Here is a 56,173-nt window from a genome sequence, read left to right as displayed (position 1 = left end):
TCAGCGGCGTCAGGTCGACCGGTTCCGGAAGATCGGCCCGGGGGAAATACGCATCCAGCATATCGCCACGCCCCGCAATGAACCCGAGCATCGCCGCGACAACACCACCAAACACCGCAGGCCAGAAACTGCTGCGGCGCGGGGCCGGCGCAGGCACCGGCAACGGGTGCTGCAGCGCAGCCTGATCTTTTACATCCCGGGTCTCCGACACATCCTCGGTCTGTTGATCATCCGTTTTCTCGGCGGCGTCCGGTTCGGAAACGGACCACGGTGCCTTGACCGCATCATCCTTTGTAAGCTCCTCAGGCGCGGTCTTATCCGCCTTCGCTGCGGTGGACGAACCCTCTTTGGGTGTGTCAGCGTCCGTGATCACATCGTGCGGGGCCAAGGTCTCGACCTCCGTCGATGGCTCTACCTTGGTCTCGGAGATATCCTCTGCCCCGGTTCCTGCTGTCACATTTTCAGAAATATTGTTGCGCGTTTTACTTGCGGCTTGCTCCGGCGCGGTGTCGTCTTTTGGTTTTTTTGCCTTTGCCACAACATCCACCTTTTCGAATCTACCCCAGCGGCGCACCTAGGAACCTTACTCGCGCGCACCTCACTTCTTCAACCCAAGCTGATGCGCGCCACCACCTTTTCAAGGCATTTGACCACTGCCTGTGCGTCCGGCGCAGACGTGATTTCCAGCGAAGCGTAATTTAAGTGTGTCATCGCCGCCGCCACGGCTTCACTCAGGGCGACGATATGTGGACATGCATCTGCCGGGCACTCTTGCGCAAACTGAGCCGCCGTGCGCGGGGAAAAAACCGGCAGAATGACCGGATTGCCGTGCTGCAGCACGCTTTTGGCCTGCGAGGTGAGAGGTCGCAGCGCCTGATCATAGACGGTAATCCGCGTCACCGGTAGCCCGCCAGCAGTCAAGCGTTCCGCAATCTGTCCACGCGTGTGCCGCCCCGCGAGGTGCCAGAGCCTTACATCAGGCGGCGCCGCCAACAACGAAGAGACCAGTGCGTCCGACGTCTGACCACAAAATGCGCCGTCCCATCCTGCTGCGCATGCTGCCTCTGCCGTGCGCTGACCGACGCAAAACGCCTGCCTGCCCTGCCCGTCCGGTGCGTGGTGGACGCCATTCGCAGAGGTAAAAATCACGGCCTCTCCGGGGCCAATCTCAAAATCTGCGCGCGCAGGCACAATTTCGATCAGCGGGCTTTCGATCAACGCGAGGCGCTTGGACAATGACATGGGCAATTGCGCCACAAATCGCGCATTCGCCTCAACCGGGCGGGTCATGATCAACGGTATGGGGGCGGTGCCCATGAAAACCCTCGGCATTGTTTGCGGCCCCCTACGGTGTTACCTGCGGGCAAAGACGCATGCAACGGGGTCACCGCGTGACACGATCAACGACAATCCTGGGTCTGGAAAGCAGTTGCGATGACACTGCCGCCGCGGTTCTGCGACGGCACGAAGACGGTCAAACCGATATTCTGTCCTCCGTCGTGAAGGGGCAAACGGCGCTGCACGCCGCTTTTGGTGGTGTTGTCCCCGAGATTGCCGCGCGGGCCCATGCCGAGCTGCTCGATCATTGCGTGGAAGAGGCTCTAACAAGGGCAAAGTGTGAATTTTTGGACCTCGATGCAATTGGTGTGACATCTGGCCCCGGCCTCATCGGGGGTGTTGTGTCCGGCGTGATGTGCGCCAAGGGCCTGTCTGCCGCAACGGGGCTGCCGCTCTATGGTGTCAACCATCTGGCAGGCCATGCATTGACGCCCCGCCTCACGGATGATGTCGCCTATCCCTACCTGATGCTGCTGGTCTCGGGCGGGCATTGCCAGTTTCTGATCGTACACGGGCCCGAACGGTTCGAGCGTCTGGGCGGCACCATCGACGACGCCCCCGGCGAAGCCTTCGACAAGATCGCGCGTCTTGTCGGCCTGCCGCAACCGGGCGGCCCATCCGTAGAACAGGAAGCACGGCGGGGAACGAGCGACCGTTTTCCACTCCCACGCCCGTTGCTGGACCGTGCCGGATGTGACCTGTCCTTTTCGGGGCTGAAGACAGCTGTTCTGCGGACGCGGGATGCCATCGTCTCTGAGCATGGCGGGCTGCCACAACAGGCGCGCGCCGATCTTTGCGCCGGGTTTCAGCAGGCTGTGGTTGACGTGCTGGCGGAAAAAACCAAACGGTCCCTCGAAGCTTACGGCGCATTGTCACCCGCGCAGCCGACACTATGTGTTGCCGGAGGCGTTGCGGCCAACAAGGCCATTCGCGCCGCGTTAGAGACTGTTTCTCTGCAGAATGGAGCTACATTCGTTGCACCTCCCCTGGCACTTTGCACGGATAATGCGGCCATGATCGCCTTTGCCGCTCTGGAGCAAATGGCCACCCGTCCGGCAGATGGTTTTGATCTTTCTGCCCGCCCACGCTGGCCGCTCGACCAGACCAGCCCGGCCATGCTGGGCAGTGGCAAGAAGGGAGCCAAGGCATGACGATTTCGGTTCTGGGCGCAGGCGCATTTGGCACAGCGCTCGCCATCAGCCTGTCGCAAAAGACCCCTGTTCAGCTTTGGGCCCGTTCATCCGAGCATGTGCAGGAGATGTCGAGGGATCATGAAAACAAATCCCGTCTGCCCGACCGACCCTTTCCGGCGGCGCTGGCCGTCACCCCGGATATCGACCGCGCCGCTGAAGCGGATATCCTGCTGCTCGCCGTGCCCATGCAGCAGCTGCGGTCCTTCCTGCAGGAACATCGCGAAGCGCTGGACGGCAAGACGCTGGTGGCCTGCTGCAAGGGGATGGATCTGACCTCAGGCAAGGGACCGCTGGAGGTGATTGCAGACAGTCTGCCCGGCGCGCGCACCGCCTTGCTGACAGGGCCGAGCTTTGCCCGCGATATTGCGGCGGGCCTGCCGACCGGTCTGACGCTCGCCTGCGCGGATGATGATCTGGGACAACAGGTGCAGGAGGCCCTCTCGACGCCGGTTTTGCGGCTTTATCGCAGTGACGACGTGGTGGGTGCGACGCTGGGCGGGGCGCTGAAGAATGTGATTGCCATCGCTTGTGGTGCTGCGATGGGGGCCGGGCTGGGCGAAAGCGCACGTGCCGCCGTCCTGACCCGTGGATTCGCGGAAATGCAGCGGCTGGCCCTGCACAAGGGTGCCAATCCGAACACGCTCGCAGGCCTGTCGGGCTTTGGAGATCTCGTGCTGACCTGCACCTCGGCACAATCGCGCAACTACCGGCTTGGGCTGTCGCTGGGTAAGGCGGAAGCTTTCGACGACAAAATCACCGTGGAGGGTGCGGCCACCGCCCGCGCCGCCGATGCGCTGGCGCGCGAGGAAGGGTTGGACATGCCGATTACTTCTGCGGTTGCGGGGCTGGTCGAAAAACGGTTGGATGTGCGGCAAGCGATGCATGACCTGTTGTCGCGCAGCCTGAAGGAAGAATAGATGCTTGTTGCCCTGATCGCCCATGACAAACCCGGTGCACTGTCGGTTCGGCAGGAAAACCGACCCGCCCATGTGGAATATCTGAAATCCGGCACGGCTGTGCAGCAGGCGGGCCCATTGCTGGACCATGTGGGTGACATGATCGGATCACTGATCATTCTGGATGTCGCCGACATGGATGAGGCACGGATATGGGCCGACGGCGATCCCTACGGCAAGGCGGGGCTGTTCGAATCCGTTGATCTGATCCCATGGAACAGGGTGATCGGCGGATGAACTACTGGCTGTTTAAATCCGAAACCACGACCTGGAGTTGGGACCAGCAAGTCGCCAAGGGCGATGCGGGTGAGGAATGGGATGGTGTGCGTAACTATCAGGCCCGCAACTTCATGCGCGAGATGGCCGTGGGCGATCTGGGCTTTTTCTACCATTCGCAAAAAGACCGCGAGATCGTCGGGATTGTCGAGGTCATCGCCGAGGCGCATCCCGACAGCACCACCGAGGATGAGCGGTGGGAATGCGTGGATATCAAGGCGGTGAAACCGGTGAAAACGCCCATTACACTCGATGATATCAAGGCGGAACCGCGCCTGTCCGAGATGGTGCTGGTCCGCAATTCGCGGCTGTCGGTGCAGCCTGTGAGGCCCGAAGAATGGCAGATTATCTGCGAGATGGCTGGCGTTTCGGACTAGCCGGGTTGCCTTCTTGATGGCAGTCTCCTGTCAGAATACGGGAGGCAATTATGGAATATCTGAGTGTTTTGATCGCCGGGGTGGCGGGGTTCATGTTTGGAGCCGTCTGGTACACTGTGCTGGCCGATAGATGGATGGCGGTGTCAGGCGTAGCACTAGACGAAAGCGGCAAACCCGCCAACAGATCAGACCCGATTCCCTACATCACTAGTCTTTTGGGCGCGATCCTTGTGGCCGGCATGATGCGACATGTGTTTGAGCTGAGCGCAATTGACACGGTGGGCAAAGGGCTTGTCTCGGGCCTGGGCATCGGGCTCTTTCTTGTCAGCCCCTGGATCGCCACGTTCTACAGTTTTGGTGCACGGCCGCGCAGCCTGATCCTGATCGATGGCGGATATGCGACATTCGGCTGTACCCTGATCGGTATCGTTTTGACCCTGTTCTGAAAGGTCCGGCAAAAAAGACGAAGGGTCCTGACATGACGCCAGAACCCTTCTTCACCCCACGTGCTCCCATACCCACCGCACGTGTTTGAAACTGGTCCTGGCCATGCTGGCCGGATGAGTAATTGCTACATCAGGCAGCAAAGAATTGCAATTTTTCAGTGTTTTAAAAGCCTGCTAAAAAAGAAACGCCTCCTTAAGAAAAGAAGGCGCTCCGGATCACGTTTTAGTATTGATCAGCCGTAAACGGCTTCTTTGCCAAAGTGTTTGGTCAGCATGTAGTAGACAACAGCGCGATATTTATTGCGCTCCGACTGACCATAGGTTTCGATAACCTTGCTAATCGCTGCATCAAGCTCAGGCCCATCGGACAGGCCCAGTTTCTTGATCAGGAAGTTGTTTTTCACGGTTTCAATCTCGCCCGCCTGGCTGGAGGCAACGGTCGCCGCATCCGCATCATAGATTGAGGGGCCGCAGCCGATCGTGACTTTCGTCAGCAAATCCATGTCCGGCGACATGCCACATTTACTCTTCAGATCATCTGCATATTGCGCAATCAAATCGTCCCGTTTGCCCATAAAAATTCTCCCACCTGGCAAAATCGGCCGGGGTGTCCGACCGTTGCGCGCAAGACTAATCACATATTTCCATTCACAAAAGGAGTTTTTGTCTGTCGCATTCCCCGTTGCAAAGCCCTGCTTATCGGCACAGGCCACTGCCGCGATGCTGCAGGTGGAAATGATCGGCATGCAATCGGTTGAAGGAAGGTCCCAACGTCAGGCGAAACCACGTACAGGCCGCATTGCGCACATCCGCAAGAAAGGCGCCCGCCGGACCATCTTCCCCCCAGCTTTCCAACAGTGAAATCCGCGTGCCATCCGCCAGCACGAAGCCAGCGATATCCACGGCTTCGGCCCGTGCATGCGTGCTCATCCGGGCTGCAGTGCCACGGGGCGTACGAATGGGTCGACATGAATAGCTGGAGATATGGTTCACGCGGGCAATGCGCTGTCCGAAATGGTGTTCCGCAGCCGGATGCACCCCATGTTCCATCCACATCGCCATGCGCAGGGCTGTCTGGCACCGCGTATTCAACGGATCGAGACGTGCACCGGAGACACCAGACAGCAAGACCTGATCGGCAATGCCGCATTGGGCGTTTTCCACGAGATCGGGCAGGGGTTGCGCCAAGGCCCCGGTCATCAAAACCTGCAGACACACCTCGGGCGCGGCCAGCGCCCGGCTCAGTTTCCAGTGGGTCAATGGCGTGACCGGATCATTGACGGATAGCGGTGCCATGGGGTTCCAGGCGGCGGGCAGGGGCGTATCCGGCAGGGTCATCAAACGATACGCACCGAACAGGGCGGCGCACAGAATGACAAACGCCGCCCGACCTAATGCGGGGCGGCGTCTGATCTTGTCAGGCTCTGTCTCCGGCTGATCCGGCACGCGCCTAGTAGCGGTAGTGTTCCGGCTTGAACGGGCCTTCGGGGGCGACGCCGATATAGGCTGCCTGATCCTTGTCGAGCTCTGTCAGTTTCACACCGATCCGGTCCAGATGCAGGCGCGCGACCTTTTCATCCAGATGCTTGGGCAGGATGTAGACCTCGTTGTTGTACTCATCCCCTTTGGTCCAGAGCTCGATCTGCGCCAGAACCTGGTTGGTGAAAGAGGCGGACATCACAAACGACGGGTGGCCGGTGGCGTTACCGAGGTTCAGCAGGCGGCCCTCAGACAGCAGGATCAGACGGTTGCCGTTCGGCATCTCGATCATGTCCACCTGTTCTTTTATGCTGGTCCATTTGTGGTTCTTCAGCGCGGCAACCTGAATTTCGTTGTCAAAGTGGCCGATGTTGCCGACAATCGCCATGTCCTTCATCTCGCGCATGTGCTCGATGCGGATCACGTCCTTGTTGCCCGTGGTGGTGATAAAGATATCCGCTGACCCGACGACATCTTCCAGCAGCACAACCTCAAAGCCGTCCATTGCGGCCTGCAGCGCGCAGATCGGGTCCACTTCGGTCACTTTCACGCGGGCACCGGCACCGCGCAGCGAGGCCGCCGAGCCTTTGCCCACATCGCCATATCCCATCACAACGGCAACCTTGCCCGCCATCATGGTGTCTGTCGCACGGCGGATACCGTCGACCAGCGATTCCTTGCAGCCGTATTTATTGTCGAACTTCGACTTGGTCACGGAATCGTTCACGTTGATCGCCGGGAAGGGCAGCTGGCCTTCGCGCACCAGCTCATACAGACGGTGTACGCCGGTTGTTGTCTCTTCAGAGACGCCGACAATCTGATCGCGCATTTTGGTGAACCAGCCGGGGCTTTCTTCCATGCGCTTTTTGATCTGCGCCTTGATCGCGACTTCCTCTTCAGAGCCGGGAACAGGAATAATTTCCTCTCCGGCTTCGGCGCGGGCGCCAAGCAGAATATACAGTGTCGCATCGCCACCATCATCCAGGATCAGGTTCGGGCCCTCAGGGAACATGAACGACCTGTCGAGATAGTCCCAGTGCTCTTCCAGCGACTGACCTTTGATCGCAAAGACCGGCGTGCCGCCTGCGGCAATCGCAGCCGCCGCATGGTCTTGGGTGGAGAAGATGTTGCAGGACGCCCAGCGCACATCCGCGCCCAACGCCACAAGCGTTTCAATCAGAACGGCCGTCTGGATCGTCATATGCAGAGAGCCGACAATGCGCGCGCCCTTGAGCGGCTTGCTCTCGCCATACTCGTCGCGCAGCGCCATCAGGCCCGGCATTTCCGTTTCCGCAATGTCGAGTTCCTTGCGCCCGTATTCGGCGAGCGCGATGTCACGCACGATAAAATCTTCTGCCATCATTCACATTCCCTGCATCCAAAGTTGTCGTTCAGATAGCACCGAGGCTTAAAAGGGACAATGGAGTAATACGACCTTACCCTTTGACACCTTCGCCAATAGGTTGCGGGACCGAGTACCAGTCCTGGCCACTTGCAACCACGCAACTAATACCGTCCGGGCGCGTGATAAAGATGGTGAAACTGCCGGTACGTAGGGAGGTCCAGATTTCGATCAGTCGCGACGCGTCTTGCAGACCGCCACCCGCCATTTGTTCGCTGTAAGTGCTTTTTAGCGAATTGACGAGGTCGCCGCGCGGGAGGCAAGCGGTCTGGGCCGCCAAGGGGGGCGCGAGCGCTGCTGCGCCAAAGACAAGGGCTGCCGAAAAAAGACGTTTAAACATGGGATTGCTCCTTGATCAGGGGCGCACCGCATGAAGGTAATAAGACGCCGTGCGCCTGTTGCTGTAGATAATTTCAATATAAGCCCGATCATGCGGATTTGCGACGCACCAGCCTGCACATTCCTGTGCTCTTATCGTGAGGAAGGGATTTGCCAGTGACCAGGCCGCGGGATAATCAGGTGCAAACACACGAGGATGACCCGATATGGCCAGATCGCCGGCACGCGCATGGCAGCGGATGCTGTCAGGACGCAGGCTTGACCTGCTCGACCCGACGCCCGTCGATATTGAGATCGAAGACATTGCCCACGGTCTGGCCTTTGTTGCGCGTTGGAACGGCCAGACACGGGGAGATCACGCCTACTCCGTGGCCGAACATTCGCTTTTGGTAGAGACGCTTTTTGGCCGTATCGCCCCGAAAGCGCCCGCCAAATGGCGTCTTGCAGCGCTGCTGCATGACGCGCCGGAATATGTCATCGGAGACATGATTTCCCCGGTCAAGGCAGCCGTTGGTCCGGACTATGGCGCGCTGGATGATCGCCTGGCGGCAGCGGTGCATATTCGGTTTGGTCTGCCAGCAGCGATTCCCGTTCAGATCAAGAAACAGATCAAAAAGGCCGACAAGATCAGCGCCTGGATGGAAGCCACGCAGATTGCGGGGTTTTCACAAGCTGAGGCCAGCAAGTTTTTTGGCAAGCCGGACGCCAGAGCCATGGACGACCTGCAGATCGTGTTGCGCCCGCCGGTCGAGACCCGCCGCGCCTTTACCGAGCGTCACGCAATGCTCCTGGAGGAAATGGGATGATTCACGTGCGACCGGCATTGCCTCTCGACTGCGCCTCCATGGCGCAGCTGTTGAATGAAATCATCGAAATCGGTGGGACAACAGCGCTGACAAAGCCTGTGACGGGCGATGATCTGAAAGACTGGATGGCAGGCCATTCAAGCGGGTCCGCCTGGCATGTGGCGGTGAACGAACAGGAAGAGGTCGTTGGATTTCAGCTGCTTGAACCCCATCCAAAGCTGCCACCCGATGCCGTGGACATCGCCACATTTGTGAAGGTGGGTCAAACCGGCCTGGGGATTGGATCAGCGCTCTTCGATGCAACGGCTAAAGCGGCAAAAGAACTGGGCTATGTGTGGATCAATGCCACGATCCGCGCGGACAACACAGGGGGGCTGACCTATTATCAAAGCCGAGGGTTCAGAGACTGGCACTTTGACGAGGATGTTGCTTTGGCGTCCGGGCAACTGGTCAACAAGATCAGCAAACGATACGACATCTGAAAAAGGTGGCCTGAAAGCCCACCCTACCTGTTGGCGGAAAGGGTGATGGCGGCAGGTAGGGTGGGCTTTCAGGCCACCTTGCCACGGGTCTATCTTGGCGAGCGCTTTGCCAGTATGCGCTGCAGCGTTCTGCGGTGCATGTTCAGGCGTCGTGCGGTTTCACTGACATTGCGGTCACAGAGTTCAAACACCCGCTGGATATGCTCCCATCGCACGCGATCCGCGCTCATCGGATTTTCGGGCGGCGGCGGTAGATCATCCCCCCGTGCCAACAAGGCGTTCACGATATCCGCCGCGTCAGCTGGTTTCGACAAATAGTCCGTCGCACCAATTTTCACGGCGGCTACGGCTGTCGCAATTGCACCATATCCCGTCAACACGACAACCCGAATGTCGGGACGTTTCTCACGCAGCACCTCGACCACATCGAGGCCATTTCCGTCTTCGAGCCTTAAATCGACCACGGCGTAGGCCGGGGGCCGGGCTGTCGCAATCGCCTTGCCTGCCGCTACGGAGTCCGCAGTCTCCACGGAAAAACCGCGTTTCTCCATCGCCTTGGCAAGCCGACGCAGAAAAGGTTCATCGTCATCCACCAGCAAAAGACTGGCGTCTTCTCCGAGGTCCAATTGAGCAGCTTCCTGCATCGGCGCTTTCCTTAGCACGGTTGTCAGTCATCCTTATGCAATATGTGGCAGTGCAGGGCACTCGTCAAACCATGTGTGGTGGTTTCAGGTGTTTTCCACAAAGCAGGCAACGGTGTCCGCGATGTCCTGAGCCGTCGCCTCACGCCGGAAAAACTCGACGAAACCCTTTTCCGGCAGCACCAGATAACTGAATGTCGAGTGATCGACGAGGTAGTAATCATCGTCCCCGTCATGCGCCTTGTAATACGTGCGATAAGCCTCGCTCGCCGCTTTCACCTGCTCTGGCGAACCTGTCAGGCCGATCATCCGTTCATGCAGGTTCTGTGCGAAATCTCCGACAACTTCAGGAGTGTCGCGCTTGGGATCGATGGAGATAAAAACCGGCGTGACGGAAATGTTTTTCTCCGCGAGCATATCCACGGCATCCGCATTCCGCGCCGTGTCGATCGGGCAAACGTCCGGGCAGAAGGTATAGCCGAAGTACAGCAGCGTGGGTTCGGTGATCACATCCTGATCCGTGACGGTTTCGCCAGCTGCATTCACCAGCTCAAACGGACCACCAATCGCACCCGCACCACCGGCAACCTGGCTTGCGCTGCATTGCGCATAAGCGTCGTCACCCGTCGGCGATTGCGTGGCAAACCAGATCCCGGCCAGAAGACCAAAGATGGCGATAGCGGAAAGGGGGGCGATATAGCGCATGGGTGTCGCTTCTCCTGATTTGCAGCGTTAGGGTGTTCCTATCAAATCGAAGTCGTACCGTCCTGCGACATCTATGCAACTCAACATGCGGTGAGCCCGGATGCAGGAAAACACTGTCAGACCTCTCGGCGGGGACACGCGCGCCAGTTGGATACGGCTGCGCACGATGATCCTGTTGCGCTGGTTTGCCATTGGCGGCCAGCTCACGGCGATCACGGTGGCGCAGCATTGGTACGGGCTGCAACTGGAGCTGGGGCTCTGCTATCTGGTCATCGGCGCCTCGGTCATCGCCAATCTGGTGGCCATCTTCATTTTCCCGGAAAACAAACGGCTCGGCGAAGTCGAGAACATGCTTATGGTGATGTTCGATTTGCTTCAACTCAGCATTCTGTTGTTCCTGACCGGTGGGCTGCATAATCCCTTTGCCCTTCTGATGCTGGGGCCCGTCACGATTTCCGCAGCTGTTCTCACCCTCAGATCAACGGTTCTTCTGGGCAGCACTGCGATTCTAATGGTGTCCATCCTGTCGCAGATCCATCTGCCCCTGCGCACCGACAGCGGGTTGATTTTGGAGATCCCGCAGCTGTTCGTTTTTGGCCATTGGATCGCCCTGATCATCGCAATTGTCTTTATCAGCGCCTATTCCGTGCGGGTTACCTCAGAAATCCACTCCATGTCGGACGCTTTGGCCGCCACCCAAATGGCGCTGGCGCGCGAGCAGAAACTGACGGATCTTGGTGGTGTCGTTGCAGCGGCGGCGCACGAATTGGGCACGCCGCTGGCGACCATCAAGCTGGCCAGTGGCGAATTGTATGAAGAGCTGATCAATCATCCCGACCTGCGGGAAGACGCAGCACTCATCCGTGAGCAGGCGGATCGGTGCCGCGACATTCTGCGAGACATGGGACGCGCTGGAAAGGATGATCTGCATCTCCGGCAGGCACCCCTCATGGCGGTGATCGAAGAGGCCGCCGAACCGCATATGGGGCGCGGCAAGACCGTGCACTTCCACCATCTGGGCGATCCCACGGAGCAACCCTCCATCCTGCGCAAACCGGAGATCATCCACGGTTTGCGGAACCTCATCCAGAACGCCGTCGATTTCGCGGAAACGGACATTTGGATCGAAGCCGGTTGGAGTGACGACAGCATTTCCTTACGCATCATGGACGACGGGTGCGGCTTTCCGCCACAGCTTTTGGGGCGGATCGGTGATCCGTTCATGCGCCGTCGGCGCAACACGGCCAGTAGCGGCCTGCGGCCGGGGTACGAAGGCATGGGGCTGGGTCTGTTTATCGCGAAAACCCTTCTTGAACGGTCTGGCGCGGAACTCCGCTTTGCCAATGGTCGCGATCCTGTTGCGGTGGAGGAGGGCAAGCGCACCGATCTGGGCGCTATCGTGCATGTGACATGGGAGCGACAGCGCATCGATGCCCATGGCCGCGACCAAGCCCGCCAATTCGGGGAAAACCGCCAGTTCGCTGTCTGAGCCGTTCGGGAAATTAACCAGCCGTTAACTAACGCCAAGGAATAGTAAACCTGTCTTCATCTGAAACAGGGATTGTTCGGCTCATGCCTTTTTGGGACATAGCGGCCATCGTCGCTGCTGCCGGGCTCAGCACAGGTGCCGCATTATTCTGGATCATGCGACCGGGTCCCACGTCGGCGAGCCCGTCACCCGACATGACGCGCGAAAGCCGTCCGGACGGTATCTCTTTCCTCTTCGACCGGGAAGACCTGCATCATGCATCTGAAACTGCGCAACAACTCTATCGGTTGATCCCTGGCCAGGATGACTGGCAATCCTGGCGTGAACGCATGCTGAACCGGTTTCCCAGCCTGCCAGAACACCCAATGTCAAACCAACCTGGGTCCGTTACAGTGCCCGCGCGGCATGCCGAGGACACGGCGACCCTCAAACTCACACACCGTGGGCAGTTTACCCAGATTCATATGGACGATGACCGGATGATCAACGCCGCACAGTCGCAAAAACTGCGCGCGCTGCACCGGGAGCTCGCCGATTTGCGGCGGGCCAGCGACACGACACCGCACGCGGTCTGGCAGGTGGACCAGATGGGCAAGGTTACATGGCACAATGCGGCTTACGAGGATCTGTACAACCGGTTACACAACACGGCCCCCCAAACAACCAAACCCGTTTTCGAGGTTTCTGATGCCGCAAACGAGAGCACTGGTCGGCAGCGCGTGTCTACCCAATCCAAGGCGGATGGCAGGAAAGACTGGTACGACGTGAATGCGGTCACCGTCGGTGACATCACGATATTCCACGCGGTGGATGTGAATGCGGTGGTGAAATCGGAAGTCGCCCAGCGCAATTTCGTACAGACCCTGGCAAAGACCTTTGCACAACTCTCCATTGGCCTGGCCATTTTCGACCGAAACGGACAGTTGGCCCTCTTCAACCCGGCCCTGATTGATCTGACCGACCTGCCCGCCGATTTCCTGAGCGGGCGCCCGACGCTTTTGTCATTCTTCGACCGGATGCGCGAAAACCGTCGGATGCCGGAGCCCAAGAATTATCATTCCTGGCGCCAGGAGATCTCAGAAGTAATCGCCGCCGCCACGGACGGTCGGTATCAGGAGACATGGACTCTGGAGACCGGGCAGACCTACCGGGTCCGCGGGCGGCCACATCCCGACGGGGCCATCGCCTTTCTAATCGAAGATATTAGTGCTGAAGTGTCTCTAACACGGAACTTCCGCGCCGAGCTGGAGCTTGGACAGTCTCTTATGGACACGTTCGATGAAGCATTGGTTGTCTTCTCCTCCACCGGCGTTCTGACCTTCTGCAACATTGCCTACCGGGAGCTTTGGGGGCTCGATCCGGACAATTCCTTTGCCGATGTGACCATCGCGGATTCCGTGCACGAATGGAAACGCCTATGCAAACCGGGCACGCGCTGGCCTGCGTTGACGGATTTTGTCCGCGGCTATGGCGATCGTACCACCTGGGATATGCCGGCAAAGCTCAGCGACGGTACCGCTCTTTCGTGCACTGTGTCACGTATTGCGTCCGGGGCAACGGTCATCCGTTTCATCCCGACCGGTGCAACGAAAGCCAAGTCAGCACGGACAAAGCTCAACCGCCCGTCTGCCTGAACCCTCTTACCCCTTGCAGCCAACCCTGCGCGCGGTAAGCATGGGGCATGACCGCCAACCAGATTTCCCATCAGTTTGACACCAGCGATGCGACCGCTTTGGCGGCAGCGGCACTCGGACCCATGCTCGAACCGGGGGATACCGTTTTGCTGAACGGCCCCGTGGGCGCTGGCAAAACCCATTTCGCGCGGCACCTGATCCGGTCCGTGCTGATCGCGCCCGAAGATATTCCCTCTCCCACGTTCACCCTCGTGCAGACCTATGACACCATCGTCGGCCCCCTTTGGCATGCCGATCTCTACCGCATCGGCACCGTGGGCGAGATCGAGGAGCTGGGTCTGGGAGAGGCTTTTGAGACCGCGATCTGCCTCGTAGAGTGGCCCGACAGGCTGGGCGAACTGCGGCCGGAAAATGCGCTGAACATCTGGCTGAAGGACGGCGCGTCAGAGGACAGCCGCATGCTTTGCGCCGATTGGCTGAATCCGCGGTGGACGGAAAAAATGAAGGCCTGGGTTCTATGACGGCGCGCGATCAGGACCTTCAGGCTTTTGTCGAACGGGCAGGGTGGGGTGGTGCAACGATCACGCCGCTGGCCGGTGATGCCTCCACCCGACGCTATGATCGGCTCGTGCAGCCGGACGGGATGCGGGCGGTTTTGATGGACGCACCGCCTGCGAAGGGCAATGACATACGCCCTTTTGTGCGCATCGCCGCGTATCTCGCAGGCATCGGGCTCAGCGCGCCACGCATTTTTGCTCAGGATGACCAGCGGGGATTCCTGTTGCTCGAAGATCTGGGGGATGATCTTTTTGCCCGCGTTCTGGAACGGGAACCGCGCCGCGAGGCAGCGCTCTATGAAGCCGCTGTTGATGTGCTGGTGCATCTGCATCGTGCGCCGCCGCCACCGCTGGCCGCTTATGACGCCGCAACGCTCACGTCCCTTACGGCACCGGCCTTTGACTGGTATCAGTCCGGCATAGCGGGAGAGATCAACGACGATGCACGCGCTGAGTTTTCAAAGCTGTTTGAAAAGCATCTCGCACCGCTCGACACGCAGCCAAAAGTGCTTATTCAAAGAGACTATCACGCAGAAAACCTGCTCTGGTTGCCCGACCGGGAAGGGCTTGCGCGTGTCGGAGTGCTGGACTTTCAGGACGCAGTGCTGGGGCATACGGCCTACGATCTGGTCTCGCTGTTGCAAGACGCCCGCCGGGACGTGTCCCCCGAACTGGAGCGCCAGATGATTGGCCATTTCCTGGATCAGAGCCCGCATGACCGGGACGCATTTACCACGGCTTACGCGGTCCTCGGAGCACAGCGTAACCTGCGCATTCTGGGGGTTTTCTCATGGCTCTGCCTGCGCGACGGCAAGGCACATTACATTGATCTGATCCCACGGGTGTGGGGCCACGTTCAGACAAATCTGCGGCACCCAGCGCTTGCAGACGTAGCCGCGCACATCCATCAATCCTTACCGCCTCCAACCCCGGAAGGCCTGACCCTGTTGAGATCGAAATGCGCGACGTTCCCGGATCAGTAATGCTGTTTGCAGCCGGGTTTGGCACGCGCATGCGGCCACTGACCGACGCGCTGCCGAAACCGATGATCCCGGTGGCGGGTCGGCCGCTGATCGATCATGCGCTGGACCAGACGGTTGGCGTCCCGCTGGACCGGATTGTAGCCAACCTGCATTACAAACCTGCAAAACTCGCGGAACATTTGACCGCACGGGAGGTCACCACCGTACTTGAGCACCCCGAAATCCTCGATACAGGCGGCGGGCTGCGCAACGCGATACCGCATCTGGGGCAGGGTCCGGTTTTCACCCTGAACAGCGATTCCGTCTGGAAAGGCCCCAGTCCGCTGGCGTTGCTCCGGGACGCATGGCGACCGGAGGAAATGGACGCGCTTTTGATGTGTATCCCGGTTGCGCAGACACACGCCTATTCAGGACAGGGCGATTTCGAAATCGACCAGAACGGCAGGCTGCACCGGGGTCACGGTCACGTCTACAGCGGCGCGCAGATCATCAAGACCGACAGGTTGCAGGAAGTTGACGCCACCAGTTTTTCGCTGAACGTCCTGTGGGATTTGATGTCCGCGCAAAACCGGCTTTTCGGGATCAGCTACCCGGGACATTGGTGCGACGTCGGCCACCCCGGCGGCATCGACATTGCCGAAGCCTTACTGGTCCGGTCCGATGTTTGAAAACGGCTCAAACAAAAGGCTTTTTGGCGTTTCGCCAGGTGTAGATTTTCCGCGCGCCTTGGTTGAAGGGTTGGTTGCGCGGATGTCTGGTCAGCCACCCGAGGCCATGGCACGTGTGCAGCTCATCGTGAACACGCGCCGGATGCAACGCAGATTGCGTGATCTCTTTGATACCCAACCCGCGATGTTGTTGCCAAAGATCAGGTTGATCACCGATCTTGATCTGATTGATCCAAGTCTGGTGCTGCCGCCCCCCGTTTCTTCGCTGCGGCGCAGGCTGGAACTGATCGCATTGGTTTCGCGTCTCATTGCGCAGCAAAAGGACCTCGCGCCACAATCCTCGCTTTATGATCTCACCGACAGCCTCGCCAGCCTCATAGACGAAATGCAGGGCGAAGGCGTGACGGCCCAAACCATCGCTGATCTGGACGTGACCGATCAGTCCGGACACTGGCAACGGGCACAGCAGTTCATTCAGATTGCGCAGGCCTATCTGGATCAAACCCACACGGCACCAGATCAGGAAGCGCGCCAGCGTCTGCTTGTGACCGCATTGGCCGAGAAATGGCAACGTCACCCACCGGGTGATCCGGTGCTGATCGCGGGCTCCACCGGGTCGCGGGGCACCACGATGTTGTTGATGCAGGCGGTGGCAAAGCTGCCGCAAGGTGCGCTGATCTTACCGGGCTTCGATTTTGATATGCCGCTTAGCGTCTGGGCACAGCTGGGCAACGCCATGGCGTCGGAAGATCACCCGCAATACCGTTTTCACAAAATGATGACGGAGATGGCGGTGACCCCCTCCGATGTCACGCGCTGGCATGATGCACCCGCACCGTCGCCTGCGCGGAATGCGCTGGTGTCCCTGTCCCTGCGCCCCGCGCCGGTCACAGATGCCTGGCTGACCGAAGGTGAAAAGCTGACCAATATTGCCGAGGCGACCGCAGATGTGACGCTGCTGGACGCGCCCAGCCCGCGGGATGAGGCGCTTGCCATCGCCTTGCGGCTGCGTCAGGCCGCCGAGGTCGGCGAGACCGCGGCCCTGATCACGCCCGACAGGGTGCTGACCCGGCAGGTGACAGCGGTGTTGGATCAGTGGGACATCCTGCCCGACGATTCAGCGGGCACGCCGCTGCATCTGTCGCCGCCGGGCCGGTTTCTGCGCCATGTAGCCAACCTTTTTACCCGCCGTCTGGACACCGAAGCACTGCTGACACTCTTGAAGCACCCGCTGACACACAGCGGCGGCGCGCGCGGCCCCCATGTACTCAACACGCAACGGTTGGAGCTGCGCATCCGGAAACACGGGCTGCCCTATCCCGACCCCGCGGGCATCCTGCGTCTGCTGGAAAAGTCGGTGGCCAAGCCCGAAGATCAGGCAGCGCTGCAGGATTGGGCACAGTGGGTGGGCCAGACCTTTGCCGGGCACATGACGTCCGATGTACGTCCACTTGCCACTTGGGTAAACCACCATATCGCCTTGTCAGAGACTATTTCCGCAGGTCTTGGCTACACAGATCCCGGCGAGCTGTGGCAAAAGAAAGCCGGACAAAAAGCCCTGCAAGTGATGCAAAATGTTGCGTCACAGGCTGAATACGGCACCACCATGACGGCGGCCGACTACGGCGATCTGATCGGCGCGCTTTTGTCAGGGGAAGAGATCCGCGACCGCGACGCCCCGCACCCCGACATCATGATCTGGGGCACGCTGGAGGCAAGGGTGCAGGGCGCCGATCTTGTCATCCTCGCCGGTCTCAACGATGGCACATGGCCCGAAGCCCCCGCGCCGGACCCGTGGCTCAATCGCGCGCTGCGGCATCAGGCCGGGCTGCTCTTGCCGGAACGGCGCATCGGGCTGTCCGCGCATGATTACCAGCAGGCCATCGGCGCCAAGGAGGTCTGGCTCACCCGCTCCATTCGCTCCGATGACGCGGAAACCGTCACGTCGCGCTGGCTGAACCGGTTGCGTAACCTGCTGGACGGGCTGCGCGATCAGGGTGGGCCGCAAGCCTTGGCCGATATGCTGGCGCGCGGTGATCTCTGGCTGGCGCGGGCCGCCTGTTTTGAACATGTTGACCCCGCGGATCCCGCAAAACGGCCCTCTCCGAAACCACCCCTGGAGGCCCGGCCGCGTGCCCTGTCGGTGACCGAAATCAAACGTCTGATCCGCGATCCCTATGCAATTTACGCGCGGCATGTCCTGAAACTCTCGCGACTTGGACCACTGGTGCAAAGCCCCGATGCGCTGATGCGCGGCACGCTGGCGCATGAGATCATGGAGGGTTTTGTACAGGACACGTTGCAAGACCGCGCACTGCTCTGCGCCGATCACCTGATGGCGGTGGCACGCCGGGTGATGACAACGGAGGTGCCGTGGCCTGCTGCGCGCGCCATGTGGCTCGCCCGGATCGAAAAGATCGCCGATTGGTTTGTGGCACAAGAACAACTGCGGCAAAGCTACTCGACGCCTGTCGCCTTCGAGGCGCAAGCCAAAGGACAACTGGTCTGGCCCGACATCGGGTTCACCCTCAGCGCCCGCGCCGACAGGATCGACCGGACCGAGGATGGCGACATCCTTATTTACGACTACAAGACCGGCAAGCCACCCACAGGGAAACAGCAGGCGACCTTTGACAAACAACTGCTGATCGAAGCGGCAATGATCGAAGAAGGGGCATTTGCCACGCTGGGTGTTTCTTCGGTCGCATCGGCGATTTTCATCGGGTTAGGCGCACATCCGGAGGAGGTTTTCGCCCCGCTGGAGACGGAACCCCCGCAGGAAACGCTGAGCAATCTGCGTGCGCTGATCGACGCCTATCTTGACCCCGGCCAGGGGTTCACTTCCCGCCGCATGATGCTGCAGGATAAGATCGAAGGTGACTATGACCAGCTTGCCCGTTTCGGTGAGTGGGACGCGACGGACGACCCCGCGCCGGAGGATCTGTCATGATCCGGCGGGACGATGCCACGGAGGCGCAGGTGCGCGCGGCGAGACCCGATGCCTCCACCTGGCTTGCCGCAAATGCCGGGTCCGGAAAGACGCGTGTACTGACCGACAGGGTGGCGCGGCTGTTACTGGATGGGGTGGAACCGCAACATATCCTCTGTCTGACCTATACCAAGGCCGCCGCCTCAGAGATGCAGAACCGGCTGTTCAAGCGGCTTGGGGCCTGGGCGATGCTGCCAGAACCTGCGCTGCATGCCTCCCTGCGCACCCTCGGTGTCGAAGGGGAGATCGACAGCGCCCGGTTGCGGGATGCCCGCACGCTTTTTGCCCGTGCCATCGAAACGCCGGGCGGGTTGAAAATCCAGACGATCCACTCGTTTTGTGCCTCGCTCCTGCGCCGATTCCCGCTGGAGGCACGGGTCAGCCCGCAATTCACCGAAATCGAAGACCGCGCCACCGATCTGCTGCGCGCCGAGATTGTGGACCAGATGGCCGAAGGCGCAGACAGCGCCCTGATCGACGGCATCGCGCGGCACTACACGGGCGAAGATTTTTCCAAACTAACCCGCGCCGTTGTCCAGCATCGCGAACTGCTGTCCCAACCCCTGACATGGCCTGAAATCCTTGCAGTGTTTGAACAACCCGCCGCGCTGTCAGAGGCGCAGATTGCGCAGGATGTTTTTCTTGGTGGCGAGGATGATCTGATCGCCACGATCCTGCCGGCCATGCGAGAAAAGGGTGGGAATGACGGAAAGGCGGCAGAGAAGCTCGCCGCGCTCGGGCCAATGGGATTTAAAGCACTTCCGGGGCTCGAAGGGGTCTTTCTGACCGGTGCCACGGCGAAATCCCCCTTCACCGCAAAGACAGGCAGCCTGCCGACCAAACCGACACAGGGCGTGTTGAGTGATCATATTCCAGCGCTCAATGCCTTCATGGAACGGGTGGAGACCGCGCGGGAAGCGCGCCTTGCCTTGAATGCGGCGCGGAAAACGCAGGCCCTCCGTGATTTCGCCACCCGGTTCATTGCGCATTACGAGGAAAGCAAACTGCTGCGCGGCTGGCTTGATTTCGACGACCTGATTTTCAAGGCGCGCGACCTGCTGAACGACCCGGCGGTTGCCGCCTGGGTGCTTTTCCGGATCGACGGCGGCATTGACCACATTCTTGTAGACGAGGCGCAGGACACCAGCCCCACGCAATGGGATGTGATCCGCAAACTGGCCGCTGAATTCACCAGCGGCGAAGGCGCGCGCAAGGACATCGCGCGCACGCTTTTTGTGGTGGGCGACAAAAAACAGTCGATCTACTCGTTCCAGGGCGCGGACCCGCGGGAATTCGACCGGATGCATGCAGAATTCAAATCCAAGATGGAAGCGGCGGGCCAGCAATTTCAGAGCCTAACATTGGGGTATTCTTTCCGATCCTCTGCAGCCGTGCTGGGGGTGGTCGATGCCGCCTTTGAGCATCGCGAGGAGGCCGGGTTCACCGAAGATGCCCGCCATATTGCCTTCAAGGATGCCTTGCCCGGACGCGTGGACATCTGGCCAGTGATCGAAAAGCAGGACGATGCGGATGATCGCCTGTGGTACGAGCCGCTGGACCGGCGCGGTGCGCGGCATCACACCGTGATCCTGGCCAATCAGGTTGCAGACCAGATCAAGCAGATGATCGACACCGGCCAGACCATCCCCGTCGATGTGGACGGTGGTCATGCCAGACGGCCCGTTCAGCCCGGTGACTTTCTCATTCTGGTGCAACGCCGGTCCGATCTTTTTGCCGAGATCATCCGCGCCTGTAAAAATCACGACCTGCCTATTGCAGGTGCCGACCGATTGAAGGTTGGCGGGGAGTTGGCGGTGCGCGACCTCGCCGCGCTGCTGTCCTTTCTCGCCGTCGCCGAAGACAGCCTGTCGCTCGCCACAGCCTTGCGATCCCCGCTGTTCGGCTGGATGGAAAAGGAGCTTTTTGATCTCGCCCATGGCCGCAGCGAGGACCATCTCTGGCAGACCTTGCGCAGCAAACCGGACACCTATCCCGAAACGCTGGGCATCCTGAACGACCTGCGCGCCAATGTGGATTTCTTGCGGCCCTATGATTTGATCGAGCGGGTGCTGACACGGCATGGCGGGCGGCGACGGTTGTTGGCCCGGTTGGGACGGGAGGCGGAGGATGGGATCAACGCGCTGCTCTCGCAGGCGTTGGCTTATGAACGTAACGCGATCCCCAGCCTCACCGGGTTTCTGGTTTGGATGGACACCGATGATCTGGAGATCAAACGCCAGATCGACAGCGCCTCGGACCAGATCCGGGTGATGACCATCCACGGCGCCAAGGGGCTGGAAGCGCCCATCGTGATCCTGCCCGACACCGGCAAGCGCGACATCCAGATCAAGGATGACATCTTGAAAATCGGGGACCACCCGGTTTGGAAAACCAATGCCGCCGAGATGCCGCAGGTTATGGCAGCGGAAGTCACCACACGGAAAGAGGCGCAGTTCGAAGAACGGCTGCGGCTTTTGTATGTGGCTCTGACACGGGCAGAAAAGTGGCTGATCGTTGCCGCTGCCGGGGAGCTTTCACGGAAAAATGACAGTCTTTATCAGATCGTGGACGCGGCGCTTGACCAAATGCCAACGGAGGAAATCGCATTTCAAGGCCTGACCATCAAGCGGCACAGCCAAGGATCGTGGGACGCGCTGCAGATGGTTCAAGCCGAGAAACCGACGCCGCCCAGCGCAACGCTCGATCCGCTTTTTCATCGCAAGGCACCACCTCAGTCCGACCCGGTTGAAACGCTCTCGCCCTCCGATCTCGGTGGCCCAAAGGCGCTTGCAGGCGAGCAGGGGCGCGATGAAGACGCCGCCAAAGCCTACGGCAGCCTCGTGCATCTCTACCTTGAACATCTCGCCCATGTGGAGGCGTCGGCATGGCCCGCGGTGGCCGCAACTTTGTCCACCGGACAGCCGGAGGACGCCGAAGCTTTGGCCGAAGCGCAAGCCGTGTTGGAGGCTCCGGCGCTGCGCCATCTCTTTGCCCCCACAACCTTGGCGGAGGTGCCTGTTTCCGCGCCGCTAAAACAGGCCCGCATGTATGGAATCATCGACCGGCTAATCGTGTCCGACGATGCGATTCTGGCAGTGGATTTCAAAACCAACCGCGTCGTGCCAGCAACGGCGGACAGCTGTCCACTGGGCTTGCTGCGCCAAATGGCCGCTTATGCCGAAGGACTGCGACACATCTATCCCGACAAGCGCATAGAAACGGCGATTCTGTGGACAAAAACCTGCGGCCTGATGCATCTGCCGCACGAAATCGTGACGCAGGTGTTAGAAAGCCCGCAACATCTTGACCTCTGACCGAGGGCTACATAGGTTCATCCTCCAAGCATAGCCTGTCAGGAGAGCACCATGGCCACCCTTGCTGTAACAGACGACACATTCGACTCCGAGGTCAAGAATTCCGACATCCCCGTGGTTGTCGACTTCTGGGCGGAATGGTGCGGTCCCTGCAAGCAGATCGGCCCCTCGCTCGAAGAGCTGTCGGACGAGATGAACGGCAAGGTGAAGATCGTGAAGGTCAACGTCGACGAGAACCCGAATTCACCGGCGCAGATGGGTGTGCGCGGCATTCCGGCGCTGTTCATCTTCAAGGACGGTCAGGTCATTTCCAACATGGCGGGCGCCAAGCCGAAGGCCGCGCTGCAAAGCTGGATCGAAGACTCCCTCTGACCCCGGCTAAATGATTTACCGATGAGATGGGCGTCCGGATCGGGCGCCCTTTTTCATGCCCGACAATCCGCCAATGCGCCTTTGCGCGCCCTTGTACCCTCAAAGAGCGCAGGCCATATAGAGCAGCACGCAGAAGGAGACCAGAATGGCACAGGACGATTTCCCCGGATGGCATGGGACGACGATCATCGGGGTGAAAAAAGCCGGTGAGGTCGTGATTGCCGGTGACGGTCAGGTTTCTCTCGGGCAGACGGTGATCAAGGGAACGGCGCGCAAGGTGCGCAGGCTGAGCCCCGGCGGGTTTGATGTCGTGGCTGGGTTTGCCGGTTCCACCGCGGACGCCTTCACGCTGCTGGAACGGCTGGAGGCCAAGCTGGAGGCGACACCCGGTCAACTGGCGCGGGCCAGCGTCGATCTGGCCAAGGACTGGCGCACGGACAAATACCTGCAAAAGCTCGAAGCGATGCTGATCGTCTCTGACGGCAAGGATATCTTTGTTATCACCGGTGCGGGTGACGTGCTGGAACCGGAACATGATGTCGCGGCCATCGGGTCGGGTGGAAACTTTGCCCTCGCCGCCGCACGCGGGTTGATGGACAGCGACCGATCCGCCGAAGAGGTCGCCCGCGACGCCATGGCGATTGCTGCGGATATCTGTGTCTACACCAATGGCAATCTGACCGTTGAGAAAATCAGCGCATGATCGGCAAGGACGATCTCCGGGCGTCCGTCAGCGCGGGAATCGTGACCGAAGCGCAGGCTGCGGCGTTGATGAGCCTTGCGCATAGCCGCAGCGGCGCGCGCGAAAACCTGGCACCGGGCGACGAACCTTTTGAACTCTTCAAAGGGTTCAACGAGATTTTCATCGTGGTCGGCATGGTGATCCTCGCATTCGGCTGGATCGGCATTGTCACCTTCGGGATTGCCAGTGACCCGCTCGACACCCGGCAGACGCTGATCACCTCCAGCCTCGCGGCCGCCGTCGTGCTGTGGTTGCTGTCGGAATACTTCATCCGCCGCCGCCGCATGGTGGCCCCGGCCATCGCGCTGGCCATCCTCTTTGCCATCAACGCCGCCTACGGGCTGGCGGGCGCCTTTTCGGAAATCCTGATGGTGGCGCAAGGCGATAACAGCAGCCTGCCACTGCCCGTCGCGCTCGCGACCATCGCGCTGTTCATCTACTGGTTCCGCTTCCGCGTCCCCTTTGCGCTGGCGCTCATCGCGCTCGCGGCTTTCGGGGTCGCCCTTCTGATCGCGGGGAACAGCAGCGGTTCGCCCCAGTCGATCGAAGAGCTTTTCCTGCTCTCCGCCGGGGGCCCGTTTGCATGGATCACGCTGGCCCTGGGCCTTGTGGTTTTTGCCATTGCGATGATGTTCGACATGTCCGACCCGCACCGGGTCACGCGGCGCGCGGCAAATGGGTTCTGGCTGCATGTGGTGGCCGCGCCCGCCCTGGTGAACACGCTTGCGCTTACCCTGCTTGACCGCGAAGGCAGCTGGGCCGACACCACGCTGATTGCCGTGCTGATGCTCATTGCGCTGGTCGCCATCATCATCGACCGCCGGTCCTTCCTCATCGCCGCCATCGGCTACACGGTGATCCTCACCACCACGATTTTCGAAGGCGACGGCGCCGTCTATACCGTCTTCTTCCTCGGTGTAGTTCTGCTTTTCCTCGGCGCGCGCTGGGAAGCGATCCGCGCCCGTCTGCTGGCCCTGATGCCGGGCTTCATCCCCCTGCATCGGTTGCCCCCTTCACATGTGACAAAGGTTTTCTAATGACTGACCTGACCCCCCGCGAGATCGTCTCCGAGCTCGACCGTTTCATCATCGGGCAGAAAGACGCCAAACGCGCGGTCGCCGTGGCGCTGCGCAACCGCTGGCGGCGCAAGCAGCTGGCCGATGATCTGCGTGACGAGGTCTATCCCAAGAATATCCTGATGATCGGCCCCACTGGTGTCGGCAAGACCGAGATCAGCCGCCGGTTGGCGAAACTGGCCCGCGCGCCGTTTCTCAAGGTCGAGGCGACGAAATTTACAGAAGTGGGCTATGTCGGTCGCGACGTGGAGCAGATTATCCGCGATCTGGTGGACAGCGCCATCGCCATGACCCGCGATCACATGCGCGAGGACGTGAAGGCCAACGCCCGTCAGGCCGCCGAGGAGCGGGTGATTGATGCCATTGCCGGTGCCGATGCCCGCGAAGGCACCCGCGAGATGTTCCGCAAAAAACTGAAGGCGGGGGATCTGGACGGTGAGATGATCGACCTCGATGTGGCCGATACCTCCAACCCGTTCCCGATGATGGATATTCCCGGCCAGCCGGGTGGCGGTATGGGCATGATGAACCTGGGCGATATTTTCGGTAAGGCGATGGGTACCCGCACGACACGAAAACGGCTGTCCGTGGCCGAAAGCTATGATGTGCTGATCGGTGAGGAAGCAGACAAGCTGCTGGACGATGAGACCGTGACCAAGGCCGCCATTGAGGCGGTGGAACAGAACGGCATCGTGTTTCTGGATGAGATCGACAAGGTCTGTGCCCGCTCGGACGCGCGCGGCGGCGACGTCAGCCGCGAAGGCGTGCAACGCGACTTGCTGCCGCTGATCGAAGGCACCACCGTCAGCACCAAACACGGGCCGGTGAAAACCGACCACGTGCTGTTCATCGCCTCGGGTGCCTTTCACATCGCCAAACCTTCCGACCTGCTGCCCGAACTTCAAGGCCGCCTGCCGATCCGGGTGGAGCTGCGCGCCCTGACGGAGGAGGATTTTGTCCGCATCCTGACGGAGACCGACAACGCGCTGACCTTGCAGTACACCGCCCTCATGGGCACCGAACAGGTCACCGTCAGGTTCGAGCCGGAAGGGATCGCGGCCCTCGCGAAAATCGCGGCGGATGTGAACCAGTCCGTGGAAAACATCGGGGCGCGGCGGCTTTATACCGTGATGGAGCGGGTGTTCGAGGAATTGTCATTCAACGCCCCCGACCGAGGGGGCGACGAAGTTGTCGTGGATGCGGCATTTGTCGACAAGAACCTCGGCGCGCTCACGAAATCCACGGATATCAGCCGCTACGTGCTTTAAGTCTTCCCTTCCCGGCAAACGCCTGCGAAATGGCATGAATGGGCTACATCCGTTTTCTCATCGACAACCGGCTGTTTCTGCTGGCGGGGTTCCTGCTGACCTTCACGTCCTCGTTCGGGCAGACCTATTTCATCTCGCTCTTTGCCGGTGAGATCAAAGGCAGCTTTGGCCTGAGCGACGGGCAGTGGGGCGGGATCTACACCATCGGGACCACGCTGTCCGCCATCACGATGATCTGGGCGGGTGCCCTGACCGACCGGTTCCGCGTACGGCATCTGTCACTTGTCGTGATGACCCTGCTGGCGCTCGCCTGCGTCGCCATGGCGCTGGTGCCGAACGGATTTCTCCTGATCGTGGTTGTCTTTGCTCTCAGGCTCATGGGTCAGGGCATGATGTCGCAACTGGGCGCGGTGGCCATGTCACGCTGGTTTGTCGCGGCACGGGGCCGGGCGATCTCGCTCTCCTCGATGGGGTTTGCCGTGGGGCAGGCGGTGCTGCCGATTGTATTCGTGGCACTGCTGGTGCGGTACGACTGGCGCAACCTCTGGGTGCTGGCGGCGGTCTGCGTTCTGATTGTCATTCCGGTCATGCAAACCCTTCTCCGACAGGAACGCACGCCGCAATCCATGGCCGAGGATACGCAAAGCCTCGGCATGGGGGGGCGACACTGGACACGGGTGGACCTGTTGCGGCACCCGCTGTTTTACATGTTGATCCCGCTGGTCCTTGGCCCCGCAGCCTGGGGCACGGCCTTGTTTTTCCAGCAGGTCCACCTGACCGAGGTCAAAGGCTGGAGCCTTGTTTCATATGTGGCCCTCATGCCGATCTACACGGCGTCCACAATTGCCTTCACCTTCATCACCGGCTGGGCCGTCGACCGGCTTGGCGTGAAATGGATTGTTCCATTCCAGATGATCCCCTTTGGGGTCTCCTTTCTGGTGCTGGCCGTGGCGGACAGTATTTTTATGGCAGGCGTCGGGCTGGTGATCTTCGGCATGGGGCAGGGTATGCAGGCCACCGCCACAACCGCCTTCTGGGCGGTGTTTTACGGGACCCGTCATCTCGGGGCGATCAAGGCGGCCGCCGCGGCCCTGATGGTCTTTGGATCAGCCATCGGGCCGGGTATCACCGGCGCGCTCATTGATTTCGGTGTCACTTTCCCGGACCAGATGATCCCCATCGCAGTCTTCTACTTCGCGGGTGCCGGTCTCGCCGGACTGGGCATCCTGCGGTATCAGCGCGATCTGCCTAGCGTTGTCGCCTGAGGTAAACGTAATAGGCACCGCCGCCGCCGTGACTGATATGCGCTTCGCTGACCTGCATCACGGCTGAGGCCAGCGGCGGTGCGCTGAGCCATTGCGGCACCTGATGCCGCAGAACGCCATGGCGCACCGGAATCGGGCCGCCTTCATCGCGGTTCTTGCCCTTGCCGGTGATCACCAGAACCAACCGTTTGCCGGACCCCTGCGCCGACAGAACGAACCGGGTCAGTGCGTTATGCGCCCGGTCAAGCGTCATGCCATGCAGATCAATCCGGCCTTCAGGTTTCATCTTGCCGCGCTTCATCTTGCCAAAGGTTTTCTGATCCATCTGCACTGGCGCACTGCGCATGCGATCAGGCAGGGAAGGTGTCAGATTGAAGCTGTTCTTGCGGGGCTCGGGTTTGGGCGGGAATGTCGTGGCCAGCTTGCCAAAGTCCGGTTTCGGGGGATCGGCACGCTTGGGTTTCGGCTGCGGCGCAAAGGCAGCGGGATCAAAGGTCTGGCGCTGTTCGAGGGCTTCGGTTCTCTCTGTCACTTTCCGCCAAAGCGCTGCTTCCTCGGCGGAAAGTTTGCGCCGTGTCACAGCGCGCCCTCCGGTGCCATCGCATAGGCGCGCTGGATCGGCAGCAGAACGACCATGCGCCCGGGATCTTTCAGCTTGCCCGCGGCGCGCCCCGCCTTGTCGCCCGTGCCGAAAAAGACATCCGCGCGTTGCGCCCCCTTGATCGCCGAACCGGTATCCTGCGCGATCATCAGGCGGCGCAGGGGTTTCTTGCCGTCCTTCTCGATCCAGACCGGCGCGCCCAGCGGCACGAAAGCCGGGTCCACCGCAATGGTGCGCATCGGTGTGACCGACCGGTTCATCGCGCCAAGCGGACCCTTGTCTGCGGGCACCTCGCTTACTTCACGGAAGAAGACGTAAGACGGGTTGTGAAACAAAAGCTCGCGCCCAGCTGCCGGATTGCGCCGCACCCAGTTCTTGATCACATCGGCGCTCACCTGATGCGCGTCATAGGTGCCACGCCGGACAAGTTCGGCTCCGATAGACCGATAGGTGTGCCCATTGGCACCGCCATATCCCACGCGCAGCTTGCCGCCGCCGGGCAGGTTCACGCGACCGGACCCCTGAATTTGCAGAAAGAAAAGCTCCACCGGATCATCGACCCAGGCAATCTCCAACCCGCGCCCCTCCAACAACTGCCCGTCCAGAATTTGTCGCCGAGAATACCACAGCACGGTGTCCTTCGCCTCGGGCGGCATCGCATAAAGTGGGTAACGATAGCGTGCACTACGCTGGCGTGATCCGTTCAGTTCAGGCTCAAAATAACCTGTGAACAGGGCCGGGTCCCCGTCCTCCATCAAGACCGGGCGAAACAGGAGTTCGAAAAAGGACTTCGGATCAGGCTCTGACGTCGCATAAGCGCAGACGGCACGCCAGTCGGGATCGTCCATATCCTGACAGGTGTTGCGAAATGTGTCGAAAGCAGCGGCGTGGTCGTCCTTGACCCAACCATCAAGGTCATCGAAAGACAGAACCTCTATGCGCGTCTCAGCACTGGCGGGGCCGGTCATACCGAGTATCCCCGCCAAAAGTGCTGCCGCGAAGGCAGGCTTCATGCGTCTGTGGAAACAAGCAACCAATTCGGATCATCCGACCCCACTACACGGGCAAAGGCCCATGTGTCTTTCTGACGTTTGATCACCTTGGGGTCGCCGTCCACGATTTCGCCCTCGGCGTTGCGTACAACGGAAGTGAGTTCGGCAACGAAGCGGATTGTCAGCTCGGCATCCTGCGTATCGTCATCAAACGTCGCATCCATCAATTTCAGCTCACGCACACCGATGAAGGTCGATTCCACCGTCAGCCCCTGATCTTCGCGTGCTGCAATGCCATCGACAAAGGATTCGTAGATGTCCTCGGCGAGAAATGGCTGGATGTCGGATAATTCACCCTTTTCATATCCCATGACAATCATCTCGTACGCGCTGCGCGCACCGCCCAGGAAATCTGTTACGTTGAACGACGGCTCAATCCGTTTCATCGACGCCAGCGCCTTGGCCGCATCGCTGTCCTCATCCACATGATCCACGATATCAAGGTCGGGACCACCTTCGATCACTTCGAAATCCGGACCGGATCGCCCGCGCTCTTGAGGTTTTGGCAAGGGTTGCTGTTCAAACCCATCCCGTGTCCCCAGCACGTTTTTGAGTCGCAGAATCAGAAAAACAGCGATGCCAGCCAGCACCAAAAGCTGTATCAGGGGCGAATTCATAGGTACCTCATGTGGGGTAAATCATGGAAACAGGCAGTTATCCCTCTTATGTAGGTGTCGGGCCTGCGCAAGTCCACTCCACGCTCCACGAAAGGAAGCACCAAAATGTGGCTATTTATCGCTTTTCTTGCGGTACCACTCATTGAAATCACGCTATTCATCCAAATCGGTGGTGCCATCGGGCTCGGCTGGACGTTGGTGACCGTGGTGCTGACGGCCATTGCGGGCACGTGGCTGGTGCGCAATCAGGGCGTTCTGGCACTCGGTCAACTCAAGTCTTCCTTTTCCGATCTGCGGGATCCGACGGAGCCTTTGGTACATGGCGCGATGATCCTGTTTTCCGGCGCATTACTGCTGACACCGGGGTTTTTCACGGATGCAGTCGGCTTTCTGCTGCTGGTTCCCGCCGTCCGCATCGCGCTCTTCAAAGCCATTCGGTCCCGCATCAACATCCAGACCTTCGAGGCCGATCCCGCGCGCAGACCCGCACGGGGCGACATCATCGATGGCGAGTATTCCGAGGTCCAGCCAAATCGTGATCGGGTCGACCGCCCCTCCAAGTGCACCGACCATTGAGAACCCCAGACCAAGCTGGTAAAGCTCGCCCGATTTCATATTCACGGTAGGAGACACCGATGGCTGAAGCCGAAGCACAACAGCAAGGACCGCAAATGCGGGTTCTTGGACAATTCATTCGTGACATGTCCTTTGAAAACATCATGGCGCAAAAAGGCGCGCCTGCGGATGTGACCCCGGACGTTCAGGTTCAGGTGAATCTGGACGCAAAAAAGCGCAGCACCGAAGGTCAGTACGAAACCTCGATCAAGCTGAATGTCACCTCCAAGGCCAAAGATAGCGATGCCACGCTTTTCGTGCTCGAAATTGACTATGCCGGGATCTTCAGCATCGATAATGTGCCCGAGGACCAGCTACACCCGTTCCTGCTGATCGAATGTCCGCGGATGATCTTCCCGTTCCTGCGCCGCGTTGTCAGCGACGTGACCCGTGACGGTGGCTTCCCGCCGCTGAACCTGGAAAACATCGACTTCCTGTCGCTCTATCGGAATGAACTGGCGCGGCGTCAGTCTGAATCCGAAGACCAGCCCAAAATGGACGCCTGAACCTCAGGTTTTCAGCCACACTGCGTCGTCGCCCAGTTTCGCCACAAAATCGGCATGGGCGGCGGCTTCCTTTTCCGAAATCCGGGATTTGAGCGGCACCGGGCGCGGGCGCGGGGTCCATTCCTCACCGCCGAGACCCGACTCGCTCTGCGACGAGGTGGACAAACCGAAATCCGGTTGTCGCCCACCGATCAGCTCCAGATAAACCTCCGCCAGAATTTCACTGTCGAGCAACGCGCCATGAAGGGTCCGCGATGAATTGTCGATGTTGAACCGACGACACAGCGCATCCAGCGAGGCAGGCGAGCCGGGAAAGCGTTTGCGCGCGATCTCCAGCGTATCTATGGCCTGTTCCCAAGGGATTTGCGGCAGCCCAATCCATTTCAGCTCCGCGTTCAGGAACTTGATGTCGAAAGACGCATTGTGGATCACCAGTTTCGCATCCCCGATGAAATCCAGAAACGCCTGGCCTACCTGCGCGAATTTCGGTTTGTCGCGCAGGAAGTCATCGTCTAGCCCATGCACCTGAAAGGCTTCTTCCGGCATGCTGCGTTCGGGGTTGATATACTGATGATAGGTTTTGCCGGTGGCCATGTGGCCCATCAACTCCACCGCCCCGATCTCGACAATCCGGTCGCCGGTCTCCGGATCAAAGCCAGTGGTTTCCGTGTCGAGCACAACCTCACGCATCGCGCATTCTTTCCTTGATCTGCCTGACCACATCCTGAACCTGCGCGCGGGCATGTTCAACCGTGTCCGTGACGATGACAAAGTCGGACCGGGCGCATTTTTCGGCGTTCGGCATCTGTTTGGCGCGGATTTTTTCGAAATCGGCATGGGTCATGGTGCCGCGGGCCAGCACCCGCTGTTCCTGAATTTCCGGCGGAATGGACACGCAGGCGATGGCGTCCATCTGCGCATCGCCACCGGTTTCAAACAGCAAGGGAATGTCGAAGACGATAATTTCGGCATCCGACGTCTGGATGAATTCTGCACGATCTGCAGCCACCAGCGGATGCACGATAGCTTCAATCTTTGGCAAAGCGTTCGGGTCCGCGCCGACAATCCTGCGCAGCGCATCGCGAGAGACCGCGTCGTCCTGAATTGCGTCCGGGAAGATTTTTCGGATTGGCCCCACGGCCGCACCACCCTCGGCATAAAGCCGGTGCACCGCAGCATCCGCATCCCACAGCGCGCAACCTTCCTCCACAAACATCTGCGCTGTCGTGGTCTTGCCCATCCCGATCGAGCCGGTCAGCCCCAGTCGAAACATCAGCGCAGCACCGCCGCGCGCGCTTCCTCATCGACCACGGGGCGGGGGCCGAACCAACGCTCAAATCCGGGCACAGCCTGATGCAACAACATACCCAGACCGTCGACAGTGACGCAGCCGTTTTCCTCAGCGACCTCCAGCAATCTGGTTTTCAGCGGCGTATAGACAAGATCCGTCACGATGGTGGATTTGCGCAATCCATCCAGCGGCACACGCATCTCCGGCTTGCCCACCATGCCGAGAGATGAGGTGTTCACCACAAGGCTGGCATCTTCGAGCATATTGCCTGCCTGCACCCAATCCACGACCGTGATCCGGTTGCCAAAATCCGCCTGCAATTTCTCTGCGCGAACGCGGGTGCGGTTGGAGAGCAGGATTTCCGGCACGCCTGCTTCGAGCAAAGACGCGATCACCGCGCGTGCGGCACCCCCGGCCCCCAGCAGCGCGGCGCTCCCCTGCGTCGGTTGCCAGTCGGGTGCGCCTGCCTTCAGGTTTTCGATGAAACCATACCCATCCGTATTGTCTGCATGTATCTTGCCATCCTTGCGGAAGATCAGCGTATTGGCCGCCCCGATCAGGGTCGCACGGTCAGTGATCAGATCGGCGATGTCCAGAACCGCCTCTTTGTGCGGGATGGTCACGTTGACCCCGACAAACCCGGCCTTGGGCAAGGTCATCAGCACATCCCTCAAGTCCCGGGCGCTGACATCCATGGGCACGTAAAAGCCCCTGACATAGTGTTTGTTCAGCCAGTGGCGATGCACCTGCGGGGATTTGGAATGCGCAATAGGGGACCCGATGACACCCGCCAGGGGAATCTTTGCCGGGGCTTGTTGGCTGTCACTCATTGTTCAAGATCTCCACGCAACGTCAGATAGGAAAGCAATTCCAATAAGGGCAGCCCGAGCACGTTGAAATAGTCGCCTTCAATCCGGGTGAAAAGCCGCACGCCTTCCTCCTCCAGTTTATAGGCACCCACCGCGTGCTGAATGCTGTCCCAATTGCGCGCAACATAACCCTTGATGAAATCATCCGACGCGTCCCGCATGCGCAACCGGACCTGACCCACATGGCGCCAGATCGGTTTACCTGCCTCGCAGATCACTGCCGCCGACAATAACATGTGGCGGTCGTTCCGCAGGGAGCGCAACTGCGCCTCCGCCTCCTCGGGCGTGCCGGGTTTCGCCAACAGGGTGCCCTTGTGGTCCAACACCTGATCACACCCCAAAACCAAGGCTTCGGGATGCTTTTCACTCACCTTGCGCGCCTTCATTTCCGCCAGCGCATCGGCGATATCACGGGGCGCGGCCTCCTCGGCCAGCAAGGCATCACGCATCATTTCCTCATCTACGCGGGCGGGCTGCACGGTGAAGTCAACCGCCGCCTGCCGCAGCAGCTGCGCTCTTATTTGAGAGTTGGACGCCAGGATCAGGGGCCGGGACATGTGGGTAAGCCTGTGAACAGGGTTAAGGATTTCTTAATATGTTCTTCTGGGCAAAACAGCGTGATCCTGCAAGGAAAAGCTATCCTGTGGGAATTCCAGAATAGCGCAAGAAATGCCCCTATGCGGAAAAGGACAACGCCCAAGGTGTGTATAAGCAGGTTTTGGCGAAAATATGCACAAGCTTATCCCGACATCAATCCAACTACAAACTTTTCAAGGCATTGTTTATAAAGCGATAAACTTTGAATCTTAGGTTCTCATCCGAAGAGGAAAACTGTTCTCCCCAAGCGGATAAAGACAGGCAAAACCGCATAATCCACAGATATGAGATACCCCACAAAATCATCATCCTTTTATCTTTCTTTTATTATTAATAAGAGGAGCAAACGGATCGGAGTTCTCAATGTCGGACCTGCTCGCCCTTGCCTATCCATGGACGAAGGCATTTCACATCATGGCGGTGATCGCCTGGATGGCAGGTCTGTTCTATCTTCCCCGTCTCTTTGTCTACCACGCAGAGCAGGTCAGACAAAGCGGGGAGACGCATGATCTCTTTCAGACCATGGAATTGAAACTGCTGCGGGTGATCATGAACCCTGCGATGATCGCCACCTGGATCCTGGGTCTCTGTCTGGTCTTCACCCCGGGAATTGTCGATTGGTCGGCCATCTGGCCCTGGACCAAGATGGCGGGTGTGTTGGGGATGACATGGTTTCACCATTGGCTGGGGTTGCGACGCAAAGACTTCATGAGAAGCGAGAACAAGCTGACCGGGCGGCAGTACCGCCTGATGAACGAAGTGCCGACCCTGTTGATGGTGCTGATTGTCCTCTCGGTGGTTGTGCGGTTCTGAATCAATTGACTCGACCTGCCTGCGCGCCTATGTACCCTTCACCACCCCGTCCGGGGATGGCGCAGACCTGACATTCCAGAATTACATCAGCCGGCAACTGTGCTGCGGCTGATCACGGGTATTTCCATGACCACTGATATGACCGACACACCCTCTGTTCCTGAAACGCTTGAGACCCTGAACCTTGCGGATCTGAAGCGCAAAAGCCCCAAGGACCTCCTGTCCATGGCGGAGGATCTGGAGATCGAAAACGCCTCCACCATGCGCAAGGGCGAGATGATGTTCCAGATCCTGCGCGAACGTGCGGATGAGGGCTGGGAAATCTCCGGGGATGGCGTGCTCGAAGTGCTGCAGGACGGGTTCGGATTTCTGCGGTCCCCCGAAGCGAATTATCTGCCGGGCCCCGATGATATCTATGTGTCCCCGGAAATGATCCGCAAATTCTCCCTGCGCACCGGTGACACGATTGAAGGGGTGATCAAAGCCCCTGATGACAATGAGCGGTATTTTGGCCTGCTGGATGTCACGCAGATCAACTTCGAAGACCCTGAAAAAGCGCGTCACAAGGTGGCGTTCGAAAACCTCACACCGCTGTACCCGGACGAGCGTCTGACGATGGAAACCGATGACCCGACGGTCAAGGATCGGTCTTCGCGGATCATTGACCTGGTGGCCCCGATCGGGAAAGGCCAGCGGTCGCTGATCGTGGCGCCGCCGCGGACGGGTAAGACGGTGCTGCTGCAGAACATCGCCAATTCCATCGAACGCAACCACCCGGAATGCTATCTGATCGTTCTGCTGATCGACGAGCGGCCCGAAGAGGTGACGGACATGCAGCGGTCGGTGAAAGGGGAGGTTGTTTCCTCCACCTTCGATGAACCTGCAACCCGGCACGTGGCCGTTTCGGATATGGTGATCGAAAAAGCCAAACGTCTGGTCGAACACAAACGCGACGTGGTGATCCTGCTCGATTCTATCACCCGTCTGGGCCGGGCCTTCAACACGGTTGTACCGTCGTCGGGCAAGGTTCTGACCGGTGGTGTGGACGCCAACGCCTTGCAACGCCCCAAGCGGTTCTTTGGTGCTGCCCGGAACATTGAAGAGGGCGGTTCGCTCACCATTATCGCCACGGCGCTGATCGACACCGGCAGCCGGATGGACGAGGTGATCTTTGAGGAATTCAAAGGCACGGGTAACTCCGAAATCGTTCTGGATCGCAAAATCGCCGACAAGCGCGTCTTCCCAGCGATGGACATCCTGAAATCCGGCACACGGAAAGAAGATCTGCTGGTCGACAAGATTGATCTGCAGAAAACTTTTGTCCTGCGCCGTATTCTCAATCCGATGGGCACAACGGATGCGATTGAATTCCTGATTTCGAAACTGAAACAGACCAAGACGAATTCGGATTTCTTCGACTCCATGAATACGTAACTTATTGTTTAATTACAGTGGGTTAACATATGGATACGATTTATGCACTGGCCTCGGCGCAGGGCCGTGCCGGGGTGTCGGTGATCCGGATATCCGGCCCATCGGCTTTCTCTGCCGGTAAATCACTGGCTGGTACTCTGCCGGACCCGCGCAAGGCGGCCACGCGTATCCTGCGGGATCACCATGGTGAGATTCTCGACCACGCCTTGGTTGTTTGCTTCAAAGGGCCATACAGTTTCACTGGCGAAGACGTGGTTGAGCTGCATGTGCACGGCAGCATTTCCGTGGTGCAGGCGGTCTTGGCCGAGGTTGGTGTGCAGGATGACCTGCGTTTGGCCGAACCGGGTGAGTTTACACGGCGTGCGCTGGAGAACGGCAAGCTGGATCTTGCGCAGGTCGAAGGTCTTGCCGACCTAATTGATGCGGAGACCGAGGCGCAGCGCAAGCAAGCCGTCAGGGTTTTCTCCGGCGCGCTGGGGGATCGCGTCGAGAGCTGGCGCAGTAAGCTGATCCGCAGCGCGGCGTTACTCGAAGCCACCATAGATTTTGCTGACGAAGACGTTCCCGTAGATGTGAGCCCTGAAGTTTTGGATTTGCTCGGGCAGGTCAAGAGCGACCTGGTAAGCGAAATCGCTGGAACGTTCGTGGCAGAATGCATTCGATTGGGGTTTGAGGTCGCCTTGGTGGGGCCCCCAAACGCGGGTAAATCAACCCTTCTCAATCGGCTGGCAGGACGCGATGCTGCCATCACCTCGGATATCGCAGGGACAACCCGGGACGTCATAGAGGTTCGCATGGATCTGAAAGGTCTGCCTGTCACATTTTTGGATACGGCAGGCCTGCGTGACAGCGAGGACGAAATCGAATCCATCGGGGTTGCGCGCGCTGTAGAGCGCGCAAAGTCAGCGGATCTGCGTGTTTTTCTTGCCGTGCCCGGCGAAGAATTGATGTTGTCGCCCGTCGAGGATGACCTGGTTTTGCACGCCAAGGCCGATCTGATCGACGCGGTTGAGAATGGCATATCTGGCAAAACCGGCATCGGTGTTTCGGAGCTTGTGGACCGTATTCAACACACTTTGCAGCGGCGCACGGCCGGAGCTGGCCTTGCGACGCATACGCGGCATCGGTTGGCGATGGAGCGGGCGGGAAGTGCCCTTGATCAGGCTTTGGATATCGTCGCGCAGGGGCCAGAACATTATGATATAGCGGCGGAAGAGCTTCGGAGTGCGATTCGAGCGTTGGAAGCGCTGGTGGGGCGTATTGACGTCGAAAACCTGTTGGACGAAATATTCTCGAGTTTTTGCTTGGGTAAGTAGCGGAGTGTTTCACGTGAAACATTTTGATGTTGTGATCATTGGTGGCGGGCATGCGGGTTGTGAGGCCGCACATGCATCCGCGCGCATGGGGGCAAACACAGCCCTGATTACACTATCGGAAGATGGGATCGGTGCGATGTCCTGCAACCCGGCCATTGGTGGGTTGGGAAAAGGCCACCTCGTGCGGGAAATTGATGCGCTTGATGGTGTGATGGGCCGGGTTGCAGATAAAGCGGGCATCCAATTTCGTCTGCTGAACCGGCGCAAAGGTCCGGCGGTGCAAGGCCCGAGGGCGCAATCTGATAGGCTCATCTACCGAACTGAAATGCTTGCGGAAGTCAAAGCGCAGCAAAATCTCACTGTTTTGACGGGGGAGGTCGTTGATTTCCTGATGGATGGCCCAAGTGTTATCGGTGTCCGGCTACAGGATGATAGCGAGATCAAGGCAACGTCCGTTGTCCTCACCACGGGCACCTTCTTGCGGGGCGTTATCCATATCGGGGATGTCTCGCGCTCAGGTGGGCGTATGGGCGAAAAGGCGTCGATCAAGCTGGCGGACCGTATCGATTCCTTTGATCTGCCGCTTGGACGGCTGAAAACCGGGACGCCACCACGGCTGGATGGGAAGACCATTCGATGGGACGATCTTGAAAACCAGCCCGGTGATGACGAGCCAACCCTTTTCTCCTTCCTGTCAAAGGGTACCTATGCACGTCAGGTCTCCTGCGGGATCACGCATACAAACGCAAGAACCCATGATATCATTCGGGAAAATCTGGATCGCTCTGCGATGTATGGCGGTCATATCGATGGGATTGGCCCACGATATTGCCCCTCCATCGAAGACAAGATCGTTCGGTTTGCGGATAAGGATTCACACCAGATATTTCTTGAGCCAGAAGGGCTTAGCACCGATGCGGTGTATCCTAACGGCATCTCCACATCTCTGCCCGAAGCCGTGCAGGAAGACTACGTGCACTCAATCTTCGGGCTGGAGCAAGCTGTTATTCTGCAGCCCGGATATGCCATTGAATACGACTATGTTGATCCGCGCGCGTTGGACGCGACACTTGCGCTCCCGACGGTCCCAGGACTCTACTTGGCCGGGCAGATCAACGGGACAACGGGGTATGAGGAAGCAGCAGCGCAGGGGCTGGTTGCCGGGCTAAATGCCGCGCTCAGGGCATCTGGTCGGGAACCACTACAATTCTCGCGGGCGCAGAGCTACATCGGCGTGATGATCGACGATCTCACAACACGCGGTGTCAGCGAGCCGTATCGCATGTTCACCTCCCGGGCAGAGTTCCGGCTGTCCTTGCGCGCAGACAATGCAGATCAACGACTGACACCGCTGGGAGTGGAGATTGGGTGCGTTGGTTCGATGCGCGCGGAGGCTTTCGCACAGAAGTCTGAAAGACTGGAGAAAGCACGTGATCTCTTGACGGGAACGACCTTCACGCCTTCGCAAGCCGCCTCAGTCGGGATCAAAATCAACCAGGATGGATCCAGGCGGACAGCCATGCAGCTTCTCGCGTTCCCAAATGTGGGTTTCTCTGAGGTTGGCGATCTTGATCCAACGTTCGGGGACATTGATGGCGAAACGCGAGATCAAATGGAGCGGGAAGCGCTTTATGCAAATTACATTCTGCGCCAGCAAAAAGACATCGAGCTGATGCAAAAGGACGAAAACTTGCTGATTCCGCAGGGTTTTGACTATGCGGTGATGGAAGGGCTGTCCAATGAGCTAAAGGCGAAACTGATCGCGACGCAGCCGAGTTCTCTGGCGCAGGTGGCGCGTATCGATGGGATGACACCTGCTGCTTTAACGCTCATCCTTGCGCGGTTGCGGTCCTTGAAACGAAAGCAATCTGCGTGACGGTATTGGATTTGAATGTTTCACGTGAAACATTGGACCGATTATCCAGTTTCCACGATCTCCTGACCAAGTGGAATCCCAAAATCAACCTTGTTTCCAAGGCGAGTCTTACAGAGGTCTGGGACCGGCACATCCGGGATTCTGCACAAATGTATCCGCTTGCTGGCACCTGCCGAAACTGGGTTGATATGGGCAGCGGCGGTGGTTTGCCCGGGTTGGTTATTGCGATTATTGCGCGGGAACGGAATCCAGACCTTCATGTGACCATGATCGAAAGCGATATGCGAAAAGCGACGTTCCTGAGGACGGTGATACGCGAGTTGGGCCTGACGGGGACGGTGCTCACCTCCCGAATTGAACAAACTGATCCTCTTGATGCGGATGTCCTCTCCGCGCGGGCGCTTGCTGATCTATCTTCGCTGTTGTCTTTTGCGGACCGTCACTTGAACCCGAACGGTCGGGCGTTGTTTTCCAAAGGTGAGACTTGGCAAAAAGAGGTCGATGAGGCGCGTAAGGCGTGGTCTTTTGACCTAGTGAGTCATACAAGTAAAACGAACCCAAATGCTGCCATTCTCGAGGTGAGGGAAATCAAACGTGTCTGACTTTTCACGCCCTGTGGGTCCAAAAATCATTGCGGTTGCGAACCAGAAGGGCGGGGTTGGCAAAACGACAACCACCATTAATCTTGCCGCCGCATTGGCGGAGGCGGGCAAAAGGGTTCTTGTCATTGACCTTGATCCGCAGGGGAATGCGTCCACCGGTCTCGGTATCGAGCTGGGGGATCGCGAATTCACCACCTACGAGCTGCTCCTGGAGGATGTCGACCTGAAGTCGGTCGTTCTGCCAACTGTGACGCCGGGGTTGATGATCGTCCCGGCAACGGTTGACCTGAGTTCCGCCGACATCGAGCTGATTTCGAACGAAAAGCGGAGTTTTCTGCTGCATGATGCTCTGCGCCAGACAGCGATGGATGTGTTTGAGCTGGATTACATCCTGATTGACTGTCCGCCGTCGCTAAATTTGCTGACAGTGAACGCAATGATCGCGGCGCATTCGGTGTTGGTTCCATTGCAAAGTGAGTTCTTTGCACTGGAAGGTTTATCGCAGCTGATGCTGACCATTCGAGAGGTTCGGCAGAGTGGGAACAAAGACCTACGAATCGAAGGTGTTGTGTTGACCATGTATGACAGACGCAACAACTTGTCCCTGCAGGTTGAGCAGGACGCGCGGGACAACCTCGGGGAACTGGTGTTCTCCACCCGAATCCCGAGGAATGTCAGGGTCAGTGAAGCGCCGTCTTTTGCCATGCCGGTGCTGACCTATGATACCGCCTCCAAGGGGGCGCAGGCGTATCGGGCCCTTGCGCAGGAAGTGTTGAGCAGAAATAGTGAAAAAGTCGCATAAGGGGGCTGATATGGCAGGTGGAGCAGATCGTAAACGGGGTCTTGGACGCGGCCTATCGGCCTTGATGTCAGATGTTGCAGAGACAGAGAAAGCCGCCAGTGCGGGACCGTCCGCCGCTGAGCGTGTGATTCCCATCGAGCAAATCGCACCCAATCCGGATCAGCCCCGGAAACGCTTTGCTGAGGGCGATCTGGATGATCTTGCCGCTTCCATCCGCGAGAAGGGTGTCATCCAGCCACTGATCGTACGGGCCGTGGCAGATGATCGTTATGAGATTGTCGCGGGGGAGCGGCGGTGGCGCGCGTCGCAGATGGCCAAGCTGCACGAGTTACCGGTGGTCGTGCGGGACTTCACGGACGTTGAGGTGCTGGAAGTTGCGATCATCGAGAACATTCAGCGGGCGGATCTGAACCCGATTGAAGAGGCAGCGGGATACCGGCAACTGATGGACCGGTTTGGTCACACGCAGGAAAAGATGGCCGAAGCACTGGGCAAAAGCCGCAGCCATATTGCGAATCTTTTGCGGTTGCTCAATCTGCCGGAGTCTGTGTTGGAAATGGTCCGCAAGGGAGACCTAAGCTCTGGCCACGCTCGGGCGTTGATCCCGGCAGATGATCCCTTGAAACTGGCACAAACCATTGTCAGGGGCGGGTTGTCTGTTCGTGCGGCGGAGGCGCTGGTCAAGAAGCAGGCCTCGGATGGTGCGAACATCTTTGGTACGCCTGATGCAAAGCCGGTAAAAGAGGCAAAAGATGCGGATACCAAAGCGCTTGAGGACGATCTCTCTGCGAGCCTTGGTATGAAAGTGGTTCTGTCGCACAAGCCGGGTCAGGAATCCGGGCAGATGACACTGCATTACAAATCGTTGGATGACCTGGACGAGCTTTGCCGCATTCTCAGCGGGTCCTAAGCCTGCAGCAGGCTTTCAATCACGGCGTTTAAGACCATAAACCCTTGATTTGAAACGATTAAATTATCATCCCCGGTTGAAATCATACCCAGATCTTCGAGGTCTTGAAGTTTTTCAGATGCCAAGGGCTTGCCATTCAACTGCGCAAAACGGCTCCGACTGACCCCTTCCTTCAGGCGCAGGCCCATCAGGAGGAATTCGCTTACCTGATCTGATGCGGATAAGGGCGTTCTGGGCTTTTCCGGCGTTTTCGTGGCGACATCTTCAAGCCAACGGCTCGGGTTGGAGACGCATTCCGTTGCCCACCGTTGTCCCTTCAAAGTCAAACGACCATGGGCGCCCGGACCGATGCCCACATAATCGCCGTAACGCCAATAGATCAGATTGTGCCGGGACTGTGCACCGTCCCGCGCGTGGTTGGACACCTCGTAGGCGGGCAACCCATGCGCGCCACAGATGTCTTGCGTCATGGCGAAAAGGTCTGCTCCTAAGTCTTCGTCCGGTAAGCCGCGCAGCTTGCCGGCGTTGTAACGATCCCCGAAAGCAGTGCCTTGCTCGATCGTCAATTGGTAGAGCGACAGGTGATCGACCGCCATGGACAGTGCTTGTTCAAGTTCCGCCCGCCAGTCTGCCAGTGACTGACCCTGCCGCGCATAGATCAGATCAAAACTGACCCGGTCAAAGGTTGCGCGCGCGATGTCAAAGGCCTTCATTGCCTCATCAGCGGTATGAATACGCCCGAGACGCTTCAAATCCGCATCGTTCAGGGCCTGCACGCCCATGGAGATGCGATTGACACCTGTGTCTCGAAAGGCGCGGAACTTACCCGCCTCGACGGACCCAGGGTTTGCTTCCAGTGTGATTTCCAGATCATTTGCCATGGGCCACAGGCTGCGAATCTTTTCAATGATCCGGCCCACCGTTTCCGGCTGCATGAGGCTGGGGGTGCCGCCGCCGAAAAACACCGACCGGAGGACGCGGCCATGCGTTTCCGATGCGGCGCGGTCCAACTCTTTCAGATAGGCGTCGCACCATGCGGCGTGATCAATCTGCCGCGACACATGGCTGTTGAAATCGCAGTAGGGGCATTTGGCCTCGCAATAAGGCCAGTGCAGGTAAAGGCCGAAACCGCCTGCTTCCCAATCCTCAGCCAAAGCAACCCGCAATCAGCTTGGCAAAAGCATCGGCGCGGTGGCTGATGCGGTTTTTCTGGGCCGGGTCCATTTCCGCATAGGTAATATCGTAGCCATCGGGTTGGAACATCGGGTCATATCCATGGCCGGTTTCGCCGCGCATGGGCCAGACGAGCGTGCCATTTGCGCGGCCTGCGAAAATCTCTTCATGCCCGTCGGGCCAGGCAAGCACGAAGGTCGCGCAGAAACGGGCCTTGCGGGGATGTGGGGCGGATTTTTCTTCAAGCAGATTGTGTGTCTTGGTCATGGCCATGACGAAATCACGCCCGTTCGGTGTCTCTGCCCAATCGGCGGTATAGACGCCGGGGGCATTGTCCAAGGCTTCAACCTCGATCCCGGAATCGTCCGCCAATGCAGGCAGACCTGTCGCTTCCACCGCGGCGCGCGCCTTGATCCGGGCATTGCCAACAAAATTGTCTTCGGTCTCGTCAGGTTCGGCCAGATCCATTTCCGCAGCACCAACAACCGTGACGCCGTGAGGTTCGAACAACTGCTGCATCTCGTCCAGCTTGCCCGCGTTATGCGTGGCGATCAGGATACGCTTGTTGTCGAACTTGCGGGTCATGCGGTGGCGGCTTTCTGGGCTGTGACCAGTTCGGACACACCTTTTTCGGCCAGATCCATCAACGCGTTCATCTGGTCGCGTGAGTAGGTTGAGCCTTCGGCGCTCATCTGCACCTCGATCAGCTGATGCGAGCCCGTCATGATGAAATTGCCATCGACGCCCGCTTCGGAATCCTCTGGATAGTCCAGATCCAGCACCGGCTGGCCCGCGTAGATGCCGCAGCTGATCGCCGCCACGGGGTCAACCATCGGATCGCTGATCACATCGCCTGCTTTCATCAGCTTGTTCACCGCCAGCCGCAAAGCAACCCAGCCCCCGGTGATCGAGGCGCAACGGGTGCCGCCGTCGGCTTGCAGAACGTCACAATCGACGGTGATCTGACGTTCTCCCAGTGCCACACGGTCAACACCGGCGCGCAGGGACCGGCCAATCAACCGTTGAATTTCCACGGTGCGCCCGCCTTGTTTGCCGGCGGCGGCTTCACGGCGCATCCGCGTGTTGGTCGCACGGGGCAGCATGCCGTATTCCGCCGTGACCCAACCCAATCCCGATCCCTTGATAAACGGCGGCACGCGATCCTCGATGGTGGCGGTGCATAGCACATGCGTATCGCCCATCTTGATCAGGGCCGACCCTTCGGCGTGTTTCGTGAAACCTGTTTCGATGGAAACGGCACGCATTTCGTCCAGAGCTCGACCAGAAGGGCGCATGGAATATCCTTTGCTGTGTACGTCCCCCCGATACCGTCCAGTGGTGTGAAGATGCAACCCCGATTGAATTCTGCGGGTTTCATGCTTTTATAGCGGTTCAATCGGGATCTGATCATGAGTGACGTGCCAAACATCCTTGGAGAGATGAACGACCGATCCCGCGAAGTGTTTCGCCGGGTGGTCGAGGGGTATCTGGAGGACGGCGTCCCGGTTGGATCACGCACCCTGACCCGTGATTTCAGCGAAAAGGTGAGCGCGGCCACCATCCGCAATGTGATGCAGGACCTTGAATATCTGGGTCTTCTGGACAGCCCCCATGTCAGCGCGGGGCGTATCCCGACGCAGCTGGGGTTGCGCATGTTTGTCGATGGGCTGCTGGAGATCGGCAATCCGGATGAAACCGACCGCGAGAAGATCGACGCCACGCTGGGATCGAACGAGCAGGATGTGGGCGGTCTGCTGGACCGGGTCGGATCGGCGCTGTCGGGCGTGACGCATGGCGCCTCGCTGGTGTTGACGCCGAAACGTGAAGCGCCGATCAAACACATCGAATTTGTATCCCTGTCGCCGGAGCGGGCGCTGGTCGTGCTGGTTTTTGCCGATGGCCACGTCGAAAACCGGCTGTTTACCCCGCCGCCCGGACAGACACCCAGCTCCATGCGCGAGGCAGCGAATTTCCTTAATGCGCTGATCGAAGGCAAAACGCTCAGCGAGGTGCACAGCACGATCCAGAGGGAAATCGCCACCCGTCGTCAGGAGATTGATTCGCTGGCCCGCGACCTTGTGGAAAGCGGTTTGGCGGTCTGGGAAGGCGAGGGCGATCAGATTGAGCGTCTGATCGTGCGCGGGCGGTCGAATCTACTCAGCGAAGACGGCGAGACTGAGGATCTTGAGCGCATCAGACACCTCTTTGATGACCTTGAACGCAAACGTGATATTGCCGAATTCCTTGAACTTGCTGAAGAAGGCGACGGTGTGCGCATTTTTATCGGTTCTGAGAACAAACTTTTTTCACTTTCGGGTTCCTCTCTGGTGGTTTCCCCATATATGAACGCTGATCGAAAGATCATCGGCGCCGTGGGCGTTATTGGTCCGACGAGACTGAATTATGGACGCATTGTGCCGATTGTGAATTACACGGCGCAGCTGGTCGGAAAGCTGATCTCTGACCGGAGCTAGAGGTGAACTATGGCAGAGCCCAAGAACGAAGAGTTTCTGGACGATATTGAAGACGCGGAAGCGCAGGCTTTTGCGGATGAGATGGAAGAGATTGACGATGAAGCGCTGGAGCTGGACCAGCTGCGCGCCGAGCGCGACGAATTGCGTGACCGTTTCATGCGTGCGCTGGCGGACGCCGAGAATGCCCGCAAGCGGTCGGACCGCGATCGGCGCGAGGCCGAGAATTACGGCGGGTCCAAGCTGTCGCGCGATATGCTGCCTGTCTATGACAATATGAAACGTGCTATTGAGACCATCACGGAGGAGCAGAAAGAAGCGAATTCTGCTTTGATCGAAGGCATCGAGCTGACCATGCGTGAGCTTTTGAGTGTTTTCAAAAAGCACGGGATAGAAATTATTGCGCCCGAAGTGGGGGATCGCTTTGACCCGCAGCAGCATCAGGCGATGTTCGAAGCACCGGTGCCCGGCACCAAGGCGGGGGATATCATTCAGGTTGCTGCCGAAGGGTTCATGCTGCACGACCGGCTGCTGCGCCCGGCGCAGGTTGGGGTGTCGTCGACACCGGCGAGCTGAGCGCTTTTTGAGCGCGGCCCTCCGGGGGGCATATTTTTCGGAACAATGAAGGCGCGGTCAGGATTTGGCCGCGTCTTTGAGTTTGTACAGCGCGTCCAGCGCTTGCCGGGGTGTGAGTTCGTCCGGAAGGATGTCGGCCAGAAGCGTCTCGACTTCGGATGTTTTCTGCCTTGGCGGCGCGGCGACCGGTGTTGCGGAGAAGAGCGGCAGGTCGTCGATCAGGGTTTTCTGGGTCGCGCCGCCTTCTCGTTCACCTTTCTCCAGCGCATCCAGAACGACGCGGGCGCGGGCGATCACCGGCGCTGGAAGCCCGGCAAGCTGTGCCACCTGCACACCGTAGGATCGGTCGGCGGCGCCCTTGTGCACCTCGTGCAGGAAGATCACTTCGCCTTCCCACTCCTTCACCGCAACGGTCGCATTGTCCACGCCTGCCAGTTTCCCGGCCAGCGCGGTCATCTCATGGTAATGCGTGGCGAAAAGCGCGCGGCTCTTGTTTACGTCATGCAGATGTTCGAGCGTCGCCCAGGCAATCGACAGCCCGTCATAGGTGGCTGTCCCGCGCCCGATCTCATCCAGAATCACCAGCGCTCGGTCATCCGCCTGATTGAGGATGGCCGCCGTTTCCACCATTTCGACCATGAAGGTAGACCGCCCGCGCGCCAGATCATCCGAGGCGCCGACGCGGCTGAAGAGCTGGCTGATCAGCCCGATATGGGCGCTCTCTGCCGGTACGAAGCTGCCCATTTGTGCCAGCAGGGCGATGATCGCATTCTGCCGCAGGAAGGTCGATTTACCCGCCATGTTCGGACCGGTGAGCAGCCAGACATTTGCGTGATCCGCCTCGGCGCTCAGATCGCAGTCGTTTGCGATGAATGGTTCGCCTGACTTATCCTTCAGCGCGCGTTCGACCACCGGGTGACGTCCGCCGCAGATATCGAACGCCCGCGTATTGTCGACCTTGGGGGCTGCCCAGCTTTCGGATACAGCCAATTCGGCCAGTGCCGTGGTCAGATCAAGTTCTGCCAAGCCACGGGCGGCTTCCGCAACGGGCCCTGCGGCCGCCAACACATCTGCGCGCAGCGCTTCGAAGAGGCGTTTCTCAATCTCCAGCGCCCGTGCACCGGCGTTGAGGATTTTTGTCTCCATTTCGGAAAGTTCAACCGTGGTGAAACGCACCTGGTTCGCGGTGGTTTGGCGGTGGATGAAGGTTTCTGACAGCGGCGGTGACAGCATCTTTTCCGCATGGGTCGCAGGCGTTTCGATAAAGTAGCCTAGAACATTGTTATGTTTGATCTTGAGAGACGAAATCCCCGTGTTAGAGACGAATTCAGACTGCATCTGCGCAATCACACTGCGGCCCTCGTCGCGCAGTTTGCGGGCCTCATCGAGCTCCGCATCATGCTCCGGTGCGATGAACCCACCGTCGCGAGTCAGGAGTGGAGGTTCTGCTACCAATGCTGCGTCGAGTTGATCAATCAGCGTGTCATGGCCGGACATGGCCTTCAATGCGCTGGTCAGGAGCGGCGGTAACTCCAGCTTGTTCAAAGACGCACAGAGATTTTCCGCCTGAGACAGGCCATTTCGAATGGCGGCAAGGTCACGCGGCCCGCCACGATCCAGTGACAGACGTGAGAGCGCGCGGTCCAGATCGGGCACTTTGCGCAGGGTATCGCGGGTAGTGTGCCGCTCTTGCGTCTCCGAGACCGCCCAGCGCACGGCGGCCAGCCGGTCCTGCACCACGTCCAGAACCCGTAAGGGGCTGGAGAGCCGCCGTTCCAGCAGGCGGGCGCCGCCTGCCGTTACCGTTTTGTCCATGACGGAGAGCAGGGAACCGGCGCGACCCCCCGAGAGCGCTTGCGTCAGTTCGAGGTTGCGCCGCGTGGCGGCGTCGATCTGCACCGTGCGGGCTTCTGCCTCTTTCTGCGGTGGGCGCAGCAGGGGTAGTTTGCCTTTCTGCGTGATCTCTAAGTACTGAAGGATTGCGCCCATGGCGGCGATCTCAGCGCGGGTGAAAGTGCCATAGGCATCCAGCGTCTCAACGTCAAAGAGATCGCAAAGCCGCTTTTCACCCCCCGTGCTGTCAAAGGCAGAGCGGGCAATCCCGGTCAGCGCGATCCCGAATTCCTCGACCATCTCACGCAGGTCCGCCTCGCGCGCTTCCGACACGATCAGCTCGGAGGGCGCCAGCCGTGCCAGTTCCGGACCCAGCCGCAAATCCGTCAGCGGCATCACGTGAAACGCCCCGGTGGAAATATCGACCCAGGCCAGCGCCTGCGCATCACGAACCTCGGCAAAGGCGGTCAGATAGTTGTGCCGCCGCGCTTCCAGCAAGGCCTCTTCGGTCAGCGTGCCGGGCGTCACCAGACGCACAACATCCCGTTTGACCACCGATTTAGAGCCGCGTTTTTTCGCCTCTGCCGGGCTTTCCATCTGTTCGCAGACCGCAACGCGAAAGCCTTTGCGGATCAGCGTCAACAGATAGCCTTCAGCGGCGTGAACCGGCACGCCGCACATGGGGATATCCGCGCCGTCGTGCTTGCCGCGCTTGGTCAAGGCGATGTCCAGCGCCTCCGCAGCGGCCACCGCATCGTCAAAGAACATCTCGTAGAAATCGCCCATGCGGTAGAACAGCAGGGCATCCGCGTAACCGGCTTTCAGGTCGAGATATTGCGCCATCATCGGCGTGACGGTCATGGGCACCCCCGCAGTTTCGGCAGACCTTACAAACGCAGGCGGGTGGGGAAAAGCCTCAAATGCTGCCTGCTTGAGGCTACCTGCGCGCTGGGCTAGAGGTTATGCGCTCGGAACTGCAGTAAAGGCCTTTTCTCATGTCCAAAAATCGCGTGACGCCCGAAGAGGCGCTGGCCTTTCACCTCGAGCCGACCCCCGGCAAGTTCGAGATCACGGCAACGGTGCCGATGACCACGCAGCGGGATCTGAGCCTGGCCTATTCACCCGGTGTGGCCGTGCCCTGCGAGGCGATCGCGGAAAACGCTGAGACCGCCTATGACTACACCAACAAGGGCAATCTGGTTGCGGTGATTTCCAATGGGACGGCGGTTCTGGGCCTTGGGAACCTTGGGGCGCTGGCGTCAAAACCGGTGATGGAGGGCAAGGCGGTTCTGTTCAAACGCTTCGCCGATGTGAACAGCATCGATATCGAGCTGGACACCGAGGATACGGATGCGTTTGTGGCCGCGGTCAAGCTGATGGGCCCGACGTTTGGCGGTATCAACCTTGAGGACATCAAGGCGCCGGAGTGTTTCATCATCGAACAGCGGCTGAAAGAGGAGATGGACATCCCCGTCTTTCACGACGATCAGCATGGGACGGCGGTGATCTGCGCCGCCGGTCTGCTGAATGCGTTGAAGCTGTCGGGCAAGAAGATCGAAGACGTGCGCATTGTGTTGAACGGGGCAGGGGCTGCCGGGATTGCCTGTCTCGAACTGCTGAAGGCGATGGGCGCCAAGCATCAGAACTGCATCATGTGCGACACCAAGGGCGTGATCTATCAGGGCCGCACCGAAGGCATGAACCAGTGGAAATCGGCCCATGCGGTGGCCACGGATCTGCGCACGCTGGACGAGGCGATGAAGGAGGCGGATGTGTTTCTGGGCGTCTCCGTCAAAGGGGCCGTGACGCAGGACATGGTGTCCAGCATGGCGGAAAACCCGGTGATTTTCGCCATGGCGAATCCCGATCCGGAAATCACGCCCGAAGACGCGCATGAGGTGCGGCCCGATGCGATTGTCGCCACGGGGCGCAGCGATTACCCCAATCAGGTCAATAACGTGCTGGGCTTTCCCTATCTCTTCCGGGGTGCGCTCGACATCAATGCGCGTGCGATTAATGACGAGATGAAGATTGCCTGCGCCCATGCGCTGGCGAACCTCGCGCGCGAGGATGTTCCGGACGAAGTGGCCTTGGCCTATGGGAAAAACCTCAGTTTCGGACGCGATTACATCATTCCGACGCCGTTTGATCCGCGCCTGATCCACCGGGTGCCACCCGCCGTGGCGCAGGCGGGGATGAACACCGGCGCTGCGCGCCGCCCGATCATCGACATGGAAGCCTATGAGTTGTCGCTCAAGTCACGCATGGACCCGACGGCCAGCATTCTGCGCGGCATCAACGCCCGCGCCCGCGCCAATCAGGCCCGCATGATCTTTGCCGAAGGGGATGATCCGCGGGTTCTGCGCGCCGCGGTGATGTATCAGCGTGCCGGGTTCGGCAAGGCGCTGGTTGTTGGCCGCGAAGATGACGTGAAAACAAAACTGGAGGCGGCAGGTCTGGAAGATGCGCATCGCCAGATCGAGATCGTGAATGCGGCCAATACCCAGCATCTGGAAACGTACAAGCAGTTCCTCTATGACCGGCTGCACCGGCGCGGTTTCGATGCGCAGGACATTCACCGGTTGGCGGCGCGTGACCGGCATGTGTTCTCGGCGCTGATGTTGCAACATGGGCATGGGGATGGGCTGGTCACCGGGGCGACGCGCAAGTCGGCGCATATCCTCGACCGGATCAATCACGTCTACGACGCAGATAAGGACCATGGCGTTGCGGGTATCACGGCGGTGCTGCACAAGGGCCGGATTGTGTTCATCGCCGATACCATCGTGAACGAATGGCCTGACGAGGAAGACCTCGCCAATATCGCCGAACGCGCGGCCACAGTGGCTCAGAACATGGGGTTGGAGCCGCGCGTGGCCTTCGTCAGCTTCTCGACCTTCGGTTACCCGGTGTCAGAACGGGCGGAGAAGATGGCCAAGGCGGCGGATGTGCTGGATCAACGCGGCGTCAGTTTTGAGTATGAAGGCGAGATGACCGTGGATGTGGCGCTGAACAGCCTCGCGCAGGAAGCCTATCCGTTCTCGCGGCTGACCGGCCCCGCCAATATCCTGATCGTGCCCGCGCGCCATTCGGCGAGCATTTCGGTCAAGCTGATGCAGGAAATGGCTGGGGCGACGGTGATCGGACCGATCCTTGCCGGGGTGGATGGATCGATCCAGATTTGCTCTACCGTGTCCACGGCCAATGACATCCTGAACATGGCGGTATTGGCGGCGTGCAAGGTCGGCTAATCAGCTGTTCACGAAAGGCGCGTCAGTTCCCCAGAGTTGCTTGACCCGCGCGTCGCGCCCGCAAGCCTCGCGATAGGCCTTGTAGGCGGAGGCCTGACGTTTCGGGCCAAACCGGGTGATCACCAGCTGACGGCCTTTATAGTAGTCCTGGTGGTAGGCATCGGCGGGGTAAAACTCCGCTGCGTCGAGGATCGGGGTCACAACCTTCTGGCCAAGATCAGCAGTGGCCTTGGTTTTGGCGGCCTCTGCCGCTTGTTTTTCGGCTGAGGTGCTGGTGAAAATCGCAGTCCGATAGCTTTCACCCCGATCGCAGAATTGTCCGCCTGCATCCGTCGGATCAACCGATCTGAAAAACAGATCGAGCAGGGTACGGCGGCTGACCACATCCGCATCAAAGGTGATCTGCACCGCCTCATAATGCCCCGTGCCACCCGAAGTCACCTGTTTGTAGGTCGGGTTCGCGACGGTGCCGCCGGTAAAGCCCGAGACGGCCTCCTTCACGCCTTTGACCTTTTCGAAATCGGCCTCGACACACCAGAAACAACCGCCCGCAACGGTGAGCGTCTGCAGGTCTGCCGCATGGGCATTTTTGCCTTGTGCAACAAAGCCAAGGGCGATCATCCCAGCAAGGGCAATGGATTTGAACGTTTCCCGTGTGAACATATCGCGTCTCCTTTGCGCACCAATCTGTCCAATCCAGATCGTGCAAACAATTCACGAGCTTGCGATGTCACGGGCAGGTGAAAACAGTTTACGGACTTGGCATTCCGGGATGTGGTTTCTACGCTGTTCTGAAACATCCCATCGTGCCGGGCACGCGGGTTGAAACAAAATATGTGAAGGCAAGGCGCTGATGAAGATTGCGATGTGGTCGGGCCCGCGGAACCTCTCAACCGCGATGATGTACAGCTTTGGCGCGCGGTCGGATTTCACCGTGATGGATGAGCCGTTTTACGCGGCCTACCTCGCACAGTCCGGCGCGGACCATCCGATGCGCGAGGAGATCCTCGCAGCGCAGGCCACCGATCCGGGTGAGGTGGCCGCCCTGTGCCGCGCGCCCTTTCCAACGCCGCATCTCTACATGAAACACATGCCGCATCACATGCTGGAGGGCTTCCCGCTCGACTGGGCGCAGGACTGTGTGAATGTGCACCTGATCCGCCACCCCGCGCGGGTCATTGCCAGCTATGCGGCCAAACGCGAAGCGCCCACGTTGGAGGACATCGGCTTTGTCCAGCAGCATGTGCTTTATGAGAAACTGGGTGGGATCGTGATCGACAGCACGGATATCCGCGCGCGTCCCGAACATATGCTGCGGGCTTTGTGTGACGCGATTGATCTGCCCTTTGATCCTGCGATGCTCAGCTGGCCCGCCGGGCCACGTGCAGAGGACGGTGTCTGGGCCACGCATTGGTACGGCGCGGTGCATCAGAGCACCGGGTTTGCCAGTGCCGAGGGCGAAATGCCCCAGTTAGAGCCTGATTTAACCAACCTGATGCAGGAGGCGTTGCCCTACTATCACGCGCTGGAGCGTCAAAAACTGACCTGAGTATGCCTATTTCAACCGACGATCCCGCGCGGCCAGCAGTTTCAGGCGCAGCGCGTTCAACTGGATGAACCCGGCGGCGTCTTTCTGGTCGTAGGCACCGGCATCATCCTCAAACGTCACATGCGCTTCGGAATAGAGGCTGTGGTCCGACCAGCGCCCTACCGTCCGCACGTGCCCTTTGTAGAGTTTCAACCGCACAGTGCCGGTCACATGGGTCTGGCTCGCATCGATCGCCGCCTGCAGCATCGTGCGCTCGGGCGAGAACCAGAAGCCGTTATAGATCAGTTCCGCATAGCGCGGCATCAACTCGTCCTTGAGGTGCATGGCCCCCCGGTCGAGCGTGATCGATTCAATGGCCCGGTGCGCCTCCAGCAGCAGGGTACCGCCCGGCGTTTCGTAGATGCCGCGCGATTTCATCCCGACAAAACGGCCCTCGACCAGATCGAGACGGCCGCAGCCGTGCTTGCCGCCCAACTCGTTCAGCTTGGTCAGGATCTTGGCGGGGGACATGGCAACGCCGTCAATGCTGACCGCGTCGCCTTTCTCGAACCCGAGCTCGATGTATTCGGGTGTGTCTGGCGCATCTTCCGGGTTGACCGTGCGCTGATAGACATAGTCGGGCGCGTCCACCGCCGGGTCTTCCAGCACTTTACCCTCGGAGGAGGTGTGCAGCAGGTTGGCGTCGACGCTGAACGGGGCATCGCCGCGTTTGTCCTTGGCGATGGGGATCTGGTTTTTCTCGGCGAAATCCAGCAGTTTTGTCCGGCTCGACAGATCCCATTCACGCCAGGGCGCGATCACCTTGATGTCGGGGTTGAGCGCATAGGCGGCCAGCTCAAAGCGGACCTGGTCGTTGCCCTTGCCTGTCGCGCCATGCGCCACCGCATCTGCGCCGGTTTCTTCGGCAATCTCGACCAGACGTTTGGAAATCAGCGGACGCGCAATGGAGGTGCCCAGCAGGTAGAGCCCTTCGTACACCGCATTGGCCCGGAACATCGGAAAGACGAAATCGCGCACGAATTCCTCGCGCACATCCTCGATGTAGATCTCCGATGCGCCCATCTGTTCGGCCTTCTTGCGCGCCGGTTCCAATTCCTCGCCCTGGCCCAGATCGGCAGTGAAAGTCACCACTTCACAGCCGTATTCGGTTTGCAGCCATTTCAGGATGATCGAGGTATCAAGACCGCCGGAATAGGCGAGCACGACTTTTTTGGGCGCGGACATGAGCATCTTCCTTCGTCACGAAATCCCGGCTGCGATATCGGGTTTTGACAGGGGCGGCAAGGTCGATGCGCGTTGACCGGCGCGGCCTGCGCGCCTACTGAACAGGGACCCTGCAGATATAAGGACCCGGTGGATGAAGGCAGATGCATTTGCACAGGCTGCGCGCGCGGCAGAGCGTGAAATGCGCGCCGTGTTTCCGCCCACGCCTTTGTTGCGCAATGACCACCTGTCGGATCGCTATGGTGCCGATATCAGGCTGAAACGCGAAGACCTCAGCCCGGTGCGGTCCTACAAGCTGCGCGGCGCCTTCAACGCGATGCGCAAGGTGATCCCGGCGCAGTCGCTTTTTGTCTGTGCCAGTGCGGGCAATCACGCGCAGGGTGTGGCCTTCATGTGTCGTCATTTCGGGGTGCGCGGGGTGATTTTCATGCCGGTCACGACTCCGCAGCAAAAGGTGCAGAAAACGCGGATGTTCGGCGGCGATCACGTGGAAATTCGCCTTGTTGGAGACTATTTCGACCAGACGCTTAGCGAAGCACAGAGGTTTTGCGCCAAGGAAGGCGCGCATTTCCTGTCGCCCTTCGACGATGAAGACGTGATCGAAGGACAGGCCTCCGTTGCCGTTGAGATAGAGACGCAATTGGGCCGCGCGCCGGATCGGATCATCCTGCCGGTGGGCGGTGGCGGTCTCTCGGCCGGTGTGCGCAGTTTCTTTGGTGAGACTTGCGCCTATACCTTTGTCGAGCCCACCGGTGCGCAAAGTCTTGGGTTTGCGCTGCGCGAAGGCGAACCGGTCGATGTCTCCCCGATCAACAGTTTTGTGGATGGGGCGGCGGTTGCCAAACTGGGCGCACGCACCTTTGCGCGGCTGCGCGGGGTCGACCCGGTGGACGTCATTCACCTGTCCGAGGACAGGATTTGCACCACGATTGTGGAGATGCTGAACGTCGAAGGGATTGTGCTGGAACCCGCTGGTGCGCTGGCCATCGAGGCATTGTCTGTCCTCGCCGAACAGATCAGGGGCAAGACAATTGTCTGCGTGGCCTCCGGCGGGAATTTCGATTTCGAACGTCTGCCCGAGGTGAAGGAGCGGGCGCAGCGCTATTCGGGGATAAAGAAGTATTTTATTCTGCGCATGCCGCAGCGGCCCGGGGCGCTCAAAGAGTTCCTGTCCATCCTGGGGCCGGATGACGACATCGCCCGGTTTGAATATCTCAAGAAATCCGCGCGCAACTTCGGATCGGTCCTGATCGGGATCGAAACCACGCGTCCGGAGAATTTCAACCGGCTTCTGGCGGAACTGGATGCGGCGGGCTTTACCTACACCGACATCACCAACGACGAAACATTGGCGCAATTCGTCATTTGAGGGGCGATAATGGAGTTTGACGGCAAAACGGTTGTCATCACCGGGGGTGCCAGCGGGATCGGCGCGGCGCTGGCACGCGCCCTTCAGGCAAAGGGCGCGCGGGTCGCCATTGCGGATCGGGATGCGGCGGGGGTCAGGAATGCGGCAGAAGAGATGGGCTGTCTTGGGCTCACCTGCGATGTGACTGTCGAAGCGGAGATCGAGGCTTGCGTTTACGATGCGACTACGGCGCTGGGCCGGATTGATGTCTTTGTCTCTAACGCAGGTGTTTTTCGCGGTCAGGAGGGGCACGCCGCATCCGCTTCGGATGACGTCTGGATGCAAAACTGGATGGTGCATGTCATGGCACATGTCTACGCTGCGCGATGCCTGCTGCCGGATATGTTGGCGCGGGGGGCGGGGTACTTTGTGAATGTGTCCTCAGCCGCCGGTCTGCTGAACCAGATCGGGGATGCGGCATATTCGGCCACGAAACACGCCGCGGTCAGTTTCGCGGAGTCTCTGGCCATCAGCCACGGGGCGCAGGGTATCGGTGTGTCGGTGGTGTGCTCGCAATATGTGGCGACCCCGCTGATTGGTATGACCGCCACGGATGCCGATGCGCGACCCGCCCTATTGACAGCCGAGGAAGTGGCGCAGTCGATTATTACCGGTGTTGAGGACGGCCAGTTTCTGATCCTGCCCCATGCAGAGGTGGCGCAACATGCGCAACGGCGGGCGCAGGACCACGACCGGTGGATCGACGGTATGCGCCGCCTGCAGCAGAAATCGGTGTCTGAATTGGGCGACGCTCACCAAGCAGAGCTTTACCGGTTGGATTAACTGGCGACTTTGGTCTGCAGGTCGGTGAGGAAGGATTGCCGCGACTGGGCGTAGCATTGCAGGATTTCGTCGAGATCGACCATTGGTGTTGCTGATTGCGCCGCAGCGCTTTCCCCGGCGTGGCACAGATCAGAAAACGACCGGAATCCGAGGCTGAGCGCGCTGCCTTTCAGGAAATGGAGCTTTTCCTCCAGATCGTCATGCTGTTTTTGCGCGGCAAGCGCGTCAATGGCTGCATCCACCTCGTCCAGGAAGAGCTCAACCACCTCCTCGAAATCTTCCGCACCAACTTCTTCTTTCAGCGTTGCCACTCTGTCCCAGTCAATCATGACCGCACTCTCCGACCAATGTGAACCGTCAGTGTCGCCAAAAAGGGCTAACAGTTGGTGTGCAGCGCCTGGTTTTTATCGCAAACTTTAGATTTCATCACACCTTAAGCTTTCGCGGCGTAAACAGCGGGCACTCTAGTTTCGAGCATTAAATGGCGAATAAGTTACTTCTTCCGGAGACCGATAAGCTGTCCGATCCTTCGGATGGCCCCAGACTCGTTCTGGTCGTCGACGACAGCCGGTTGCAGCGTAAAATCCTGTCCAGCTCGCTCAAACGCTGGGGATACCGGGTGGTGGAGGCGGATTCAGGCGAGGCTGCCCTAGCGGCCTGCAAAATTCGCGCGCCGGATCTGGTGTTGAGCGACTGGATGATGCCCGGGATGTCTGGGATCGAGTTCTGCAAGGCCTTCCGCGAGATGTCGGGTGAACACTACGGCTATTTTATCCTGCTGACCTCGAAGAGTGAAAAAAATGACGTGGCCGAAGGATTGGACGCGGGTGCCGATGATTTTCTGACCAAACCGGTGGATGGCCATGAATTGCGCGCGCGTATGACAGCCGGGACCCGCATTCTGGAAATGCAGCGGGAATTGACGCTGAAGAACCGTGTCATTACCGACACGCTGGACGAATTGCAGCGGCTTTACGATTCCCTCGACAGCGATCTGATCGAGGCAAAACAGCTTCAACAGTCGCTGGTGCGCGAACGGTTCAAGACCTTCGAGGGTGGGGATCTGTCCCTCCTGTTGCGCTCCAGCGGCCATGTGGGCGGTGATCTGGTCGGGTTTTATCCCGCCGCGCCCGAACATCTTGGCCTCTATTCCATTGATGTGTCAGGCCACGGGATCAGTTCCGCGCTGATGACGGCCCGACTGGCG

Annotated in this window: 57 protein-coding genes (2 of these 57 only partly in view); 35 read left to right on the top strand and 22 right to left on the bottom strand. The window is 59.4% G+C overall.

Annotated elements, in window-relative coordinates; translation table 11 throughout:
- Positions 1–538, bottom strand: partial view of a hypothetical protein gene (locus Q1A52_RS04785; protein ID WP_300011553.1) — the 5' portion only. Its footprint begins 794 nt before the window's first position; only the first 538 of its 1,332 coding nucleotides appear in the window; its start codon is at positions 536–538; the stop codon falls past the left edge of the window.
- A gap of 68 nt (positions 539–606) precedes the next feature.
- A complete protein-coding gene (locus Q1A52_RS04780) occupies positions 607–1,332 on the bottom strand; it encodes a uroporphyrinogen-III synthase (protein WP_300011550.1) in 726 nt (241 codons plus the stop codon).
- A 59-nt stretch (positions 1,333–1,391) separates the two neighbouring features.
- Between Q1A52_RS04780 and tsaD the strand changes: the two genes are divergently transcribed.
- The 5 genes from tsaD to Q1A52_RS04755 are packed head-to-tail and all read left to right on the top strand — an operon-like array spanning position 1,392 to position 4,586.
- On the top strand, positions 1,392–2,489 hold the full coding sequence (gene tsaD / locus Q1A52_RS04775) for a tRNA (adenosine(37)-N6)-threonylcarbamoyltransferase complex transferase subunit TsaD (RefSeq protein ID WP_300011547.1): 1,098 nt from the start codon (positions 1,392–1,394) through the stop codon (positions 2,487–2,489).
- The gene (locus Q1A52_RS04770; RefSeq protein ID WP_300011544.1) at positions 2,486–3,448 is read left to right on the top strand and encodes an NAD(P)H-dependent glycerol-3-phosphate dehydrogenase; all 963 of its coding nucleotides are present in this window, start codon (positions 2,486–2,488) and stop codon (positions 3,446–3,448) included. The genes tsaD and Q1A52_RS04770 overlap by 4 nt, the downstream gene beginning before the upstream one ends.
- Positions 3,449–3,724 (top strand): YciI family protein, encoded by a 276-nt coding sequence (locus tag Q1A52_RS04765; protein WP_300011541.1) that lies wholly within the window; start codon positions 3,449–3,451, stop codon positions 3,722–3,724.
- On the top strand, positions 3,721–4,140 hold the full coding sequence (locus Q1A52_RS04760; protein ID WP_299956145.1) for an EVE domain-containing protein: 420 nt from the start codon (positions 3,721–3,723) through the stop codon (positions 4,138–4,140). The genes Q1A52_RS04765 and Q1A52_RS04760 overlap by 4 nt, the downstream gene beginning before the upstream one ends.
- A 50-nt stretch (positions 4,141–4,190) precedes the next feature.
- The gene (locus Q1A52_RS04755; RefSeq protein ID WP_300011537.1) at positions 4,191–4,586 is read left to right on the top strand and encodes a DUF1761 domain-containing protein; all 396 of its coding nucleotides are present in this window, start codon (positions 4,191–4,193) and stop codon (positions 4,584–4,586) included.
- Between the two features lie 233 nt (positions 4,587–4,819).
- On the opposite strand, the gene Q1A52_RS04750 is transcribed toward Q1A52_RS04755, so the two are convergent.
- The 4 genes from Q1A52_RS04750 to Q1A52_RS04735 all read right to left on the bottom strand — a co-directional run bounded on the left by Q1A52_RS04750 (position 4,820) and on the right by Q1A52_RS04735 (position 7,807).
- Entirely contained in the window at positions 4,820–5,161 is a 342-nt protein-coding gene (locus Q1A52_RS04750; RefSeq protein WP_299781382.1) for a DUF2853 family protein, read from the bottom strand.
- A gap of 121 nt (positions 5,162–5,282) precedes the next feature.
- Positions 5,283–5,924, bottom strand: a complete 642-nt coding sequence (locus Q1A52_RS04745; RefSeq protein ID WP_300011534.1) for an extensin family protein — start codon at positions 5,922–5,924, stop codon at positions 5,283–5,285.
- A gap of 112 nt (positions 5,925–6,036) precedes the next feature.
- A complete protein-coding gene (ahcY, locus tag Q1A52_RS04740; protein WP_300011531.1) occupies positions 6,037–7,425 on the bottom strand; it encodes an adenosylhomocysteinase in 1,389 nt (462 codons plus the stop codon).
- 76 nt (positions 7,426–7,501) lie between these two features.
- Positions 7,502–7,807, bottom strand: a complete 306-nt coding sequence (locus tag Q1A52_RS04735; RefSeq protein ID WP_300011528.1) for a hypothetical protein — start codon at positions 7,805–7,807, stop codon at positions 7,502–7,504.
- A 205-nt stretch (positions 7,808–8,012) separates the two neighbouring features.
- Here Q1A52_RS04735 and Q1A52_RS04730 point away from each other — a divergent pair, with 205 nt between their 5' ends.
- Both Q1A52_RS04730 and Q1A52_RS04725 read left to right on the top strand, forming a co-directional pair.
- Entirely contained in the window at positions 8,013–8,612 is a 600-nt protein-coding gene (locus Q1A52_RS04730; protein WP_299779948.1) for an HD family hydrolase, read from the top strand.
- Positions 8,609–9,094 carry a GNAT family N-acetyltransferase gene (locus tag Q1A52_RS04725; protein ID WP_300011525.1) on the top strand — a complete coding sequence of 162 codons (486 nt, stop codon included), beginning with the start codon at positions 8,609–8,611 and terminating at the stop codon, positions 9,092–9,094. The genes Q1A52_RS04730 and Q1A52_RS04725 overlap by 4 nt, the downstream gene beginning before the upstream one ends.
- 89 nt (positions 9,095–9,183) lie before the next feature.
- Here Q1A52_RS04725 and Q1A52_RS04720 read toward each other — a convergent pair whose 3' ends face one another.
- On the bottom strand, positions 9,184–9,738 hold the full coding sequence (locus Q1A52_RS04720; RefSeq protein ID WP_195821055.1) for an ActR/PrrA/RegA family redox response regulator transcription factor: 555 nt from the start codon (positions 9,736–9,738) through the stop codon (positions 9,184–9,186).
- 84 nt (positions 9,739–9,822) lie between these two features.
- Complete coding sequence (locus Q1A52_RS04715) at positions 9,823–10,440, bottom strand: SCO family protein (protein ID WP_299779956.1); 618 nt, start codon at positions 10,438–10,440, stop codon at positions 9,823–9,825.
- A 100-nt stretch (positions 10,441–10,540) separates the two neighbouring features.
- Here Q1A52_RS04715 and regB point away from each other — a divergent pair, with 100 nt between their 5' ends.
- The 12 genes from regB (at position 10,541) to Q1A52_RS04655 (ending at position 26,797) form a co-directional block, all read left to right on the top strand.
- The gene (regB, locus tag Q1A52_RS04710; protein ID WP_300011522.1) at positions 10,541–11,929 is read left to right on the top strand and encodes a sensor histidine kinase RegB; all 1,389 of its coding nucleotides are present in this window, start codon (positions 10,541–10,543) and stop codon (positions 11,927–11,929) included.
- Between the two features lie 83 nt (positions 11,930–12,012).
- Entirely contained in the window at positions 12,013–13,563 is a 1,551-nt protein-coding gene (locus Q1A52_RS04705; protein WP_299779960.1) for a PAS-domain containing protein, read from the top strand.
- A 47-nt stretch (positions 13,564–13,610) separates the two neighbouring features.
- Complete coding sequence (tsaE, locus tag Q1A52_RS04700) at positions 13,611–14,084, top strand: tRNA (adenosine(37)-N6)-threonylcarbamoyltransferase complex ATPase subunit type 1 TsaE (RefSeq protein WP_300011519.1); 474 nt, start codon at positions 13,611–13,613, stop codon at positions 14,082–14,084.
- The gene (locus Q1A52_RS04695) at positions 14,081–15,103 is read left to right on the top strand and encodes a phosphotransferase (protein ID WP_300011516.1); all 1,023 of its coding nucleotides are present in this window, start codon (positions 14,081–14,083) and stop codon (positions 15,101–15,103) included. Before tsaE ends, Q1A52_RS04695 begins: the two co-directional genes overlap by 4 nt.
- Positions 15,103–15,771, top strand: coding sequence for a nucleotidyltransferase family protein (locus Q1A52_RS04690; protein WP_300011513.1), 669 nt, complete (start codon positions 15,103–15,105; stop codon positions 15,769–15,771). The genes Q1A52_RS04695 and Q1A52_RS04690 overlap by 1 nt, the downstream gene beginning before the upstream one ends.
- Positions 15,764–18,721 carry a double-strand break repair protein AddB gene (gene addB / locus Q1A52_RS04685; RefSeq protein WP_300011509.1) on the top strand — a complete coding sequence of 986 codons (2,958 nt, stop codon included), beginning with the start codon at positions 15,764–15,766 and terminating at the stop codon, positions 18,719–18,721. The genes Q1A52_RS04690 and addB overlap by 8 nt, the downstream gene beginning before the upstream one ends.
- The gene (addA, locus tag Q1A52_RS04680; RefSeq protein ID WP_300011506.1) at positions 18,718–22,074 is read left to right on the top strand and encodes a double-strand break repair helicase AddA; all 3,357 of its coding nucleotides are present in this window, start codon (positions 18,718–18,720) and stop codon (positions 22,072–22,074) included. Before addB ends, addA begins: the two co-directional genes overlap by 4 nt.
- A 51-nt stretch (positions 22,075–22,125) precedes the next feature.
- Complete coding sequence (gene trxA / locus Q1A52_RS04675; RefSeq protein WP_299779972.1) at positions 22,126–22,446, top strand: thioredoxin; 321 nt, start codon at positions 22,126–22,128, stop codon at positions 22,444–22,446.
- A 145-nt stretch (positions 22,447–22,591) separates the two neighbouring features.
- A complete protein-coding gene (gene hslV / locus Q1A52_RS04670; RefSeq protein WP_195821045.1) occupies positions 22,592–23,149 on the top strand; it encodes an ATP-dependent protease subunit HslV in 558 nt (185 codons plus the stop codon).
- Positions 23,146–24,225, top strand: coding sequence for a hypothetical protein (locus Q1A52_RS04665; protein ID WP_300011504.1), 1,080 nt, complete (start codon positions 23,146–23,148; stop codon positions 24,223–24,225). Before hslV ends, Q1A52_RS04665 begins: the two co-directional genes overlap by 4 nt.
- Positions 24,225–25,532: an ATP-dependent protease ATPase subunit HslU gene (gene hslU / locus Q1A52_RS04660; RefSeq protein ID WP_300011501.1), complete on the top strand. Its 1,308-nt coding sequence runs from the start codon at positions 24,225–24,227 to the stop codon at positions 25,530–25,532. The genes Q1A52_RS04665 and hslU overlap by 1 nt, the downstream gene beginning before the upstream one ends.
- 38 nt (positions 25,533–25,570) lie before the next feature.
- Complete coding sequence (locus tag Q1A52_RS04655) at positions 25,571–26,797, top strand: MFS transporter (protein WP_300011498.1); 1,227 nt, start codon at positions 25,571–25,573, stop codon at positions 26,795–26,797.
- Here the strand turns inward: Q1A52_RS04655 and Q1A52_RS04650 are convergent.
- The 3 genes from Q1A52_RS04650 to Q1A52_RS04640 are packed head-to-tail and all read right to left on the bottom strand — an operon-like array spanning position 26,781 to position 29,067.
- Complete coding sequence (locus tag Q1A52_RS04650; protein ID WP_300011496.1) at positions 26,781–27,377, bottom strand: Smr/MutS family protein; 597 nt, start codon at positions 27,375–27,377, stop codon at positions 26,781–26,783. The genes Q1A52_RS04655 and Q1A52_RS04650 overlap by 17 nt on opposite strands.
- Complete coding sequence (locus tag Q1A52_RS04645) at positions 27,374–28,366, bottom strand: MltA domain-containing protein (protein WP_300011493.1); 993 nt, start codon at positions 28,364–28,366, stop codon at positions 27,374–27,376. Before Q1A52_RS04645 ends, Q1A52_RS04650 begins: the two co-directional genes overlap by 4 nt.
- A gap of 41 nt (positions 28,367–28,407) precedes the next feature.
- On the bottom strand, positions 28,408–29,067 hold the full coding sequence (locus tag Q1A52_RS04640) for a Tim44/TimA family putative adaptor protein (RefSeq protein WP_300011490.1): 660 nt from the start codon (positions 29,065–29,067) through the stop codon (positions 28,408–28,410).
- Positions 29,068–29,172: 105 nt separating this feature from the next.
- Between Q1A52_RS04640 and Q1A52_RS04635 the strand changes: the two genes are divergently transcribed.
- Both Q1A52_RS04635 and secB read left to right on the top strand, forming a co-directional pair.
- Complete coding sequence (locus tag Q1A52_RS04635) at positions 29,173–29,643, top strand: FxsA family protein (protein WP_300011487.1); 471 nt, start codon at positions 29,173–29,175, stop codon at positions 29,641–29,643.
- A gap of 59 nt (positions 29,644–29,702) precedes the next feature.
- Positions 29,703–30,188: a protein-export chaperone SecB gene (gene secB, locus Q1A52_RS04630; RefSeq protein ID WP_299779986.1), complete on the top strand. Its 486-nt coding sequence runs from the start codon at positions 29,703–29,705 to the stop codon at positions 30,186–30,188.
- Between the two features lie 3 nt (positions 30,189–30,191).
- On the opposite strand, the gene dnaQ is transcribed toward secB, so the two are convergent.
- From dnaQ to Q1A52_RS04610, 4 genes are read right to left on the bottom strand one after another with little or no spacing between them, the layout of a single operon-like run.
- Positions 30,192–30,878, bottom strand: a complete 687-nt coding sequence (gene dnaQ, locus Q1A52_RS04625; protein WP_300011484.1) for a DNA polymerase III subunit epsilon — start codon at positions 30,876–30,878, stop codon at positions 30,192–30,194.
- Positions 30,871–31,464, bottom strand: coding sequence for a dephospho-CoA kinase (coaE, locus tag Q1A52_RS04620; RefSeq protein ID WP_300012182.1), 594 nt, complete (start codon positions 31,462–31,464; stop codon positions 30,871–30,873). The genes dnaQ and coaE overlap by 8 nt, the downstream gene beginning before the upstream one ends.
- Positions 31,461–32,309, bottom strand: a complete 849-nt coding sequence (locus Q1A52_RS04615) for a shikimate dehydrogenase (RefSeq protein ID WP_300011481.1) — start codon at positions 32,307–32,309, stop codon at positions 31,461–31,463. Before Q1A52_RS04615 ends, coaE begins: the two co-directional genes overlap by 4 nt.
- Positions 32,306–32,905 (bottom strand): nucleoside triphosphate pyrophosphatase, encoded by a 600-nt coding sequence (locus Q1A52_RS04610; RefSeq protein ID WP_300011478.1) that lies wholly within the window; start codon positions 32,903–32,905, stop codon positions 32,306–32,308. The genes Q1A52_RS04615 and Q1A52_RS04610 overlap by 4 nt, the downstream gene beginning before the upstream one ends.
- 403 nt (positions 32,906–33,308) lie before the next feature.
- On the opposite strand from Q1A52_RS04610, the gene hemJ reads away from it, so the two are divergent.
- From hemJ to Q1A52_RS04575, 7 genes are all read left to right on the top strand, one after another.
- On the top strand, positions 33,309–33,758 hold the full coding sequence (gene hemJ / locus Q1A52_RS04605) for a protoporphyrinogen oxidase HemJ (RefSeq protein WP_300011475.1): 450 nt from the start codon (positions 33,309–33,311) through the stop codon (positions 33,756–33,758).
- 126 nt (positions 33,759–33,884) lie between these two features.
- Positions 33,885–35,192, top strand: a complete 1,308-nt coding sequence (gene rho, locus Q1A52_RS04600; protein ID WP_195821033.1) for a transcription termination factor Rho — start codon at positions 33,885–33,887, stop codon at positions 35,190–35,192.
- Between the two features lie 29 nt (positions 35,193–35,221).
- Positions 35,222–36,508: a tRNA uridine-5-carboxymethylaminomethyl(34) synthesis GTPase MnmE gene (gene mnmE / locus Q1A52_RS04595; RefSeq protein ID WP_300011472.1), complete on the top strand. Its 1,287-nt coding sequence runs from the start codon at positions 35,222–35,224 to the stop codon at positions 36,506–36,508.
- Positions 36,509–36,521: 13 nt separating this feature from the next.
- Entirely contained in the window at positions 36,522–38,384 is a 1,863-nt protein-coding gene (gene mnmG, locus Q1A52_RS04590) for a tRNA uridine-5-carboxymethylaminomethyl(34) synthesis enzyme MnmG (protein ID WP_300011470.1), read from the top strand.
- Positions 38,381–38,986, top strand: coding sequence for a 16S rRNA (guanine(527)-N(7))-methyltransferase RsmG (gene rsmG / locus Q1A52_RS04585; RefSeq protein WP_367277989.1), 606 nt, complete (start codon positions 38,381–38,383; stop codon positions 38,984–38,986). The genes mnmG and rsmG overlap by 4 nt, the downstream gene beginning before the upstream one ends.
- The gene (locus tag Q1A52_RS04580; protein WP_300011464.1) at positions 38,979–39,788 is read left to right on the top strand and encodes a ParA family protein; all 810 of its coding nucleotides are present in this window, start codon (positions 38,979–38,981) and stop codon (positions 39,786–39,788) included. Before rsmG ends, Q1A52_RS04580 begins: the two co-directional genes overlap by 8 nt.
- A 10-nt stretch (positions 39,789–39,798) precedes the next feature.
- Positions 39,799–40,698 carry a ParB/RepB/Spo0J family partition protein gene (locus Q1A52_RS04575; RefSeq protein ID WP_300011461.1) on the top strand — a complete coding sequence of 300 codons (900 nt, stop codon included), beginning with the start codon at positions 39,799–39,801 and terminating at the stop codon, positions 40,696–40,698.
- Here Q1A52_RS04575 and hemW read toward each other — a convergent pair.
- The 3 genes from hemW to rph are packed head-to-tail and all read right to left on the bottom strand — an operon-like array spanning position 40,695 to position 43,166.
- A complete protein-coding gene (hemW, locus tag Q1A52_RS04570) occupies positions 40,695–41,852 on the bottom strand; it encodes a radical SAM family heme chaperone HemW (RefSeq protein WP_300011458.1) in 1,158 nt (385 codons plus the stop codon). The two genes, Q1A52_RS04575 and hemW, sit on opposite strands and share 4 nt — an antisense overlap.
- A complete protein-coding gene (rdgB, locus tag Q1A52_RS04565) occupies positions 41,845–42,456 on the bottom strand; it encodes an RdgB/HAM1 family non-canonical purine NTP pyrophosphatase (protein ID WP_300011455.1) in 612 nt (203 codons plus the stop codon). Before rdgB ends, hemW begins: the two co-directional genes overlap by 8 nt.
- On the bottom strand, positions 42,453–43,166 hold the full coding sequence (gene rph, locus Q1A52_RS04560; protein WP_300011452.1) for a ribonuclease PH: 714 nt from the start codon (positions 43,164–43,166) through the stop codon (positions 42,453–42,455). Before rph ends, rdgB begins: the two co-directional genes overlap by 4 nt.
- 114 nt (positions 43,167–43,280) lie before the next feature.
- Between rph and hrcA the strand changes: the two genes are divergently transcribed.
- Positions 43,281–44,345: a heat-inducible transcriptional repressor HrcA gene (gene hrcA / locus Q1A52_RS04555; protein ID WP_300011449.1), complete on the top strand. Its 1,065-nt coding sequence runs from the start codon at positions 43,281–43,283 to the stop codon at positions 44,343–44,345.
- Between the two features lie 9 nt (positions 44,346–44,354).
- Positions 44,355–44,918, top strand: a complete 564-nt coding sequence (locus tag Q1A52_RS04550; protein ID WP_300011446.1) for a nucleotide exchange factor GrpE — start codon at positions 44,355–44,357, stop codon at positions 44,916–44,918.
- A gap of 57 nt (positions 44,919–44,975) precedes the next feature.
- Here the strand turns inward: Q1A52_RS04550 and mutS are convergent, their stop codons facing one another.
- Entirely contained in the window at positions 44,976–47,612 is a 2,637-nt protein-coding gene (gene mutS, locus Q1A52_RS04545) for a DNA mismatch repair protein MutS (protein WP_300011443.1), read from the bottom strand.
- A gap of 134 nt (positions 47,613–47,746) precedes the next feature.
- On the opposite strand from mutS, the gene Q1A52_RS04540 reads away from it, so the two are divergent.
- Positions 47,747–50,002, top strand: coding sequence for an NADP-dependent malic enzyme (locus Q1A52_RS04540; RefSeq protein ID WP_300011440.1), 2,256 nt, complete (start codon positions 47,747–47,749; stop codon positions 50,000–50,002).
- Here the strand turns inward: Q1A52_RS04540 and msrA are convergent, their stop codons facing one another.
- Entirely contained in the window at positions 50,003–50,665 is a 663-nt protein-coding gene (gene msrA, locus Q1A52_RS04535) for a peptide-methionine (S)-S-oxide reductase MsrA (RefSeq protein WP_300011437.1), read from the bottom strand.
- 190 nt (positions 50,666–50,855) lie between these two features.
- Between msrA and Q1A52_RS04530 the strand changes: the two genes are divergently transcribed.
- Entirely contained in the window at positions 50,856–51,551 is a 696-nt protein-coding gene (locus Q1A52_RS04530) for an HAD family hydrolase (protein WP_300011434.1), read from the top strand.
- Between the two features lie 6 nt (positions 51,552–51,557).
- Here the strand turns inward: Q1A52_RS04530 and Q1A52_RS04525 are convergent, their stop codons facing one another.
- Positions 51,558–52,775 (bottom strand): argininosuccinate synthase, encoded by a 1,218-nt coding sequence (locus tag Q1A52_RS04525; RefSeq protein ID WP_300011431.1) that lies wholly within the window; start codon positions 52,773–52,775, stop codon positions 51,558–51,560.
- A gap of 133 nt (positions 52,776–52,908) precedes the next feature.
- Here Q1A52_RS04525 and ilvA point away from each other — a divergent pair, with 133 nt between their 5' ends.
- Both ilvA and Q1A52_RS04515 read left to right on the top strand, forming a co-directional pair.
- Positions 52,909–54,144 carry a threonine ammonia-lyase IlvA gene (gene ilvA, locus Q1A52_RS04520; protein WP_300011428.1) on the top strand — a complete coding sequence of 412 codons (1,236 nt, stop codon included), beginning with the start codon at positions 52,909–52,911 and terminating at the stop codon, positions 54,142–54,144.
- A 9-nt stretch (positions 54,145–54,153) separates the two neighbouring features.
- The gene (locus Q1A52_RS04515; RefSeq protein WP_300011425.1) at positions 54,154–54,966 is read left to right on the top strand and encodes an SDR family oxidoreductase; all 813 of its coding nucleotides are present in this window, start codon (positions 54,154–54,156) and stop codon (positions 54,964–54,966) included.
- Here the strand turns inward: Q1A52_RS04515 and Q1A52_RS04510 are convergent.
- Complete coding sequence (locus Q1A52_RS04510) at positions 54,963–55,295, bottom strand: Hpt domain-containing protein (protein WP_195821016.1); 333 nt, start codon at positions 55,293–55,295, stop codon at positions 54,963–54,965. The two genes, Q1A52_RS04515 and Q1A52_RS04510, sit on opposite strands and share 4 nt — an antisense overlap.
- A 152-nt stretch (positions 55,296–55,447) precedes the next feature.
- Between Q1A52_RS04510 and Q1A52_RS04505 the strand changes: the two genes are divergently transcribed.
- Positions 55,448–56,173 carry the 5' portion of a SpoIIE family protein phosphatase gene (locus tag Q1A52_RS04505; protein ID WP_300011422.1) on the top strand. It continues 555 nt past the right edge of the window, so 726 of the gene's 1,281 nt are visible here — the first part of the coding sequence; it begins with the start codon at positions 55,448–55,450; the stop codon falls past the right edge of the window.

The organism is uncultured Roseobacter sp. (assembly GCF_947488185.1).
Lineage (GTDB): Bacteria > Pseudomonadota > Alphaproteobacteria > Rhodobacterales > Rhodobacteraceae > Roseobacter.
This window is presented reverse-complemented; position numbering and strand designations above follow the sequence as displayed.

Bases quoted from the DNA above. Each gene is read 5' to 3' on its own strand.
- Q1A52_RS04715 (WP_299779956.1), bottom strand. From the start codon at position 10,440: ATGCGCTATATCGCCCCCCTTTCCGCTATCGCCATCTTTGGTCTTCTG.
- secB (WP_299779986.1), top strand. From the start codon at position 29,703: ATGGCTGAAGCCGAAGCACAACAGCAAGGACCGCAAATGCGGGTTCTT.
- addA (WP_300011506.1), top strand. From the start codon at position 18,718: ATGATCCGGCGGGACGATGCCACGGAGGCGCAGGTGCGCGCGGCGAGA.
- Q1A52_RS04515 (WP_300011425.1), top strand. From the start codon at position 54,154: ATGGAGTTTGACGGCAAAACGGTTGTCATCACCGGGGGTGCCAGCGGG.
- Q1A52_RS04525 (WP_300011431.1), bottom strand. From the start codon at position 52,775: ATGTCCGCGCCCAAAAAAGTCGTGCTCGCCTATTCCGGCGGTCTTGAT.
- hslV (WP_195821045.1), top strand. From the start codon at position 22,592: ATGGCACAGGACGATTTCCCCGGATGGCATGGGACGACGATCATCGGG.
- rho (WP_195821033.1), top strand. From the start codon at position 33,885: ATGACCACTGATATGACCGACACACCCTCTGTTCCTGAAACGCTTGAG.
- mutS (WP_300011443.1), bottom strand. From the start codon at position 47,612: ATGACCGTCACGCCGATGATGGCGCAATATCTCGACCTGAAAGCCGGT.
- regB (WP_300011522.1), top strand. From the start codon at position 10,541: ATGCAGGAAAACACTGTCAGACCTCTCGGCGGGGACACGCGCGCCAGT.
- Q1A52_RS04575 (WP_300011461.1), top strand. From the start codon at position 39,799: ATGGCAGGTGGAGCAGATCGTAAACGGGGTCTTGGACGCGGCCTATCG.
- Q1A52_RS04735 (WP_300011528.1), bottom strand. From the start codon at position 7,807: ATGTTTAAACGTCTTTTTTCGGCAGCCCTTGTCTTTGGCGCAGCAGCG.
- Q1A52_RS04655 (WP_300011498.1), top strand. From the start codon at position 25,571: ATGGGCTACATCCGTTTTCTCATCGACAACCGGCTGTTTCTGCTGGCG.
- Q1A52_RS04750 (WP_299781382.1), bottom strand. From the start codon at position 5,161: ATGGGCAAACGGGACGATTTGATTGCGCAATATGCAGATGATCTGAAG.
- addB (WP_300011509.1), top strand. From the start codon at position 15,764: ATGTTTGAAAACGGCTCAAACAAAAGGCTTTTTGGCGTTTCGCCAGGT.
- mnmE (WP_300011472.1), top strand. From the start codon at position 35,222: ATGGATACGATTTATGCACTGGCCTCGGCGCAGGGCCGTGCCGGGGTG.
- rph (WP_300011452.1), bottom strand. From the start codon at position 43,166: ATGCGCCCTTCTGGTCGAGCTCTGGACGAAATGCGTGCCGTTTCCATC.
- Q1A52_RS04615 (WP_300011481.1), bottom strand. From the start codon at position 32,309: ATGAGTGACAGCCAACAAGCCCCGGCAAAGATTCCCCTGGCGGGTGTC.
- Q1A52_RS04770 (WP_300011544.1), top strand. From the start codon at position 2,486: ATGACGATTTCGGTTCTGGGCGCAGGCGCATTTGGCACAGCGCTCGCC.
- Q1A52_RS04690 (WP_300011513.1), top strand. From the start codon at position 15,103: ATGCTGTTTGCAGCCGGGTTTGGCACGCGCATGCGGCCACTGACCGAC.
- Q1A52_RS04705 (WP_299779960.1), top strand. From the start codon at position 12,013: ATGCCTTTTTGGGACATAGCGGCCATCGTCGCTGCTGCCGGGCTCAGC.
- hemJ (WP_300011475.1), top strand. From the start codon at position 33,309: ATGTCGGACCTGCTCGCCCTTGCCTATCCATGGACGAAGGCATTTCAC.
- Q1A52_RS04540 (WP_300011440.1), top strand. From the start codon at position 47,747: ATGTCCAAAAATCGCGTGACGCCCGAAGAGGCGCTGGCCTTTCACCTC.
- hslU (WP_300011501.1), top strand. From the start codon at position 24,225: ATGACTGACCTGACCCCCCGCGAGATCGTCTCCGAGCTCGACCGTTTC.
- Q1A52_RS04760 (WP_299956145.1), top strand. From the start codon at position 3,721: ATGAACTACTGGCTGTTTAAATCCGAAACCACGACCTGGAGTTGGGAC.
- Q1A52_RS04720 (WP_195821055.1), bottom strand. From the start codon at position 9,738: ATGCAGGAAGCTGCTCAATTGGACCTCGGAGAAGACGCCAGTCTTTTG.
- Q1A52_RS04730 (WP_299779948.1), top strand. From the start codon at position 8,013: ATGGCCAGATCGCCGGCACGCGCATGGCAGCGGATGCTGTCAGGACGC.
- Q1A52_RS04635 (WP_300011487.1), top strand. From the start codon at position 29,173: ATGTGGCTATTTATCGCTTTTCTTGCGGTACCACTCATTGAAATCACG.
- Q1A52_RS04745 (WP_300011534.1), bottom strand. From the start codon at position 5,924: ATGACCCTGCCGGATACGCCCCTGCCCGCCGCCTGGAACCCCATGGCA.
- Q1A52_RS04665 (WP_300011504.1), top strand. From the start codon at position 23,146: ATGATCGGCAAGGACGATCTCCGGGCGTCCGTCAGCGCGGGAATCGTG.
- Q1A52_RS04510 (WP_195821016.1), bottom strand. From the start codon at position 55,295: ATGATTGACTGGGACAGAGTGGCAACGCTGAAAGAAGAAGTTGGTGCG.
- Q1A52_RS04645 (WP_300011493.1), bottom strand. From the start codon at position 28,366: ATGACCGGCCCCGCCAGTGCTGAGACGCGCATAGAGGTTCTGTCTTTC.
- hrcA (WP_300011449.1), top strand. From the start codon at position 43,281: ATGAGTGACGTGCCAAACATCCTTGGAGAGATGAACGACCGATCCCGC.
- msrA (WP_300011437.1), bottom strand. From the start codon at position 50,665: ATGTTCACACGGGAAACGTTCAAATCCATTGCCCTTGCTGGGATGATC.
- Q1A52_RS04725 (WP_300011525.1), top strand. From the start codon at position 8,609: ATGATTCACGTGCGACCGGCATTGCCTCTCGACTGCGCCTCCATGGCG.
- Q1A52_RS04755 (WP_300011537.1), top strand. From the start codon at position 4,191: ATGGAATATCTGAGTGTTTTGATCGCCGGGGTGGCGGGGTTCATGTTT.
- Q1A52_RS04780 (WP_300011550.1), bottom strand. From the start codon at position 1,332: ATGCCGAGGGTTTTCATGGGCACCGCCCCCATACCGTTGATCATGACC.
- dnaQ (WP_300011484.1), bottom strand. From the start codon at position 30,878: ATGCGTGAGGTTGTGCTCGACACGGAAACCACTGGCTTTGATCCGGAG.
- Q1A52_RS04765 (WP_300011541.1), top strand. From the start codon at position 3,449: ATGCTTGTTGCCCTGATCGCCCATGACAAACCCGGTGCACTGTCGGTT.
- Q1A52_RS04530 (WP_300011434.1), top strand. From the start codon at position 50,856: ATGAAGATTGCGATGTGGTCGGGCCCGCGGAACCTCTCAACCGCGATG.
- ahcY (WP_300011531.1), bottom strand. From the start codon at position 7,425: ATGGCAGAAGATTTTATCGTGCGTGACATCGCGCTCGCCGAATACGGG.
- trxA (WP_299779972.1), top strand. From the start codon at position 22,126: ATGGCCACCCTTGCTGTAACAGACGACACATTCGACTCCGAGGTCAAG.
- rdgB (WP_300011455.1), bottom strand. From the start codon at position 42,456: ATGACCCGCAAGTTCGACAACAAGCGTATCCTGATCGCCACGCATAAC.
- ilvA (WP_300011428.1), top strand. From the start codon at position 52,909: ATGAAGGCAGATGCATTTGCACAGGCTGCGCGCGCGGCAGAGCGTGAA.
- Q1A52_RS04550 (WP_300011446.1), top strand. From the start codon at position 44,355: ATGGCAGAGCCCAAGAACGAAGAGTTTCTGGACGATATTGAAGACGCG.
- Q1A52_RS04640 (WP_300011490.1), bottom strand. From the start codon at position 29,067: ATGAATTCGCCCCTGATACAGCTTTTGGTGCTGGCTGGCATCGCTGTT.
- Q1A52_RS04695 (WP_300011516.1), top strand. From the start codon at position 14,081: ATGACGGCGCGCGATCAGGACCTTCAGGCTTTTGTCGAACGGGCAGGG.
- tsaE (WP_300011519.1), top strand. From the start codon at position 13,611: ATGACCGCCAACCAGATTTCCCATCAGTTTGACACCAGCGATGCGACC.
- Q1A52_RS04610 (WP_300011478.1), bottom strand. From the start codon at position 32,905: ATGTCCCGGCCCCTGATCCTGGCGTCCAACTCTCAAATAAGAGCGCAG.